This is a genomic window from Arthrobacter sp. Y3221157 (assembly GCF_059089865.1).
This window is the reverse complement of sequence record NZ_JBNHFD010000007.1, coordinates 1-56,709: the sequence shown is the minus strand read 5'-3', so window position 1 is coordinate 56,709 and position 56,709 is coordinate 1. Positions and strand designations below refer to the sequence as shown.

At 63.5% G+C, this 56,709-nt stretch carries 47 protein-coding genes and 6 pseudogenes (1 of these 53 only partly in view); 25 read left to right on the top strand and 28 right to left on the bottom strand.

Going from position 1 to position 56,709, the window contains the following annotated elements:
- From AC5RTT_RS04035 to AC5RTT_RS04000, 8 genes are all read left to right on the top strand, one after another.
- On the top strand, nucleotides 1-940 hold the 3' portion of the coding sequence (locus AC5RTT_RS04035; protein WP_494144100.1) for a flavin monoamine oxidase family protein. The gene continues 374 nt to the left of window position 1, outside the view; 940 of the gene's 1,314 nt are visible here — the last part of the coding sequence; its start codon lies beyond the left edge, outside the window; its stop codon occupies nucleotides 938-940.
- A 26-nt stretch (nucleotides 941-966) separates the two neighbouring features.
- Nucleotides 967-1,431 carry a (2Fe-2S)-binding protein gene (locus tag AC5RTT_RS04030; RefSeq protein WP_494144099.1) on the top strand — a complete coding sequence of 155 codons (465 nt, stop codon included), beginning with the start codon at nucleotides 967-969 and terminating at the stop codon, nucleotides 1,429-1,431.
- On the top strand, nucleotides 1,428-4,811 hold the full coding sequence (locus AC5RTT_RS04025; RefSeq protein ID WP_494144098.1) for a molybdopterin cofactor-binding domain-containing protein: 3,384 nt from the start codon (nucleotides 1,428-1,430) through the stop codon (nucleotides 4,809-4,811). Before AC5RTT_RS04030 ends, AC5RTT_RS04025 begins: the two co-directional genes overlap by 4 nt.
- A 32-nt stretch (nucleotides 4,812-4,843) precedes the next feature.
- The gene (locus tag AC5RTT_RS04020) at nucleotides 4,844-6,391 is read left to right on the top strand and encodes an amidohydrolase family protein (protein ID WP_494144097.1); all 1,548 of its coding nucleotides are present in this window, start codon (nucleotides 4,844-4,846) and stop codon (nucleotides 6,389-6,391) included.
- A complete protein-coding gene (locus tag AC5RTT_RS04015; protein ID WP_494144096.1) occupies nucleotides 6,388-7,527 on the top strand; it encodes an amidase family protein in 1,140 nt (379 codons plus the stop codon). Before AC5RTT_RS04020 ends, AC5RTT_RS04015 begins: the two co-directional genes overlap by 4 nt.
- Before the next feature lie 109 nt (nucleotides 7,528-7,636).
- Nucleotides 7,637-9,064, top strand: a complete 1,428-nt coding sequence (locus tag AC5RTT_RS04010) for an aldehyde dehydrogenase family protein (protein WP_494144095.1) — start codon at nucleotides 7,637-7,639, stop codon at nucleotides 9,062-9,064.
- 261 nt (nucleotides 9,065-9,325) lie between these two features.
- Nucleotides 9,326-9,697, top strand: coding sequence for a hypothetical protein (locus AC5RTT_RS04005; RefSeq protein ID WP_494144094.1), 372 nt, complete (start codon nucleotides 9,326-9,328; stop codon nucleotides 9,695-9,697).
- Nucleotides 9,690-10,832 carry an XdhC family protein gene (locus AC5RTT_RS04000; RefSeq protein ID WP_494144093.1) on the top strand — a complete coding sequence of 381 codons (1,143 nt, stop codon included), beginning with the start codon at nucleotides 9,690-9,692 and terminating at the stop codon, nucleotides 10,830-10,832. Before AC5RTT_RS04005 ends, AC5RTT_RS04000 begins: the two co-directional genes overlap by 8 nt.
- A 281-nt stretch (nucleotides 10,833-11,113) precedes the next feature.
- On the opposite strand, the gene nboR is transcribed toward AC5RTT_RS04000, so the two are convergent.
- The 3 genes and pseudogenes from nboR to AC5RTT_RS03985 all read right to left on the bottom strand — a co-directional run.
- Entirely contained in the window at nucleotides 11,114-11,770 is a 657-nt protein-coding gene (gene nboR, locus AC5RTT_RS03995; RefSeq protein ID WP_494144092.1) for a nicotine blue oxidoreductase, read from the bottom strand.
- Nucleotides 11,771-12,498: 728 nt separating this feature from the next.
- A complete protein-coding gene (locus tag AC5RTT_RS03990; RefSeq protein WP_494144125.1) occupies nucleotides 12,499-13,203 on the bottom strand; it encodes a hypothetical protein in 705 nt (234 codons plus the stop codon).
- Between the two features lie 27 nt (nucleotides 13,204-13,230).
- Nucleotides 13,231-13,893 (bottom strand): annotated as a pseudogene (locus AC5RTT_RS03985) (carboxylesterase family protein); the annotation flags it as partial.
- Nucleotides 13,894-14,617: 724 nt separating this feature from the next.
- Between AC5RTT_RS03985 and AC5RTT_RS03980 the strand changes: the two are divergent.
- Entirely contained in the window at nucleotides 14,618-14,920 is a 303-nt protein-coding gene (locus AC5RTT_RS03980) for a DUF4193 domain-containing protein (RefSeq protein WP_494144091.1), read from the top strand.
- Nucleotides 14,921-15,118: 198 nt separating this feature from the next.
- Here AC5RTT_RS03980 and AC5RTT_RS03975 read toward each other — a convergent pair whose 3' ends face one another.
- Complete coding sequence (locus tag AC5RTT_RS03975; RefSeq protein ID WP_494144090.1) at nucleotides 15,119-16,153, bottom strand: DUF4192 domain-containing protein; 1,035 nt, start codon at nucleotides 16,151-16,153, stop codon at nucleotides 15,119-15,121.
- Nucleotides 16,154-17,050: 897 nt separating this feature from the next.
- Here AC5RTT_RS03975 and AC5RTT_RS03970 point away from each other — a divergent pair.
- A pseudogene (locus tag AC5RTT_RS03970) lies at nucleotides 17,051-17,323 on the top strand (PDDEXK nuclease domain-containing protein); the annotation flags it as partial.
- Between the two features lie 62 nt (nucleotides 17,324-17,385).
- Here AC5RTT_RS03970 and AC5RTT_RS03965 read toward each other — a convergent pair.
- Nucleotides 17,386-17,982 carry a DUF416 family protein gene (locus AC5RTT_RS03965; RefSeq protein WP_494144089.1) on the bottom strand — a complete coding sequence of 199 codons (597 nt, stop codon included), beginning with the start codon at nucleotides 17,980-17,982 and terminating at the stop codon, nucleotides 17,386-17,388.
- A 194-nt stretch (nucleotides 17,983-18,176) separates the two neighbouring features.
- Between AC5RTT_RS03965 and AC5RTT_RS03960 the strand changes: the two genes are divergently transcribed.
- The 4 genes from AC5RTT_RS03960 (at nucleotide 18,177) to AC5RTT_RS03945 (ending at nucleotide 21,812) form a co-directional block, all read left to right on the top strand.
- Nucleotides 18,177-18,467: a hypothetical protein gene (locus AC5RTT_RS03960; RefSeq protein ID WP_494144088.1), complete on the top strand. Its 291-nt coding sequence runs from the start codon at nucleotides 18,177-18,179 to the stop codon at nucleotides 18,465-18,467.
- Nucleotides 18,468-18,471: 4 nt separating this feature from the next.
- Nucleotides 18,472-18,597, top strand: a complete 126-nt coding sequence (locus AC5RTT_RS03955; protein WP_494144087.1) for a hypothetical protein — start codon at nucleotides 18,472-18,474, stop codon at nucleotides 18,595-18,597.
- A 709-nt stretch (nucleotides 18,598-19,306) separates the two neighbouring features.
- Nucleotides 19,307-20,476: a hypothetical protein gene (locus tag AC5RTT_RS03950; protein WP_494144086.1), complete on the top strand. Its 1,170-nt coding sequence runs from the start codon at nucleotides 19,307-19,309 to the stop codon at nucleotides 20,474-20,476.
- Nucleotides 20,477-20,834: 358 nt separating this feature from the next.
- Nucleotides 20,835-21,812, top strand: a complete 978-nt coding sequence (locus AC5RTT_RS03945) for an FHA domain-containing protein (RefSeq protein WP_494144085.1) — start codon at nucleotides 20,835-20,837, stop codon at nucleotides 21,810-21,812.
- 242 nt (nucleotides 21,813-22,054) lie between these two features.
- On the opposite strand, the gene AC5RTT_RS03940 is transcribed toward AC5RTT_RS03945, so the two are convergent.
- Entirely contained in the window at nucleotides 22,055-22,894 is an 840-nt protein-coding gene (locus AC5RTT_RS03940) for a universal stress protein (RefSeq protein ID WP_494144084.1), read from the bottom strand.
- 194 nt (nucleotides 22,895-23,088) lie between these two features.
- Between AC5RTT_RS03940 and AC5RTT_RS03935 the strand changes: the two genes are divergently transcribed.
- From AC5RTT_RS03935 to AC5RTT_RS03925, 3 genes are all read left to right on the top strand, one after another.
- Nucleotides 23,089-23,859: an SDR family NAD(P)-dependent oxidoreductase gene (locus AC5RTT_RS03935; RefSeq protein WP_494144083.1), complete on the top strand. Its 771-nt coding sequence runs from the start codon at nucleotides 23,089-23,091 to the stop codon at nucleotides 23,857-23,859.
- Nucleotides 23,859-25,343 (top strand): DUF5129 domain-containing protein, encoded by a 1,485-nt coding sequence (locus tag AC5RTT_RS03930; RefSeq protein ID WP_494144082.1) that lies wholly within the window; start codon nucleotides 23,859-23,861, stop codon nucleotides 25,341-25,343. The genes AC5RTT_RS03935 and AC5RTT_RS03930 overlap by 1 nt, the downstream gene beginning before the upstream one ends.
- Before the next feature lie 101 nt (nucleotides 25,344-25,444).
- Entirely contained in the window at nucleotides 25,445-26,131 is a 687-nt protein-coding gene (locus AC5RTT_RS03925) for a hypothetical protein (RefSeq protein ID WP_494144081.1), read from the top strand.
- A gap of 23 nt (nucleotides 26,132-26,154) precedes the next feature.
- On the opposite strand, the gene AC5RTT_RS03920 is transcribed toward AC5RTT_RS03925, so the two are convergent.
- Genes AC5RTT_RS03920 through AC5RTT_RS03905 form a run of 4 tightly spaced genes read right to left on the bottom strand, consistent with a single transcriptional unit; the run spans nucleotide 26,155 to nucleotide 29,736 of the window.
- Nucleotides 26,155-27,321 (bottom strand): ABC transporter permease, encoded by a 1,167-nt coding sequence (locus tag AC5RTT_RS03920; protein WP_494144080.1) that lies wholly within the window; start codon nucleotides 27,319-27,321, stop codon nucleotides 26,155-26,157.
- Nucleotides 27,318-28,490 (bottom strand): ABC transporter permease, encoded by a 1,173-nt coding sequence (locus AC5RTT_RS03915; protein ID WP_494144079.1) that lies wholly within the window; start codon nucleotides 28,488-28,490, stop codon nucleotides 27,318-27,320. The genes AC5RTT_RS03920 and AC5RTT_RS03915 overlap by 4 nt, the downstream gene beginning before the upstream one ends.
- A gap of 1 nt (nucleotide 28,491) precedes the next feature.
- Nucleotides 28,492-29,454, bottom strand: coding sequence for an ABC transporter ATP-binding protein (locus AC5RTT_RS03910; protein ID WP_494144078.1), 963 nt, complete (start codon nucleotides 29,452-29,454; stop codon nucleotides 28,492-28,494).
- Between the two features lie 15 nt (nucleotides 29,455-29,469).
- Nucleotides 29,470-29,736, bottom strand: coding sequence for a YegP family protein (locus tag AC5RTT_RS03905; protein ID WP_494144077.1), 267 nt, complete (start codon nucleotides 29,734-29,736; stop codon nucleotides 29,470-29,472).
- 383 nt (nucleotides 29,737-30,119) lie between these two features.
- On the opposite strand from AC5RTT_RS03905, the gene AC5RTT_RS03900 reads away from it, so the two are divergent.
- On the top strand, nucleotides 30,120-31,025 hold the full coding sequence (locus tag AC5RTT_RS03900; protein ID WP_494144076.1) for a hypothetical protein: 906 nt from the start codon (nucleotides 30,120-30,122) through the stop codon (nucleotides 31,023-31,025).
- Here AC5RTT_RS03900 and AC5RTT_RS03895 read toward each other — a convergent pair.
- On the bottom strand, nucleotides 30,910-31,605 hold the full coding sequence (locus AC5RTT_RS03895) for a DUF4386 family protein (protein WP_494144075.1): 696 nt from the start codon (nucleotides 31,603-31,605) through the stop codon (nucleotides 30,910-30,912). The genes AC5RTT_RS03900 and AC5RTT_RS03895 overlap by 116 nt on opposite strands.
- Before the next feature lie 578 nt (nucleotides 31,606-32,183).
- On the opposite strand from AC5RTT_RS03895, the gene AC5RTT_RS03890 reads away from it, so the two are divergent.
- The gene (locus tag AC5RTT_RS03890) at nucleotides 32,184-32,453 is read left to right on the top strand and encodes a hypothetical protein (RefSeq protein ID WP_494144074.1); all 270 of its coding nucleotides are present in this window, start codon (nucleotides 32,184-32,186) and stop codon (nucleotides 32,451-32,453) included.
- A 131-nt stretch (nucleotides 32,454-32,584) separates the two neighbouring features.
- Here the strand turns inward: AC5RTT_RS03890 and AC5RTT_RS03885 are convergent, their stop codons facing one another.
- From AC5RTT_RS03885 to AC5RTT_RS03845, 9 genes and pseudogenes are all read right to left on the bottom strand, one after another.
- Nucleotides 32,585-33,553 (bottom strand): polymer-forming cytoskeletal protein, encoded by a 969-nt coding sequence (locus AC5RTT_RS03885; RefSeq protein WP_494144073.1) that lies wholly within the window; start codon nucleotides 33,551-33,553, stop codon nucleotides 32,585-32,587.
- The gene (locus AC5RTT_RS03880; protein WP_494144072.1) at nucleotides 33,550-34,878 is read right to left on the bottom strand and encodes a hypothetical protein; all 1,329 of its coding nucleotides are present in this window, start codon (nucleotides 34,876-34,878) and stop codon (nucleotides 33,550-33,552) included. The genes AC5RTT_RS03885 and AC5RTT_RS03880 overlap by 4 nt, the downstream gene beginning before the upstream one ends.
- A gap of 100 nt (nucleotides 34,879-34,978) precedes the next feature.
- Nucleotides 34,979-35,450 (bottom strand): annotated as a pseudogene (locus AC5RTT_RS03875) (pyridoxamine 5'-phosphate oxidase family protein).
- A 147-nt stretch (nucleotides 35,451-35,597) separates the two neighbouring features.
- On the bottom strand, nucleotides 35,598-37,007 hold the full coding sequence (locus AC5RTT_RS03870; RefSeq protein ID WP_494144071.1) for an MBL fold metallo-hydrolase: 1,410 nt from the start codon (nucleotides 37,005-37,007) through the stop codon (nucleotides 35,598-35,600).
- Between the two features lie 120 nt (nucleotides 37,008-37,127).
- A pseudogene (locus AC5RTT_RS03865) lies at nucleotides 37,128-37,354 on the bottom strand (thioredoxin family protein); the annotation flags it as partial.
- A gap of 32 nt (nucleotides 37,355-37,386) precedes the next feature.
- A complete protein-coding gene (locus AC5RTT_RS03860; RefSeq protein WP_494144070.1) occupies nucleotides 37,387-37,683 on the bottom strand; it encodes a rhodanese-like domain-containing protein in 297 nt (98 codons plus the stop codon).
- A 32-nt stretch (nucleotides 37,684-37,715) separates the two neighbouring features.
- A pseudogene (locus AC5RTT_RS03855) lies at nucleotides 37,716-38,058 on the bottom strand (rhodanese-like domain-containing protein).
- Between the two features lie 28 nt (nucleotides 38,059-38,086).
- Entirely contained in the window at nucleotides 38,087-38,986 is a 900-nt protein-coding gene (locus AC5RTT_RS03850; RefSeq protein ID WP_494144069.1) for a sulfite exporter TauE/SafE family protein, read from the bottom strand.
- On the bottom strand, nucleotides 38,983-39,618 hold the full coding sequence (locus AC5RTT_RS03845) for a rhodanese-like domain-containing protein (RefSeq protein ID WP_494144068.1): 636 nt from the start codon (nucleotides 39,616-39,618) through the stop codon (nucleotides 38,983-38,985). Before AC5RTT_RS03845 ends, AC5RTT_RS03850 begins: the two co-directional genes overlap by 4 nt.
- Nucleotides 39,619-39,743: 125 nt before the next feature.
- On the opposite strand from AC5RTT_RS03845, the gene AC5RTT_RS03840 reads away from it, so the two are divergent.
- Nucleotides 39,744-40,001 (top strand): metal-sensitive transcriptional regulator, encoded by a 258-nt coding sequence (locus tag AC5RTT_RS03840; RefSeq protein ID WP_144662938.1) that lies wholly within the window; start codon nucleotides 39,744-39,746, stop codon nucleotides 39,999-40,001.
- Between the two features lie 39 nt (nucleotides 40,002-40,040).
- On the opposite strand, the gene AC5RTT_RS03835 is transcribed toward AC5RTT_RS03840, so the two are convergent.
- Nucleotides 40,041-40,511 (bottom strand): GyrI-like domain-containing protein, encoded by a 471-nt coding sequence (locus AC5RTT_RS03835; protein WP_494144067.1) that lies wholly within the window; start codon nucleotides 40,509-40,511, stop codon nucleotides 40,041-40,043.
- A gap of 148 nt (nucleotides 40,512-40,659) precedes the next feature.
- Between AC5RTT_RS03835 and AC5RTT_RS03830 the strand changes: the two genes are divergently transcribed.
- Nucleotides 40,660-41,433 carry a glycosyltransferase family 2 protein gene (locus tag AC5RTT_RS03830; RefSeq protein ID WP_494144066.1) on the top strand — a complete coding sequence of 258 codons (774 nt, stop codon included), beginning with the start codon at nucleotides 40,660-40,662 and terminating at the stop codon, nucleotides 41,431-41,433.
- An 18-nt stretch (nucleotides 41,434-41,451) separates the two neighbouring features.
- Here AC5RTT_RS03830 and AC5RTT_RS03825 read toward each other — a convergent pair whose 3' ends face one another.
- The 3 genes from AC5RTT_RS03825 to AC5RTT_RS03815 form a co-directional block, all read right to left on the bottom strand.
- Nucleotides 41,452-42,228, bottom strand: a complete 777-nt coding sequence (locus AC5RTT_RS03825) for an alpha/beta fold hydrolase (protein WP_494144065.1) — start codon at nucleotides 42,226-42,228, stop codon at nucleotides 41,452-41,454.
- A 136-nt stretch (nucleotides 42,229-42,364) separates the two neighbouring features.
- Nucleotides 42,365-43,519 carry an alpha/beta hydrolase gene (locus AC5RTT_RS03820; protein ID WP_494144064.1) on the bottom strand — a complete coding sequence of 385 codons (1,155 nt, stop codon included), beginning with the start codon at nucleotides 43,517-43,519 and terminating at the stop codon, nucleotides 42,365-42,367.
- A gap of 35 nt (nucleotides 43,520-43,554) precedes the next feature.
- A complete protein-coding gene (locus tag AC5RTT_RS03815; RefSeq protein WP_494144063.1) occupies nucleotides 43,555-44,541 on the bottom strand; it encodes a polysaccharide deacetylase family protein in 987 nt (328 codons plus the stop codon).
- A gap of 603 nt (nucleotides 44,542-45,144) precedes the next feature.
- Here AC5RTT_RS03815 and AC5RTT_RS03810 point away from each other — a divergent pair.
- From AC5RTT_RS03810 to AC5RTT_RS03795, 4 genes are all read left to right on the top strand, one after another.
- Nucleotides 45,145-48,300 carry an HAD-IA family hydrolase gene (locus AC5RTT_RS03810; protein WP_494144062.1) on the top strand — a complete coding sequence of 1,052 codons (3,156 nt, stop codon included), beginning with the start codon at nucleotides 45,145-45,147 and terminating at the stop codon, nucleotides 48,298-48,300.
- 250 nt (nucleotides 48,301-48,550) lie between these two features.
- On the top strand, nucleotides 48,551-50,953 hold the full coding sequence (gene ppsA, locus AC5RTT_RS03805; protein ID WP_494144061.1) for a phosphoenolpyruvate synthase: 2,403 nt from the start codon (nucleotides 48,551-48,553) through the stop codon (nucleotides 50,951-50,953).
- Nucleotides 50,950-51,975 (top strand): ATP-dependent 6-phosphofructokinase, encoded by a 1,026-nt coding sequence (locus AC5RTT_RS03800; protein ID WP_494144060.1) that lies wholly within the window; start codon nucleotides 50,950-50,952, stop codon nucleotides 51,973-51,975. Before ppsA ends, AC5RTT_RS03800 begins: the two co-directional genes overlap by 4 nt.
- A gap of 219 nt (nucleotides 51,976-52,194) precedes the next feature.
- Nucleotides 52,195-52,659: a pyridoxamine 5'-phosphate oxidase family protein gene (locus AC5RTT_RS03795; RefSeq protein WP_494144059.1), complete on the top strand. Its 465-nt coding sequence runs from the start codon at nucleotides 52,195-52,197 to the stop codon at nucleotides 52,657-52,659.
- Between the two features lie 4 nt (nucleotides 52,660-52,663).
- Here the strand turns inward: AC5RTT_RS03795 and AC5RTT_RS03790 are convergent, their stop codons facing one another.
- The 4 genes and pseudogenes from AC5RTT_RS03790 to AC5RTT_RS03775 all read right to left on the bottom strand — a co-directional run.
- Complete coding sequence (locus tag AC5RTT_RS03790) at nucleotides 52,664-55,120, bottom strand: HAD-IC family P-type ATPase (RefSeq protein WP_494144058.1); 2,457 nt, start codon at nucleotides 55,118-55,120, stop codon at nucleotides 52,664-52,666.
- A gap of 9 nt (nucleotides 55,121-55,129) precedes the next feature.
- On the bottom strand, nucleotides 55,130-55,663 hold the full coding sequence (locus AC5RTT_RS03785; RefSeq protein WP_494144057.1) for a flavodoxin family protein: 534 nt from the start codon (nucleotides 55,661-55,663) through the stop codon (nucleotides 55,130-55,132).
- A complete protein-coding gene (locus tag AC5RTT_RS03780; protein ID WP_494144056.1) occupies nucleotides 55,660-56,121 on the bottom strand; it encodes a flavodoxin family protein in 462 nt (153 codons plus the stop codon). The genes AC5RTT_RS03785 and AC5RTT_RS03780 overlap by 4 nt, the downstream gene beginning before the upstream one ends.
- Nucleotides 56,118-56,612: pseudogene (locus AC5RTT_RS03775) on the bottom strand (zinc-binding dehydrogenase); the annotation flags it as partial. The pseudogene AC5RTT_RS03775 and the gene AC5RTT_RS03780, both read right to left, overlap by 4 nt.
- Nucleotides 56,613-56,709: the final 97 nt, after the last annotated feature.

Genomic DNA, 56,709 nt, shown 5'->3' with positions numbered 1-56,709 from the left:
TGTGGTGCCAAACGTGCCGCACGACCAGCAGCCAATCCGCGATCTTGATGTGTCATTCGGTGAGTTCGTCGACCGGATGCAGCCCCCGCCGGTGACACGCGATCTTCTCCTAACTTGGGCATCGCTTTACACCGGCACGGAGGCCGACGCCACATCGGTTCTATGGCACCTGCACAGCATTGCCATGCATGGACACAACCCGGTGGCGCTCGCTCCGGCCAGCAAAATTGCTTCCGGGACGCAGAGCCTCGTAACTGCAATCATCGAGGACGGTGATGCCGAGATTCGGCTGTCCACGCCGGTGAGCAGGATCGCCCAGGACGCGCACAGCGTCACGGTGACGACCAAAAGCGGTGTCGAGTTCACCGCCAGCCGCGCGGTGATCGCGTTGCCGGTCAACGTCTTGGCCGACATCGATTTCATACCCCGACTCAACGAAGGCAAACGCGCGATAGCTGCGGAGCGCCACTCCGGTCAGTGCATAAAGGTCTACGCACTCGTCGAGAACCTGCCGAAACCGGTCATGGCCGCAGGCTGGGGCGTAGGAAACATGACCTGGTTTTCGACAGATCAGCTCCTCCCCGAGGGCAATCTGCTCCTCGGCTTTGGCTACCCACGTCCCGGCTTCCGTCCGACCGAAATCGCCGATGTACAAGCAGCGCTAGACGTCTACGTCAAGGGTGCCCGGGTCGTGGCTGTTGACAGCCACGACTGGGCCGGGGACCCCTATGCCCAGGGCACGTGGATGACGCCGCGCCCTGGCCAGCTCACCCGACTCATGTCTTCGCTGTCCGCTTCCGAAGGACGCCTCCACTTCGCTGGCGCCGACATCGCAACGGGGTGGTTCACGGCTATGGAGGGTGCGCTAGAGACAGGACGGCAAGCGGCTTATGAGTTACACGCTCGCCTTCGTTCCGAGAACGTGAGCGTGCCGAAGTGAACCACGACAACGAAGGGAACCCATTGATGTCCGATTTGACCGTCGACGGTACGAGCATCCGCGTAGACGTCCCAGGGGCCACAGTCCTCGAAGTACTCCGCGCGAACGGCTTCACGGGACCGAAACGGGCCTGCGGGCGGGGGGAATGCGGTGCGTGCACCGTGCTCGTCGGTGATCGACCCGTCATGGCATGCGTCCTGCTCTCCCAGCTGGTGAACGAACCCGTGACAACGGTGGCCGGGCTGGGAGATGAGGGCAAGGACCTGCGGGAAGCATTCGCTGACCATGCAGCGTTCCAATGCGGGTTCTGCACCCCCGGGCAGATCATGCGAGCAACGGCGTTGCTGCGCGACAAGGGCTGCAGTAGCCGGAGCGAGGTCACCCAGGCCATGGCAGGGAACGTGTGCCGCTGCACTGGCTACGTGCAGATCGTCGATGCCGTATGCGCGGTGGCCGCAGTGCGCCACGGGCAGGGTGAGGAGACCAAATGACAGTCGTGGGAAGATCCGTCAGACCGCTTGACTGGGAAGCCAAGACTTCGGGCACCGCACAATACGTGGCCGACGTGCAGCCCGAGGGCATGCTCGTCGCACGAGTCCTGCGGTCCCCTTTTCCGCACGCCAGGATTCGACGCCTCGACGTGCGGGCTGCCGAGCGGGTCCCAGGCGTACGTGCGGTAATCACGGCGGCCGACTTCCCCGAAGGCATGCTCTACAAGCACATGGGGGAGCCAATGTCGGACCGGCCACCGCTCGCGGTGGACCGGGTCCTATACGTCGGCCAGGAGGTCGCCGCGGTTGCTGCTGACACAGCCGAAGCGGCGGAGGAGGCCCTGCGCCGGATTGTGGTTCGATACCGGCGGCTGCCCGGGGTTCTGACCGTGTCCAAGGCGTTGGGGCGCACGGCGCGCAAACTCCACGAGCGGACCAGCGCAACCAACGTGTCGGTTGAATCCGCCGGCACGTTTGGCGACCTGCAGTCAGCACTGGCTAACAGTGCCACCTCCGTTGCCGGCACCTACCGCTATCCACGCATTTCTCATGCACCCATGGAGCCGAACTCGACGCTCGCGTGGTGGCATGACGAGCGGCTGGAGCTCTGGACGTCGTCCCAAGCCCCCTACTGGATCCAGCACGAGGTGGCACGGGTTTGCGGCCTCGAGCCGGAGCAAGTGGTCTGCAGGGATGTGGCAATCGGCGGCAGCTTTGGCTCGAAGTCGAAGGTATCGGAGCACGAGGCACTGGCCGCAATGTTGTCGATCAAGGCCGGCAGCCCCGTCCAGCTCTTGTACAGCCGCACAGAGGAGTTCGCCAACACCAAACCGCGGCACGAGTTCACGACTACGGTTCGTGCGCACGCCGATAAGGACGGGCGGATGTGCCTCTTCGATGCTGACATTGACGTCGATAATGGCGCCTATAATCACTACGGTGCTGGTGTGATGGCCGCGGGCATCAAGCACTTCGGTCTGATGTACCGTCCCGACGCGGCACGGTGGCGGGCGAGACTGGTTGACACGAACCTCACTCCGGGCGGCCAGTTCCGTGGCTTCGGACAAACGCAGACCACCCTTGCCCTTGAGTGTGCAGTCGACGAACTCGCAGAGCGGTGCGGTGCCGACCCGCTCGACTTTCGGATTGCCAACGCCAGCACCGCAGACAGCGAGACGCTCTCCGGCGCAAAGGTGGGTTCCAACCGCCTCGTCGACTGCCTGCAGACGGTTCGCGAGCTCATTGGCTGGGACGAGAAGAAGGTCGCTCGTTCTCCCTGGCGCGGCGTCGGTGTTGCTGCCGGTGTTCATTCGAGCGGCGCGTACGCTTTCCCCGGCAGCAACGTGAGCGCCGCCGGGCTCGAAGTGACCAGCACCGGGGAGGTGATCGTCCGATTCGGTGGCGCAGACGCCGGGACCGGGCAGCGAACCATCCTCGGCCAGATCGCAGCTGAGGTGCTGGGGCTGGACGTCGAAGCGGTACGGGTCATCATGAGCGATCGTGACGAGACGCCTCCGGACATGGGCGCTTGGGGGTCACGAGGCACTCACATGGGTGGGCAGGCGACGCGAAACGCTGCCGAGGCCCTCGCAGCTCGTCTTCGGGAGCTGGGGGCAGAGAAATTGGGGACGTCCGACGTTCGCCTGCGAGCGGGACGAGTGGAGTCCTCTGACGATGCGGTCGACATCGGTGACCTGGTAAGCCTGGCCCCTGAGGCGGTCGACGGTAGCCTTCGAATTGACCTCGACTATGTCGAGGAACGTATGCAGCCCTCTTTCACCGGGCTCGCCCGTCCGAACGTCTCTGCCTCCTACGCCTTCGCCGCGCACGCGGTCGAGGTGGAGGTTGACCCGGATACCGGGGTTCTCACCGTCCTCGACTATGTCGCGGCACACGACATTGGCCGTGCCATCCACCCCGCTCTGGCTAAGGGACAGATCATCGGGGGGGTGGTCCAAGGTCTCGGCCCGGTCCTGGGTGAACGCATCATCCACGAAGGAGGCCGCGTCGTGAACCCCTCCTATGTTCACTATCCGCTGCCGCGGTCAACGACAGTGCCCTCGATCCGCGCCGAACTGGTGGAAGGTCCCGAACCGGCAGGTCCGTTCGACGCCAAGAGCGTCAGCGAGATCGCCATCCTTCCGCCGGCACCAGCGCTGCTCAATGCCGTCTACGACGCGACAGGCATTAGGTTCCGGAGTCTGCCGCTCACCCCGGATGTCATTCTCTCTGCGTTACGGCAGCGCGATGGCAAGAGCCGTCGCCGGTACCACCTTCTCCGGCGCCCGTCGCGGTGGCAGATTGAACTGTTCCGGCGGCTCTACCCCATAGGGCTTCATGTGCTGCTTGATCGGGTTGGCACTCGCTTCGCACGCAAGGCGAGGCCACAACCCATCCAGTCGGTCCTCACCCCGAGCGATGTGGCTGACGCGCTGGAGGCTCTCGAATCCAAGGACGCCACCATCATCGGTGGCGCCACGGATGTGCTGGTACAACGCGATCAAGGGCTGACCTATCCAGCGACCCTGGTCGCGACGTCCAGGATCCCGACCCTGCGCGTGATCGACCAAGGTGATAGTCACGTTCGTATAGGTTCGGCCATCACCCTCGAGGAGCTTGCCGACTGGTCCCGGGCACGCCTCCCCGTGGTCGCCCAGGTTATCGACAGCATCGCATCGGCGCAGATCCGCTCCGTAGCAACCGTCGCAGGCAACCTCGCGCAGGAGAAGCGTTGCTGGTTCTTCCGCACCGGCTTTGACTGCTACAAGCGCGGGGGCACGACTTGCCCCTGCTACGCGGTCGAGGGCGATCACAGCATGTATCACGCCGCGATTGGCGGCCATCGGTGCCAAGCGGTCACGCCGTCAGACCTGGCGACCGTCTTCGCCGCTTTGGACGCTCGCATCGTCATTAACGGCCCGTATGGGCTGCGTACCGTGCCGATCTCGGATCTGTACAGTGGTCCTGGAGAGCTCTCACTGAAGGCTTCTGAGCTCATTGAGGCTGTGGAAATACCGCTTCGGGCCCTCGGCCGCGCCACTGCCTTCGCTAAAATCCAGCAGTACGAAGGTGACTTCGCTGTGGTATCTCTCGCGGTATCAGTTGAGATCGATGACGACGGCAGGTGGCACGACCCGCGGATGGTGTTCGGTGCACTCGCGGCCAAGCCTTGGGCCCCGACCAAAACGCTCCGCGCAATCGCAGGTACGCATCCAACACACACCGAACTTCTCGCGCTGCTCGAGAGTGAGTTCGAGTGGACTGCACATCCATTGCCTCACAACGAATGGAAGCTTGACGCCGCGCTTGGGCTTGTCGGAAAGGTCCTCGACCAACTGGAACGACAAGCAGCCACAATCGATGACGCCGCTCAGGGGTGAGGCGCGTTTCGGGCGCGACCGACTCTGCGCCGATGGCTCACCTCGATGTCAACGCGGAACAATCCGATATGAATGGGAACGGCATGCTTTCAACAACTGAAACCGGGACCGCGAGTCCCTCATCCAACCCGGACGCACGATCAACTGATTTTGCCCGTGCCCAGCGTTTCCGAGAAGGTCCGGTGCAGTACGACTTGGTGGTCAGCGGGGGCACGGTGGTGACCATGGACGCGGCGGGCACCGTGATCTCCGATGGTTTTGTCGGTGTGCGAGACGGCGTCATCGTCGACGTCCTGACAAGATCGGAAGCTCCCGAATTCAACGCGGGCACGTTCATCGACGCTAATGGGCAGGTGGTCACCCCTGGCCTCATCGACGCGCACAACCATCCCGCTCACTTCCTCTCTAAAGGGTTGGCGGACGACCTTGAGCTGAGCCGCCGCTCGTTCGAACGGATCTGGCCCTTCGAGTTAGGACTAACCGATGAGGAGGCTCAGCTCAGCGCCACTGGGACGTTCGTTGAAATGATCAGCACCGGCACTACATGTTTCGCCGACCCCGGAAGCTACTACCCGGATGCGACTGCCCGTGCTGCCCTTGCCGTAGGTATTCGTGGCGTCGTCGCGCGAGAGGTCTGCGACGTGGCTCCACCTGGGGCGCCTCCCCAGATTGTCGAGGATCTCAAGGCGGGAATGGCTGATGCCGATCGCGTTGTTCGTGATTGGAACGGCGCCGGGGGAGGCCGCCTACGTGCCATGTACTCGTTGGTTCGGCCTTCGACTGTGAGCGACGACCTCTGCCAAATGGTCCGGGATGCGTCCCAACGGACCGGTGTACCCATCCACGGGCATCTCCTGACGGGAAACCGGCCGAGTGCCGAGACACGACTGGTGACTGGGGCGGACGGGTCTCTAGCCCGGTATCAGCGCCTCGGTGTGCTGGAATGTCCACTCCTGCTCGTGCACCTCGGGCCGCTGGACGAATGGGAGCGAACGGCCCTGTTGGAGAACTCGGTCGCCGCTGTCCACTGTCCGTCGGCCAGCATGCTCGGAGGGTTCGGAGCCATCGCACACGGCAACTTCCCGGAACTCGTGGCAGAGGGCGTCGTCGTCGGGCTCGGATCCGATGCCGGGGCAATCAGTCGATTCCTGGATATGGTTCGGATAGCATACTTGGCGGCCTGCGGTCACAAGGATGCTCGTCGGGACCCTGAAATCATGGGGGCCCAGCAGGCCTTCCGCATGGCGACCATCGACGGTGCCCGTGCGTTGCGTTGGCAGGATGCCATCGGTTCCATCGAGCCCGGCAAACTCGCCGACTTGGTTGTCTTCGAGACGAGCGGTCCCGAGTGGCAGCCGAACCCGCTCTCTCGGCCGATTGAGAACTTGGTGTACTCGGCAAGTGGACGCTCGGCAAGAGATGTGATCATCGACGGCGCTGTGGTCATGCGCGACCGTCGCATCGACGGGGTGGACCTCGAGTCCCTCTACGCCAAGGCGAGCCGGGCTGCGACCGCCATCCAGCGCCGTCTGAACATTGACCACCATGCCCCTGGCCCGCGACGGCATGGTGTGACGTGACCTCATCGGCGACTTGGATCACCCGTATAGATCAACCAAGTGACGGGTGGAGGCTTGCCGTCAAAGACGCAATAGACGTGGCAGGTTCCGTCACGACGCTCGGCTCGAAGAGTGTCGCCCGCCGCCGACCGAAGGCGTCGCAAGACGCGGCATGTGTCGCCGCGCTGCGAGCAGCAGGTGGCCGCGTGGTGGGGAAGACGAATCTGAGTCCTTTCTGCTTCGGCACGACCGGCATTAATGTCGACTTCGGAACCCCGACGAATCCACGCTGGCCCGCTCTCCTCCCAGGAGGGTCGTCGAGTGGCTCCGCTGCTGCTGTGGCCTCATTTGAAGCCGACCTCGGGCTCGGGACTGACACGACGGGTTCCGTCCGGATCCCCGCGGCATGCTGTGGCGTGGTCGGTATAAAGCTGACGAACGGGGGGAGCGATGATGAAGGAGTCTGGACTCTGAGTGCAGGTTTGGACTCCATCGGGCTTCTTTCCAGGAACGTGAGCGACGCCTTAACTGGACTCGACGCCTTGGGGTTATCCGTCGACGGCAGGGCTGCGCGGCGGATTGGACGAGTACTGGTACCGGGTGTCGATCCTGCGATCGAGCGTGTGGTCGATCTGGCGTTCGCAGCTGCGGGCATGGTCCCGGATCGAGTGCGCGGGCTTGACTGGACAACCGCCGCTCGGGCGGCCGAGTGCATCGTCATCACGGACGCCCAAACATCTATTGGCGCACTGTTCGAGGGCGAGGGCATCGAGTGCTCAATCGAGGCACGGACACGACTTGAGCAAGCCGCGCGCATCGAACCCGGACGCATGAACTGGGCCCTTGAGTTCCAGAAGCGCTGGAGCCAGGAAGTGCGCCAGGCCCTTGAAGAGTTCGATGTCGTCGCCACGCCAACGCTGCCAACATTCCCCCCGGCTCGAGGAGGGCCCCTTCGATCGCTCAATCTTATGACTGCTCCGGTCAACCTGGCCGGCCTGCCAGCCATTGCACTGCCGTTGGGGGGTCAGTCGGCCCCCGTTAGCCTGCAACTCGTGGGTCGGGAGCACGCAGAAGGTGAGCTTATTGCAACAGCCGCTCTCTTCCAAGAGTTCCTTACCCAGCCAGCTAAACACCCGGAGTTGATCGGCCGTGCGTAACGGAGTCCCGCAGTTGATAAGTCTCCGACGACATGCACGGTGCCTGGCTGAATCCAAACAACCGCCATCCTCTAGCCACAAACGAAGCCTGCACAAGGAGAAACCGGAAATGATAAACGCACAGAAGTTTTATATCGATGGGAAGTGGGTCGATCCCATCTCGTCTGCAACCCTCGATGTCGTCAACCCCGCAACCGAGGAGGTCATCGACACGGTCGCGCTCGGCAACGACGCGGACGTCGAAGGCGCAGTGCTCGCCGCCCGCCAGGCGTTCGACGGCTTCGCCGCCACCACCCGTGACGAAAGGGTCATGCTGATCGAGCGGATCATCGAGGTATACCAGACGCGCATCGGCGACCTGGCCGACATGATCAGCGCGGAGATGGGTGCCCCGGTCGCCTTGGCGAACGGTCTGCAGGCCCCGCTCGGCATTGCTCACTTCTCGACCGCCATCGAGACGCTCAAGAACTTCGGGTTCGAGGAGACGGTCGGAACGACGACCGTGGTGTATGAGCCTGTCGGCGTGTGCGCCTTCATCACGCCGTGGAACTGGCCTATTAACCAGATCGTCGCCAAGGTCGCCCCGGCACTGGCAGCGGGGTGCACGATGGTGCTGAAGCCGTCGGAGATCGCACCGTTGAACGCCATTATGCTCGCCGAGATCCTCGACGAGGCAGGGATCCCTGCTGGTGTCTTTAACCTGGTCAACGGAGACGGGCCCATTGTCGGTACTGCGCTCTCGTCTCATCCAGAAGTCGACATGGTTTCGATCACCGGATCGACCCGTGCCGGCATCGAGGTTGCCAAGAACGCGGCTCCGACGGTCAAGCGTGTCGCACAGGAACTCGGAGGCAAGTCCGCCAATATCATCCTGGACGACGACGCGTTCGCCGAAGCCGTGGCGCGGGACATCGCGCGCGTGGTGGTGAACTCGGGTCAGTCGTGCAACGCAGGATCGCGAATCCTGGTCCCCGCGGGCAGGATGGAAGAGGCAGCCAAGATTGCCCACAAGACCGCGACGCAACTTGTCGTCGGCTCACCCAGCGACCCCGAAACGCAGGTGGGGCCGGTGGTTTCCGGAGCTCAATTCGCTAAGATCCAGAGTCTGATCCAGACTGCGATTGACGAGGGCGCGAGGGTGGTTGCCGGAGGACCCGGACGCCCGGACGGCGTCGATGTCGGCTACTTCGTCAAGCCGACGGTGTTCGCCGACGTCCACAACAACATGACGATTGCCCGTGAGGAAATCTTCGGTCCGGTCATGACGCTGATTGGCTACGAGGACGAGGAAGACGCGGTCCGCATCGCGAACGACACAAACTACGGGCTATCCGGGTACGTCTCGTCGGCCGATCCCGACCGAGCGCGTCGCGTCGCTCGTCGGCTGCGGACTGGAATGGTCCACGTTAACGGCGCTCCGGTGAGCGTCGACGCGCCGTTCGGCGGCTACAAGCAGTCCGGCAACGGACGTGAATTCGGCAAGTTCGGCTTGGAGGAGTTTCTTGAGGCGAAGGCGATCTTCGGGGATAATGCCTGACCGGTGTCGCGGTGACGAGGAAGGACGGACCATTGCCACGCGCGTGTGTCGTCGCCCTTCATACAGAGGCTGTCGAGTCCCGCTCCGATTGTCAGCTTTGCTGCGGCCGCGCCCGAGAGCATCACTATCGGTTTCACCGCCTCCGATTACTCAGACGTTCGTGACCCTCCGGCCGCTGCGAGGATACGACGCAGCTCCCGCCACCCGCTGGCGCCGCGCCGACGATGAGGCGGCCCGAACCTTCTGCACCGGGGGTGCCGAATGGGCCAGCCCGCGCAGGTCGTCCACCTCCGCCCGTCCCGCAACCTGCGCCCGCGCCGCGACGAGCTGCCTGTCCATGCCGGGGGCTCCATGAGCGGCGATGCCGGTTGGCTCCTTCGTCTCGCGCACAGGCTCACCCAGGCCGCGCCCCAGACGATCGAGACCTGGGACACCGCACCACTTACCGAGCAGGTTCAGCACCTGCACGGCGCCGCGTATCGAGTGGTGTGGGGCGGCCCGCGCCGGGGCAAGGTCCGAGGCGAGCCCGTCTCGCAGGGCGTGCTGGCTGTCTTGGCAGACGGGGACGATTGCGTCACGGGAGACTCGCCTGCAGCGTACGCCGAGGTTGTAAAGGTGGTGGCACATGCGTGAGGTCCTCCCCGAACTGCTCGCCTGGTGGAAGCAGGGCGAGACGATCGGCGTCGGTACGGTCGTCGCGACCTTCCGGTCCGCGCCCCGACCGCCCGGCGCCTCAATGCTGGTCGGGCCGGACGGCTCCGCGGTCGGGTCGGTCTCCGGGGGCTGCGTAGAGGGTGCCGTGTACGATCTTGCCCAAGCGGTCGTCGAGTCCCGCGAGCCGGTCCTGGAGCGGTACGGCGTCTCCGACGATGATGCGTTCTCGGTCGGGCTCACCTGCGGCGGGACCCTCGACGTATACGTCGAACCGGTCTCCCGCGAGACCTTCCCTGAGCTCGGCGAGGTCGCCGCCGACCTCGACGAGGGAAGGCCGGTCGCCATCGCGACCGTCATCGACCACCCCGACCCGGCGTGCATCGGGCGGCGCCTCGTCGTCCACCCGGAGTCCGACAGCGGCTCGATCGGGTGGTCCAAGGCCGACGACGCGGTCCGCGAAGACGCGCTCGGCTTGCTGGCACACGGCACCAGCGGCGTGCTTACCTATGGCCCCGACGGCGGGCGACGCGGCGAGGGGATGCGCGTCTTCGTCTGCGCGTTCGCGCCGAAGCCACGGCTCCTCGTCTTTGGCGCCATCGACTTCGCTGCCGCGGTCGCCCGGGTCGGGGCGTTCCTCGGGTACCACGTCACCGTGTGTGACGCTCGACCCGTCTTCACGACGACCAGCCGGTTCCCCGAAGCCGACGAGGTCGTCGTCGACTGGCCGCACCGCTACCTCACCGCCGAGCAGAAGGCTGGCCGGATGGACGGGCGGACAGTCGTCATCGTGCTCACTCACGACCCGAAGTTCGACGTGCCCCTGCTCGAGGTCGCGCTCCGTCTCCCCGAGGTCGCCTACGTCGGTGCGATGGGCTCACGGCGCACGCACGAGGACCGCACCGAGCGGCTCCGGAATGCCGGGCTCACCGACGACGAACTGGCTGGCCTGCGGAGCCCGATCGGCCTCGATCTCGGTGCTCGTACACCAGAGGAAACCGCGCTGTCCATCGCGGCCGAATTCGTGGCCGACCGCTGGGGCGGCACAGGTGAGCGCCTGACCGAGACCGCAGGGCGGATCCATCGCGGCCTCGGAGGAGATGAGCGTCAAAAGTAGTTGGGAGCGGGACCCTAACGAGACGCACGCTGCAATCGCTGACATTGAGCGCCGTTCAAAGCCAGCATGGGCGGTCTTTGTCTCCGCCAGAAGGGGACTGACGGACCGTGATGTTGAAACGGAGAACGCGCTAACGGGGCGCGGAAAACGCTGCCCTGAAAACCGGAGTTTCGTATGTGGCCGGTGATCGGTGGACACCCGTGTCTGAACGGCCGCAATCGTCGCGCCGCACATCCATTCCCTTGACGAACGGTGTGCCTGCGCGGATGAGGGATTCCGCCCTAGTCGAGAAGCCGCAACTGGTCCGGGGTGTCTATGTCCTCACCAGTGGACTGGTCGCTGCAGTCCACTTCGTCCACCAGGTCCGGGTGGGCCTGCAGGAATCCGCGGGCACCGGCATCGCCACTCACCGTCACGCTCACCGATTCGCGAAGGGAAGCGTCGATGAGCAAGGGATGTCCGCGGTGCAGCCCCAACTTCTGCCTGCCCGCCCGCCTGGTATCGGTGGTTCCCGGACGGCGGTAAGCGGCGGCGGTGATCCGGCCAGGCCGGTGGGAGGCTAGCAGGCGTCCCACTGTTGTAAGGGTGAGCCCCGGCTGGTCCACGAGCGCGATCAGCAGATGGTCGGCCGGGTCCGCCGCCTTCTCACCAGACAGGAACGAACTGCCCATCCCCGTATACCAGTCGGGGTTGATGATGACCCGGTAACGGTTCAGGTCGGTGATGGCCGCCACGCTGGGAGCCCCGGCACCGAGAACCACCACTACCTCCCGGCAACCGCCACCGAGCAGGTTAGCTGCAACGACTTCAACCAATGGCCGGCCGCGGTACGGCAGCAATGCTTTAGGGCCCATGCCGAGGCGTCTGCCGGCCCCGGCTGCCAAGACGACACCTGTGGCTCTGCGGCCAATTGTGCCCTCCGCGCCAACATCCTCCATAGCTGCACCCTAACAAAAACACTCGTGGCAGCCCCCGCGCCAGACACGTGAGCCAGCTCGTCATTGGGCCATGCCCGATCTCGAGACCGACATCCGCGAGCCGTCCGTCACCGTCGCTCGCTGATATGCGCCTAGGTAGTGAGAAACAAAGCTTCCCGTCGAAACGGCACGAGATGAACACGTGTTTGGTTCACGGAGGAATTTGCTTTTTGGTGACATGGGGGAGTGGTCAACGAGTCATTCTCCACCTGTAGACGCGACTGAGTACATGAGGCCTGATTAGCCTCCTTTGACTTCTTCAGGACCGCGCGCGGCTGCCAAATCGTGAACTTCCGGCAGGTACTTCTCCTGTTCTTCGATCTTGCGGCGGTAGACGTCATGGGCAACTTGTTTCGCAATCCCAGCACGTCGCCATCTGGGACCACGCGGGCCGGGGTCAGGTGGATTTGAGAATCAGCGCCTGGCGGTGAGCAGCTCGACGGCATTCGCGTTCGGCTGCGTCAGCATTGATTCTGAAGACACCCGGCCGCGCCGCTTGCGATCTCATCGACTTACCCCTCGGCCTAATGCAACCACCGGATAATCGACCAATCCTCCACCGGGATCACTCACCGAATGTTTGGAACGGGCGGCTCAGTCTTCAACCGTCCGTCCTAATGGCGCACTTTTAAATCGGCACAGAACAGCGTCTTGACTCGGGAGGCTGTGATAATTTCTCACCTCCCGGCCTATCCCTTTTGCTCGCCGCCTTGGACGAAGCCGATTAGCTGATGAATCAGCTCTTCTGATGTTTCCTTGAAGGTTTGGTCATCCACCCCGTTTAGCATTGGTGCATCGCTCCAGGCATGACGGTTGCCGAATTGGAAAGGAAGGTCGTAACAATGACCAGCGAGCACACGGGGCTGAGGACTCCTTGACGAGAAAATATGCAACTCAGTTGAAATACCAGCAGAGGCGTACGCGGCTCTGAGTTCTTCGGAAAGACGCTGAAACTGGGACCACGAGGACAGGGCAACGAGTCGTTGATAAGGGGACAGTTCGCCCGAAGGGCACTCTGGAATGTTCACCGGGTGCAAGCGACCGGGTGGGGGCAAGTCTGCCGGGTCCCAGGTTGCTAGCAGCTCATCAACTTGTTCGGGAGTTGCCTTCGACTCCCTGGGAGAGTTGAAGAAAAACATCGCTGATTCTTCTGCCGTATAGCGGAACAGGACGGCCTCAGCATGGCATGCTGACGCTGACCAAAGAGGATTCAGAAGCTTGCGGGGAATGCCCGGAGACATGGAGGGCAAATAGCCCGAACCCACATATCCGAGACCTTGATTAGAACTCGGGGGCCAAGTTGGGGTACCGGCAACTGCTTTGGCGCCGGCTCGGAGAAGCTCGCCGGTCGGGACCATAGCTGGGTCGCGCCCGTTCAGGGCGCCAATAACCATGCTGTACACCTGACGCTGCCGACTTGGACTCCAGAGTGCGCGCTTGGACATGCTTAAATGAGCCGCACGTCTCAGTAGCCCCTGGCTCTCGGGCAGAACAGTCAGCAGGTGACCGTACCAAGCCCCAGCGGATTGGCCAACAACTGTGACTTGATCTGGGTCTCCGCCGAGGCCGGCAATGTGCTCGTTCACCCACCGCAAGGCACAAAGGAGATCCGCAAGGGGAAGGTGCGTACCCTCGTCGGCAGCTTGAACGAGGTGCCCCAGGGGTCCAAGCCGGTAGTTCACCGTCACCACGATCACGCCTTCGCTAGCCAGCCGTGCACCGTCGTACCATTCCTGCGCCCCACCGCCTGTGGTCCAAGCCCCACCATGTATGAAGAACAGCACCGGCAGTTTATCCGCGTTCTGCGGAGTCCACACGTTAAGGAAAAATGCGCCGTCGGACTGAGGGTTCTCTTTCCTACCGCGACCCATGGCAGCCGACAGCCTGCTGGGCAACTGTGGAAAGATGGGAACCCCTGCGAGGCTATCAACATCTATTTGGTCGTGGACCGAGTGGGGCAGGCCGAAGCGCGTTCCACCCTCTGTTTCGGCGTATCGGATGCCCCGAAAGGCAACTACGCCTCCATTCGCCGATCCACGTAAGACGTTCGCCGCAGCCTTAGTTCTCACGCTTATAACCGCCATCGATTGTCCTTTACCCAACGACTGATCGCTCTTTTCAATCCCTACGCCACTTCGACTAATTTGTGAGATCCGAGCGCAGTGTTGCGTCGTGCCATCACATAGATGTGTCAGGTTTGTCGTCAGCTGCACTTGCTGCCATTCCTTTGGAAGCGTCGCGACGTCAAGACCAGCCCAGTTGCTCCGAGCCCATCGTCTACTGGCCTTGTTACGGCCGTCAATAGTATGCAATAAGAAGTTAGAATGTCCGGCAATTTGAAATGCGGCGCATGTAAGAGGTCAGTGCCGGGATGAATATGTCGGGGGAGTCTGGTCGGGGCCGCGAATCGTGAGAGTCCGTGGCGGTAGCGCATCCGCCGGAAGCGCCCGGTATCCCCAGGTTGACGGGTCACAGCAAAATGCAGGTTTATCACGCGAACCGTCCCCGATTCAGCGCACACAAAGCTTTACCTGCGCATGTTTTTCAGGCCGAAACTGCCGCCGCAGCCAGCGCACCGCCGGATCGGCAGCAGTGGGGGCGGCAAGAGATTGGCCAAAGGCTGGACTGCGGAGGACGGCCACAAGCCGGTCAACCGCTATTTTACCGGCCTCGCCATTGCTCAGCGCAGCGTAGTAGACGCCTCCATGTCGCCGGCATGCGTTCTGAGGAACAACCGCGCACCCGCGTACGTTACCGTCTCGTCCGAAAGGACCATCAGACAAGACGATAAAAGGAAGAAGCACCTCAGTGGCAGCCGACTATGACGAAGTCCGTTCCGACGTCAAGGAATCCCAGGAGCGTTCCCTGGAGGATTTGCAGTCTGCGAACGCCCCGGATGCCCGCAGCGTCGTCACCGAGCTGGACGAGGCCGACGTGCTCGATGAGGGACTGACACCAGGCGGTGAAATCATCTCCGACGAGCTCATCGTGCAGGTAATTCCCCAGGCAGACGACGAGTTCACCTGCGATTCCTGTTTCCTCGTCCGGCACCGGTCGCAGGTAGCGCGGGAAAGCAACGGCCATTCATACTGCATCGAGTGCGAGGGCTAAGGCAGCTCACCAGCCTTAGTCCTGCAAACACGCACTTTTAGAGCCCTCTTTTCACTCCTTCTGAGTCTAGCTTGACATAACGTCGGCTGTCGGTTGGTTCCAATTATTTTGGCGGAGGAGGGGTCAAAAAGCGGGTTCGCTGCGGATCCGTGCGCGTGGCGTTGGCACGCTTGACCTGCTGGCATTGACAGTAGTGCTTTACCGCAGGTCGAAGGGCAGTGTTCGGTAGGCGGTGTCTTTGTTCATGTTCCAGCCGGCGACAATGCCTGAGCCGATCATTTGGTCGCTGAGGCGGGCGAGGCGGTAGACGGGGTCGTTGTCGAGGGCGAGTTGGAGGAATTGGTGGGCTTTGCTGCCTTTGCCTTCCCACCAGTTGATGTAGCCGATTGCAGTGAGGACCGGTGCTGCATGTTCTGCACTGGTACGGGTGTAGGCATGAAGGAGCAGCTGCTGGGCCCATTCGATGCGTGACCACTTCGGGGCCTGGTCCGTTTGGGCAAACAAGATCTGCTGCATCGGCTCGTCCACTCCCGGGATGTCCGCGATGAGCCGGTCCCGGATCGCCGGGAACTGAAGATTCGCGACCAGGGCGTGGCAATCATCGTCGCTGGGAAAAGCCGTGGACGCGAGCATGTCACCCCAAAGCTTCCTGCCTTGCTGGAGCGCGGTGCCGGCTGGTTGGGCGGCGATGGCTTCCATATGGTGTTCGACGGCGGCCGCTTTCGCTTCTTCATGACCGGCGGTGGGGAGGGTGACGCGGTCGGTGGATTCTATATAGCTGCCGCGGTAGATGAATTCGGCGTTGATCGCGCTGGTCTGGGTGGAGCTGACGGGCAGGGCGAGACTGGTGCCGGGTTCGCCGTCGTAGGGGGAGAAAGTTTGGTCGCCGACGAAGAGCCCGTCCCGGATGGTGATGCCCTGTTCAGCCAGGACCCCGGTGAGAGCGGCGATGGTGCCAGCGTGGGGTCTGGCTTGTCCCTCCGGGGCTGTTTCGCTGGTGTAGACGGCGAAGAGGATTGATGTGGCGGTGGTGTCGCTGGTGAGGTAGTGGGCGACGGTGCGCGCGTAGGGGAGTTCCTGGCCTGGTTGGCGGGGGAGATCGATGCGCAGGGTCGCACCGATGCTGTTCTCGTTCAAGGTGATGCAGACCAGGCTTTCCTGGGGCCAGAAGCCCAGGGTGTGGCCGATGAAGCTGAGGACATCTGATGGTGTTGTGATCGTGAGCTTTTCCATGATCCCTGGTTTCCTTCACCCATTGTGTTTGCTGTGTTTCTGCGGTTGTTGGTTGTGTGTGTCGTTCTGGTAGGGGACCACCCGCTGGGTTCAGGGGCCGGAGTGCAACTTGGGGGACCGGCGCCGGGGCGAAAACTTCATCCGCAGGCAATGGTCCACCTGACTGATGAAGAAGTTTTCGGTTCCGGGGTCGGCGCGGTAGCGCCCTGGTTGCGCGGAGGACCCGCCCAGCGATCATGGGGCATATCAGAACGACTAGCAGTCACTAGCTTTTGCTTATTCATCGACGTACTGAGATCAGGCAGCATGACTTCTATGGAGAATGAGAGCGGTCTTGATGCTGGTGGCGGCTGTACCACCAACTGCAAGCCGAGGTCCTGGCTGCACGGTGAAACGCGGGCATGTCCACCTTTCAGGCCAAGCCCTGCCGAAATTTGTGCCCGTTATACGCAACTTTGGCGGCCATGATGGAACAAGACGAGAAGAAGTCAGCTTCCGCGGCATGAAGACGATTCGGATCCGCATTGGAGTGTCCCACCACGGGTGTTCCAGTTCTAAGGTTCTGGAACATCCCAGGTTCGCAACGTGGTCTCCCTCTTGCGGCATCGAACAGGCCGGCCGTGTCGCTGTTCCTAACCAAGGTGGTGCAGGGCGATGGGGGTGCGCCGGGGCATCAAAGGCCACTTTTCCTCTAATTGAGATAGTCGCAGGTGAGACATGTTGCTGAGGCGGCTCATCGTTCTCTGGAACCGCTGGGTGTGATTTTCAGCGATGAATGGCGGCCTTCTTTGCTGTATGTCAGCGGCCATTAGGAATTGCCCAAAGGCGCACAGATGCCTGCCCGCTGCTGGCCACGTCGACTGCACGCCGGCGATCGACCTGCTGCCCACGCCAGGTTCGGAGCTGGCACAACAGGCAGCGAAGACCCATACAACTTCGAATTTCTCCGCCTGTCCGGTGAAGTCGGCGAACGGGATCTGGAGCAACGGCTGACCGATCGAATCGTGGAGACCCTGCGCGAACTCGGCCCCGCCTTCTCCTTCGTCGGCCGGCAGGTGCATCTGAAGGTCGGTGGAGACGACTTCTACATCGACCTGCTTCTTCCACATCGAACAGCTGCGCTACGTATTCGAACTCAAGACCGGCCGGTTCCAACCCGAGTACGCCGGTTATGCGCAGCTGGACGTTGTGCGTTGTAGGCGTGATCTGTCCGGTCTCAACATGGTTGTCAGTCAGCTGCATATTAGCTCCTCAACCCAATCACTACCCTCCGCTTCGGCCCTCTGGCGCACATCGAACCACGGTGTCGCTTTCTCGATAGCCTCGAGGTCCCGTTGGATGGCGGAAATGGCTGACTGCACGACTGGAGATTCCAAGGACGCCTTATTCTCCTCCTCGGTAACGAAACTGACGCCGGGGTTTGCCTGAAAGTAAGCGAGATCTGCCGCATCAAAGAGCTGCCGAGCTGCCCAGACAGCCTCCTGAGGGTCGTCGGTGAGCCAGGCGCGAAGCGCATAGGCAGCAGCGGCGGCCGCGTTGCCGGCGTAGGCCCTACCGGCGGTCCACCCCTCGTCGTCCTCATCCGGAACCATCGACTCGGCATCAGCCTCCAAGCGGCTCGCCTCGACGTCGCTGCCGGAGGCGGCTGCCCAGGCCGCCAAGACGATGACGGCCAGCCGCTGCTGGAGTGACGAGTCGCCCACTTGCCGCGCGTACCGGTCATACAAAGGCATCAAACGCTGGGCACACGCGGCCGCGAAAGCTGTCTTTGCCGAGCGGTCAAGTGGCTCGAGCCGCAGCTTCAGCGACTTTTCATCGTATTTGAGCATGTCTGGTCCCCTGAGCACGATCGTTTACCGGTGGTCGAAGCTTATGGGCCTGGCTTGAAGAGGGCTAGAGGTGTGACGCCCATGTGCAGGATCGGTGGTTCCCTGGCGGTGGCTCCGGTGGTGACGCTTTGCATAACGTTCCAGCCTTTGAAGAGTGACGCATAAGCGCCACCACTCAAGGCCGGAGGGATGCAATGGAGGACCGGACTGTCACCGTCGCCGATCTCGTGGGGGCGATCATCGGTGAGATGGAGCGACGTAACTACAAGCCGTCTGTCATCACGCAGTACCGCATCGTGTGGGACAAGTTGTGCAGGCACTCAGGCGCGATGCCGGTAGATGCTTTCAGCGTCGAGCACGGCATGGAGTTCCCTGGCACGCAGGAGTTCGATTCGGTCAGCAACAGCGCGAAAGTTGGACTGGTTGACAGTGAAGGATGTGCTCCACATTCGCTCGCACCCGCTGAGCGAGGCGACCTCGTATAGGTGTATGAAGGCGATCTACCTGCTCAGCGACTACAAACGCACTGGTGTCCTGACGCTGCGCCGGCCACGGCGTGAGTTTGTCTTCACCTTCTCCCTTGCCCCAAAATCAAGCAGCCGCTCTTACCACTGAGCTACGCCCCCATGATTGTGGAGGCGAGGGGAATCGAACCCCTGACGCGTTACGCAGTGGGCAGTCCGGTCATGAGCCGGCGGGGAGCTTTCTTCCCTTGCCCTAAATCAAGCGGACGCTCTTCCACCTGAGCTACAGAGCCATGGAGTGGCTCCGGAGGGTTTCGAACGCTCGACCTTCCGGTTAGTGAGCAATCCGGTCACGAACCGGGGGGACAACTTCTCCCTTGTCCTAAATCAAGCAGCCGCTCTTACCACTGAGCTACGCCCCATGATTGTGGAGGCGAGGGAAATCGAACCCCTGACGCGCTACGCAGTGGGCAGTCCGGTCATGAGTCGGCGGGGAGCCTTCTTCCCTTGCCCTAAATCAAGCGGACGCTCTCCCACCTGAGCTACAGAGCCATGAAGTGGCTCCGCAGGGTTTCGAACGCTCGACCTTCCGGTTAGTGAGCAATCCGGTCACGAACCGGGGGGACAACTTCTCCCTTGCTCTAATACCACTATCTCACCATCTTGTCAATAGAAGGCCAATGTTTTCCAGAATATTTTTCGCCCGCGGGGAATTGGCAATAACGACCATTTCTGGTTGTGCACAGGGATGGCTAATTCGCATTCCTGGAATAGCGAATCGGAAGCGTTGACCAATGCTCTTACTCCCGCAGATAGTTGGGCATGGCTGAGATGACGATGCAGGTCGGGGGAGCACCCCGGTGAAGGTGACTCCGGACGAGGTGCAGATTTACGTTGAGGGGATTTTGCGTGACTTGCGGGAGATGAGCGTGCTTCGCGCACTTTTCGAGTCGTCCCTTTCCAGCGCGGACGCCGTTGCGCTGCTTGAACGGGTCTGGGGCACACTGGATGTTCCCACCGGGCCACTGATCGGTGTTGGAGGGGTTGCTGCCACACCACAAGGACCTGTCATCACGGTCCATGGACTCAAGGACCCCCAACAGGCGAGGAGTCTAATCCTTGCCCTGGCGGACAGGGTTGCAAACGAAGGAGTGGGCGGTGTCCTGCGGGCCATTCCAACATTCGCGAACCCTGTCGACAACCCGGACGCGGCGCTCTTCGGAGTCGTGGCCGGCGTCTGCCTAAAAGGCCACTACGATCCACAGCGCCCTACGTATTGGATACAGGCACCGGGATCCCTGGAAGGTGTCATGGACGTAGCGCTTGAGTGGTGCCAAATCCCCGGAGGAAAAAACTATGCCTGTGCTGCCTGGTCGAACATCGAGTGCACCACGGAACAGCGCCGTGCACTTGTCAGGACCAGCCTGGGCTGGGACTCGATCACCACCCTGGTTTCCGCTCGAAGTTCTGATGAGATCCGGATTGTTGAATTCGGCTATGAGGGAACCGTGTATTTCGGGCGGCTGGATCCTGACGACAGCTGGGAACCCGCTGTGGTCGACCTGACACGTGTTCTCGAATCGGTGGCAGACAATGTCCAGTACGGTGTGATCCGGAGGGCGCGTCTTGGACAAGGCCTCTGGGATGAATTCCTTGCCCAGCGCTGGCCCTCCAGCTCCCCACGACTTGGAGGAGTTCCCAGACTCGGCCGCACCGTCGTCCATCACACTCTCCCTGACGCCCATGGCGTCCAACTCCTCGGCCCGGACCACAAACTGCCATCCCCACTGCCGGAACACTGGAGCATCACCCCAGCCGGCCGTGATTCACGGCTACTCACCCATTTGGACCCCGCAGCCTGGTTCAACGGCTCGGTGGCAGCCTGGTACGGGGGCCTAGCACCCGACCCCCTGACTCTTCAACAGGCCCGCGCGGACCTGGCACCTTTCCTACTAACAGACGAACGCGCGCAGGAGGCACACAAAGAGAGGTTCTCCCTCGCCCTCCCGCCGCAGATCCGGCTGCCCTAACGGGGGTACAACACCAAGTCAGGTACAAAGGACTGTCAAAAACGACCGTTTGCTGGCACCCAGGAACAATTTCAGTTCACTCTCAGCCGTGGATGCTAGGCGTGGTGCAACTTACCTGGACGGCCTAGTCCTGTTCTTCGTGGGCGCTTGTGCCGGTGTTGCGGCGGGGAAGGCTTCGATGGTCGGCGAACTCATCGTCCGCCATAGCTCCGGGCCCCGAGCTCAACTGGGTAATGCGTAAGGCAAGGCCGACGGGCAGCTTGTCTGGTTCTGACACATATCTGTCACCCGTAGGTGCGGTGGTCCGTTTACTTGCGCAGGATCAGGGCAGGGAAAACCCGGACGGTAAGGGAGCGTTATGGATAGCCTGCTTGCGGGGCTCGGTATTTGGGCCTCGATCATCCTGATCGGCATCGTCTCGTCGATGATCATCCTGCACCGACTGGTGTACCGCGACTATCGGCTCCCCGGCCCTTTCTCCATCATCATTGGTTTTTTCAGCCGGGGCCGCTTCGGCCCTGCAAGCAACGTGGACACCATCCTTCGTGCCTTGCGTCGAGGCTTGTACGGAGGCTATATCACTGGAACTGATGGGCGTCGCCGGTCCGTTTCCATTCTGACAATCCGGCTCAGCCCGGAAGACATAGAAGAGCTCTCGAGGAGGGGAATCGTAGACCTCCGCGAGCAACTTGAGCACAGCTATCAGCGCATCGTCCAGCAGGAAGGGTGGGAAGCTATCGGGCCCCTGCTCTTCATCTCGATCGTTAGGGATGATTTCCTCAGGCCCAATTTCCCTCAGGTCGACGTCGGCCAAACAGGTGTGAGCCTCCAGCCGGCCTGGTTCAGCGAACCACGCCCCACGGCTGACCTGAGCCAAACCATGGAGTATTCATCCCAAAGCCCGGCGGCACTGGCAGACACCACCACGGCGAGCCACACCGACCTTTCCCTCACTGCCACCAGCCACTACCGCAAAGAAAATTATGGTCCTCACGTCATGCTTCCTTCCCACGACCCGGAAGATGGTGTGGATGATTGGGAAAAGGTGGGCTGCCTGACCGCCGATGGACATCCTGTGGTGTACCTCTTCGCGGTCGGCACGTCCATCGGCCGGGCCAAGGAAAACGATCTGGTGATCGACGACAAGACGGTCTCAAGAAATCACGCCCGCATTGAAATCCACGACGGTGAAATGATCCTCATCCCCGCCGCCGGGCGTTTCTGCTGGATCAACCGAATTCTCATCAAGGGACAGACCATCATTAACCGAGGTGACACACTCCAGTTCGCCGAACACCCCCAGGAATTCATCGTCGAAGGACTACCCGATAGATAATCGATCTTCTTCGCCGCCTGCGGCACGTATGATCTGGCTAACACTCACACTTTGGGGATTACAGGATGAATATCGTCGTCACTTACAAGGACCGGCTCATCACCGGCAATGGCTTAGTCCAACCCGGCGGCACCCTTCGAATCGGCTCCACGCTCAGCTGGGAATCAGACGTCCCGCGGCTGAACGTGGCCGGCCGGCCGCACGTCCTCTCACGCAGGGCGGTTGAGTTATACAACACCGGGTCAGCACTGCAACTCAGTGTCCACCAGGAACTGAGCACAGCGAAGGTCACCGTGAGCCGGGTCGATGGCGCCGAAGGAGGTCTCATTATCGGTGACACGGTCACTTTCAGTCCGCCCATCAACCTCACGGTTTCCATCGACTTCCTTGCTCAGGACCCTGCCGTCAACGTGGACACCGGGAGCAAGGGTGCGGGCGCGGTCTACGACGGATGTGATGACTTCTTCAGCGTCTCCCTCGATGGTCACAGCATGGTTCGGGTCCATTGGCAAGTAGCCGGCACGCGGGTGGCGGACGTGGACGATGGTGAGGCCAGCCTGGGATGCGGCAGCCACCGCACAGGCATCTTCGAATGCCACGGGCGAACCTGATCCATCGACGGCGGCGACGACCGGACCGGCGGGGTGGAGATCGGACCTGATGACAGCAACGGGGCAATCGGCGGTGGCTGCCAGCTCCAGGCTGACGGATCCTACAAGCAGTCCCAGGAAACCGCCTAATCCGCGGCTCCCCACAACCAGCATCTGCTCAGCGGCAGATACCCGGGCGAGATGGGATGCGGGCAATCCGTGAAACAGGGTGCCTTCAATGTCCAGCTCAGGCCCAGCCGACCTGGCGTGGTTGACTCCCTCTTCAAGGATTGCTTCGGCGTACCGTTCCAGCCCGCTGTCAGCAACACCAGGAACCGGGCCCAGATTGCTGGTCAGCAACGGCCAGATGGAACAGTGCGCCACACGTAGGGGAGAGCCGCGCAGGCGCGCATGGAGCGCTGCCCACCGAACGGCCGCCCCGGCTTCCTCCGAACCGTCGTAGCCTGCGACGATGAATCCCGATTCCCGCATGGCTCCTTCACCCCTGATCCAATCCACCACCGATCCGGGGGACCTTCGGCCCTGTTTCGGCTTGTTCCGGGACCCCATCCTGAGTGCATGGGGGTCCTTCCATATTCAGGCATTCACGCGGTCCCCGCGCATCCAAGCAGAGCACCGGGTGGCGGCGGGACACAATAACCATTCTTACGAACGAGGAGCTTCCTATGGCCATCTGGCAGGAAATCACCACCCCCGGCCGGTTCGAGGGCCAGACCGTCATCGTTACAGGAGCTGCTTCCGGCATAGGCCTTGCCACCGCTTTGCGGGTTGCCCGCGAGGGTGGACGGGTCATTGCCAGTGACCTCAGCGAGGAGGGCTTGGACAAGCTGGTGGCCGAGCACGGCGAGCTCGGCTTCATGCCGGTTTCAGGTGACATCAGTCAGGAGGACACGGTGCAACGGGTGGTGGCTGCCGCGGGCGGGCAGATTGACGCCCTGGCGAATGTGGCAGGCATCATGGACAGTTTCCAGCCCGTGCATGAGCTCGATGACGCCACATGGGAGCGCGTCCTGGATGTCAACCTCACGTCGATGATGCGTCTTATGAGGGCGGTGGTGCCTACTATGCTGGCCTCGGGATACGGCTCCATCGTTAACGTTTCTTCGGAGGCGGGTCTCCGGGGATCGGCGGCAGGTGCCGCTTACACCACCTCGAAGCACGCTGTCATCGGCCTGACCCGCAGTTCAGCCGTTATGTACGGGAGGCGCGGCATCCGTGTCAATGCGGTGGCTCCCGGCGGCACCAGAACGAACATCCATGCCGAATTCAAGTCCCAGCTTGCAGCTGAGGTGCTCGGACCCTTCATGCAGGTTAACGTGCCCCCCATCGCTGAAGCCGGTGAACTGGCCGCCGCAATCACCTTCTTGCTGAGCCGGGACGGCTCGAACATCAACGGCGTGGTGCTTGCATCCGATAACGGGTGGAACGCCATTTGATGCAGCAGCCACAGGAGACAGGAAAAGTCAGCACAGTGCGCAGGATCATCAGTTCGCTGCTGGCCCTGACTGTGTTGCTGCTCGGTGGCGCAGCCACCGCCATTGCAGTTCCGCCTGTGTCCATCGAGATCCAGGACACCGCAGGGGTATTGGACCAAAACACTGTGGTGCCGGCGATTGAGGACATTGAGTTCTACGAGCCCACCCGGGTTGTGGTGTATACCTACAACGGCAGGACGGGGGACAACCTCAATGAAGAGGTCCTGAAGTTCGCCAGGACCGAGCACCCGGAGTGGATCAGCACGGACGGGCAGAAGTGGGCGGACGGGCTGTTCATCTTCGCCCTTGATCCGGTGGGACGCCATGTAGGCACCTATATGGGCGAAGACCGCAAAGTGTCCCTCGAGCAGCGGAACGACATCCAGGATGCAGCAAAGGAACTCCTGCGGGATGCGCAGTGGACGGAGGGAACCATCGCCGGGGTTAGGCGTGCTGCCGAACTGATCAACCAGCCCTGGTACCGCTCTGTCGCCTTTTTGGTCTCCGCTTGGGTAACAGCGGGAACAGCAGCCCTGGGTGCGGGAGCCTGGATTATTGTGCGGGCTGTCACCAGGTCCGCCAGCCGGAAAGAGATGGAACGCGGGGACCAGAGCTACGCAAACGTCAGCATGGACCTCGAGGTGACAGAGCTGAACGCCGGCACTATTCCCGAATCATCAAGATATGGAAGCCACGTGCTCGAGAAGCACCGCACTTTCCTGAACCGCTATAGAGCAGCCAGCGAGCTCTCAAACAAGGTGCATGCGCTCTCCGGACGCTCGCTGGGCGCCCGCAGGAATCTCAAGCTCACGCGCGAGTATGCTGACGCAGCCTCCGAACTTGACGCACTGGACGACGTCATCGCGGATACGAATGCTTTCTTGAACCGCGCAAGCACGTGGCCTACCGCGTGGGACCGGCAGCTGGCACCCTTCCGCAGCGACTTGGCCGGATTGGAACAGCTCCTCTCCAAGCGCCATGGCCAGGGGGAGTCTGCAACCGCGGCGTCATTGCGGTCCTTCCGGGACCAGAGCCTTCGGGAGATTGAGCGCTGGACGGCGGAGCTGGCCGAGGGCCGGATTACTCCGGAGAAGGCGCTGGACCGCCTTTACGACGCCCGGTCCCGCCTCGCAGTGCTGCTGGAGAACCATGCTGAAACGGTCATTGAGGGTTACGCGAAGAATGATCGCGAAGCGGAGCTGATGCGCAAGGAGATGGAGGCTGCCCAGGATGGCCTCAACCACAAGGGCCGCCGTACTTACGAGCCAAGCATTCTGGGCACCGTCTACCCGTCCTATAACTTCTTCTCGGTCGCAACCTTCAATTCCGGGCTCAACACGGGGGTCAGCAGTGTCAGCTCGGCCCGGGGCGGGGGTGGCAGCACCACCGGCTACGGAAGCAGCGGCGGCAGCTTTTCCGGTTCGGGCAGTTCATCCAGTTTCTAGGGCAGGTGAACGCGGGGCTTTGTGCCCTACGTCCGGTTCCGGCGGGACATTAGCCTGAGATATGCAGAGTGGCGGGGGCGCCGGCCGAACATCGGGAGGCAATGGTGAAATCGACAACAATAAGCGTCATCGCCGGCATCGTCCTGATGACGGTCGGTGTGCTGTTGCTTCTGGACCGGCTCGGCGTTTTCGAGAGCGCCGCGTACGTGCCGTCGCTGATCTTCGGTGCAGTGGGGGTTGTTTTCCTGTCGCTCTTTGTGCGCCGCCGGGAGAACTGGTGGGCGGCAATCCCCGCCTCGGTGTTCCTGGGCCTGGCCGCAGTTGCCGCCGCCGCCCAGTTCACGGACGGCCGAGCGGCCGGAGCCTTCCTCTTCCTGTTCATGGCAGCCGGGTTCGCCGCAGTTTCCCTCCGTGAACGGACGAACTGGTGGGCCCTGATTCCGTCCGGGGTTATGTTGACGCTGGCAGTCATCGTAATCCTTCCGCAGGAGTTGCAGGGAACGCCCGTTGCCGCCGTCCTGTTCCTGGGCCTGGCCGCCACCTTTGTGTTGCTGTCCGTGGTCCCGGTCCGGGGTTCCGATGGCACAGGCAGAATGAAGTGGCCCCTCGTTCCTGCTGCCGTTCTCGGGGTACTGGGAGTGAGCTTCGCTCTTCAGTCCGCGGTGCTGCTTATCGCCGAGGACTTTGCCGTCCTGACGGTGGTGATCCTGGCTGGCATCGGCCTTCTGGTCTACGGCTACCGGGCCCGCGCCAGCGACATCGGACAGGACAAAGTGCACAGACCGTAAAACCGGCTACATCCCGGTTCGCGTCACAACGCGCGGCTGAGGCTGCGCTGGAGCAGGAATGACCCGAGCGCCAACAGGGCAAGTGCCATGGCGGCGAGGACGCCCAGCTGCGGAAGGATTCCGGCCAGTGTGCCGTCGTGCCGCTGGATGTCCGCGAAGGCGTCGTACGCCCAGCGGTGCGGAGTCAAACGGGACACCGCCTGGAGCGTGTCTGAGAAGAACTCCGGTGGCACCATGGATCCGCCCAGGCCAGCCAGCACCAGGCCCAGCCCCACCCCCACACCCGACGCAGCGCCGTCGTTGTCCATTACTGCACCGATCACCATCGCTGCCGCGGCTGAGACTGCGCAGAAGAGCACCAGGACCAGCCCGGCCAGCAGGGGATCTCCCCAGTCCACCCCGAACAGCAAGGCGGTTCCGATCATGATGTAACCGCCTTGGACGGCGGCGATACCGAACCGTCCCAACGCCTGCCCGGCCAGCGCCTGCCAGCTTGATACGGGGGCAGCCATGACGCGCGCGATGACGCCGAGCCGGCGGGCCTTGATCAGGGTGGCTGCACCCGTGAGGGAACTCAGGAAGACGAACAGCAGGAGCTGCTGTGCGGCACCAAGGTCGAACCGGCCCAGTCCCTGGAATGCCTGCGTGACATCGTTGGTGTCCACCAGCTCCACGCGGGGCCGTTGCACTGCCTTCCCCGCCTGCTCCAGCGCTGCCGCCGCTTCCGGGGCGCCCACACCGGCGGATTCAAGAAGGGACTGTTGCCGCCGCTCGGTGCTGACCACCTGGATGGAGGCGCGCACCTGCTGAAGCACGGCCTGGGCGGCTGACTGCGAAGCTGTCACCACTTCAAGCTCGGCTGGCTGGCCGCCGGCGAATGCCGTGGCGTCGTCGTCGTTAATGAAGATCCCGACGTCGGTCCTGCCCCTGCTCAACTGGTCACGCACTGCGCCCGCTCCGGCGGTGGACAGCTGGACGCCGTCCTCTTCCAGCTGGTCTGCGAGGGCCTTCTCGAGTTCCGTGCCCGCGCCGCCGGAGAGGGCCACGCGTGCCTGGCCGGAGTTCGCACCGAACTGGGAGCCAAGCAGCAGGATCAGGAGGAGGGGGAAAATAAAGACGAAGAAGATGTTGGACCTGTCCCGGAGGAAGCGGCGTACTTCCACCCCGGCGATTCCGATGATGCTTCTCATGCCCGGGCACCCCTGTCCGGAACCAGGCGCGATGCCAGTGTTGCAACCGCTGCGAATCCCAGCATGATGGCGAGGGGGATTGCGACGTCGGTCAACCCGCCGCCGCCCGCCGTAATGCCCAGGCCCCGGATGAAGGCGGCAATCGGGTTTAGATCCATCAGGGTGGCGAGGAACCCCGAGGCTTCGATGGGGAAGAACGCGCCGCCGGCAATGCCCAGCACCATGCCCAGGATGGACTGGGCGATGTTCGCCTGTTCCGCGCTGTGGACCAGGCGGGCGACGATGAACGTCAGGCTCGTAGCCGCCGCGGCTACGGCCAGGACCAGGAGTGCGACGACCGCGGGGGAACCAAAGGAGACGCCAAACAGCAGGCTGCCGGCTGTCAGCAGGATTGTCGTGGCCACCACACCGAGGATGAATCCAACAAGGGCCTTGGCCGTGATGATGGTCCCGGGGGCCACTGGTGTTGACTGCAGCCTGGACAGCGTGCCCTCCTCCCGTTCAGCCAGCAGCCCCAGGACGCCGAAGCCGACGGTGAAGAGCAGGAAGAGCCCGGTCTGGCCGGCCACGAGGGTTCCCTTGAGCGAGAGCTGTTCCGCGGAGGCCTGGCCTTCGGTCAGTGTCAGGGCGGGACTGCCGGCTGCGGCCTGCTGGGCAAGTACCCCCAGGACCTCGTGGGGGAGCCCGGCAATCTCCCCTGCCCCTGCCGTAACGGTCCCCGCCACGAACTGCTCCAGGAGCCCGTCGACGACGGAAATCAGGACGTTTGTTTCAACGCCTGCAGAATCCCCTTCAACGACCTGGACGGAAACGGCACGTCCGGACATGACGGCCGCCGTGAATTCCGCCGGCAGGATGATGCCCAGATCCGCTCCGGTGTCCTTGGTCTCCCGGCCGACGTCGGCTGCAGGCACCTTTCGCACCGCCACATCCATGATGTTCAGTGAATCCACAGCATCCACCAGCGCGGTACCAAGCCGCCCGCTGTCTTCCGAACTTGCGACGACGATGGCGGGCTTCAGCTCGACGCTCCCGGTGTCGAAGCTGCCGAAGGAAAGGTTCAGGACTCCCATGAGTGCCAGCGGGACAACGAGGGAAAAGATCAACACACTCTTGTCCCGGATCCGCTGCCTGAGGTCGTTGCCGATCATCGTCCAGAGCCCGCGCATGTCAGTCCCTCAGGGCTTTGCCGGTCAGGTGCAGGAAGACCGATTCCAGATCGGGCCGGACAATCTCTACGGAGGTCAGTGTCATCCCCGTTCTGCCCGCTTCGGCCACGATCGGGGCCAGCAGGCCAGGGCCGTTGTGTACCGTCAGCGTCAAACCCGACCCGCCGCCGTCGACGTGCTGCACCCCTGGCAGCTGCCGCAGCGCGGCGGCAGCGGCACTGGTGTTTCCGCTGCCGCGCAGGTCGATGCGGTCCACCCCGCCGGTCAGCTCAACCAGCTGGTTCCTGGTTCCCTCCGCCTGAATCCGGCCCTCGTCAATGATGGCGATCCGGTCGCACAGCCGCTCGGCTTCTTCCATGTAGTGCGTGGTGTAAAGCACCGCCATTCCTTCCGTGGCGAGTCCTTCCACCGATTCCAGGATGGAGTTCCGGGACTGCGGGTCCACACCCACCGTCGGTTCATCCAGGATCAGCAGGGTTGGCCGGTGCAACAGTCCGATGCCGATGTTGAGCCGGCGTTTCATTCCCCCCGAAAACTTCTTGGTCTGCTCCCTGGCCCGGTCGGCAAGACCAATAAGGTCCAGGACCTCGGCGGTCCGCTTCTTCAGGTCCTGGCCGCTGAGGCCTTGGAGCCGGCCAAAGAACAGGAGGTTTTCCTTCGCTGACAGGTCCGGGTAAATGGCAAGTTCCTGCGGTACCAGCCCGATATGCCGTTTGACCCGGGTGCTCGCTGGAGTCATGGCCGAGCCAACCAGCTCGATGGATCCCATGTCCGCCGGGATCAGCCCCGCGACCATGGAGATGATGGTGGTTTTGCCCGCCCCGTTGGGACCCAGGAGCCCGTACGTTTCACCCGCTTCAATGCGGAACGACACGCCGTCGACGACGGTGTGCTCACCATAGCGCTTGACCAGGCCTGTGACGCCCAGAACCTGCGCCTTCTGGGTCTGAACATCTGCCGTCACGGCGCAGCGGCTCCGCTAGGCGGTACCAAGGGAACCAGCCATGTCGAAAAGGAGCGGCCGGATCTGGTAAGCGCGCCGGGACTCCCGGGCCCGGCCGGCAGCAGGTGCGATGTCGCTGATCAGACCCGTCCCGGCGCATTCGCGGACATCCTTGATGGCGGCAGCCGCCTGGTGTTTGTCCGGGTACTGCCCGGACTCCGCCAGCACTCTGCCGTCCGGCATCACCAGCCGGAACCTGATCCGCGAATCCTCATCGACAAACAGTTCGAACGATCCCGCCATATGTTCTGGTCTCCTTCAAGCGTCCTGCGCCCAGTCGAGCAGCGCGTGGTCCCACCAGTTCCCGGTGCAGCCTCGACTCAACATCTTCCTGGCTCCATCTACCCTCCCAGAGGGCGCAGCCAGTCATTAGGGGCCAAAGTCCCGTAATGGCTACTCGTTCGGATAATGCGGGCGGCGGCGTTAATCCGGGCAGTTGGAGGACCCGGTTCCGGCGGTGCCCAATACCCTGGGCAGATGAGCGAGCGAAGAAGTACCTGCATGTGAGGCATAAGGAGGGCCTGAGCCGGAGTGAGCGGGCGGCGGACGTTCCAGGGATTTCAGAGCCGTTGGGCTCTACCCGGTGCTGGTGCCCTTGTCTATCCTCGGTGCTGGAGGTGCTATCAATGAATGACACTGTCGGGTTGGATGCAAAGACCGCCCGAGGACGGCAGCACGCGATGAGACAGGCGCTGGCGCTGGTTCTGGTTACCTTGGGATTGGGCATGGCTTCTGCGTCGCTCGTTGGGCCGCTGGGGTTCGGATTCATGCAGTACCGCACCTCGGATACGACGGTCAACCAACTGGTGGGCAGTGACGCCGCGGCGCTCTTTGTCGTTTTCCCGGCCACGATCCTGGCCGCTGTGCTGGTGTTTCGCGGTCACAGCGCGGGGCCGCTTCTCGGCAGCGGCATTGGTGTCTACGCCATCTACACCTACGCTCAGGTGGTCATCGGGCAGGAGTATCTTCGGCTTCCGGGAAATGTGGAATATTGGTTTCCGCTGCTGCTGTCCGTTTTCATTCTTGCCGAGGCAGCCGTTGTTCTGTCGTTCCGTGCAGTGCCCAGGGAGCTTCCTTCTCCTTCCGGCGCAGTCCGAAAGACAGCCGGCGTTTCGCTGCTGGTGGTGGCGGTGTTCCTGGTGCTGGGACAGCATTTGCGGCCGCTTCTCACGGCATGGTCCAACCCTGCGGCACTGACCGAGTATTCCTCCAGCCCGACTCCCTTTTGGATGGTGAAGCTGATGGACCTCGGAATCATTGTGCCGGCGGCCATAGCATCAGGTGCCGGCCTGCTCCTGGGTGCGAAGTGGGCCCTGAAGATTATGTATCCGCTGCTGACCGGCTACGCGTTTCTGGCGGCATCGGTGGCGTCCATGGCCGTCGTCATGTACGTCAAGGCAGACCCTGATGCGTCGCTTACGCTGATGGCTGCGTTCCTGGCCTTCGCCCTCCTGTTTGTTGGGCTTGCCCTGATGATTTACCGCCCGTTCTTTCCGGGGACAGCCGGATCAAGGCAATACCGACGGCAATAAACCAGACCCAGAGCAGGATGCCGTAGCCCCAATAAAACTCCGGGACTGCATGGCGGAGGATTTCGCTTGCCACGCCCAGGGCCCCTGTTGCCACCCCCAGCCAGGCAATCCACCGGGGGAAGAGGGCCTTGGACCCCTTACTCATCGCAATAGCCATCAGCAGAATTCCGAACGCAGAAAGGGTTCCTACAATTGCGGGAGTGTTGTTTTCGGCGATCATTGCCTCTGCGGCCGTGGCATATGTTCTGCGTCCCTCTTCAGTTCCCGCCACCATGTAGCGGTCACTAAGGTAGACAAGGTTTAGTGATCCGCGGCTGCTGACGGGGACAGCCAGGATAAGCGCCCACGGCAGGGCACCAAAGATGAGGGCAATCAACGTGAGGCTTCGCTGTGTGGGGGCCAGTGCGACAAAGAGGGCGGCAAAGACAAGCACCGGAAGGATGTTGGGCAGGATCCACAGGATCTGCTCAGCAATGTAGTTCACCTTGTTGGCGGCAATAAATTCAAGGGTTTCCGCCCCTCCATGCACTGGTGGAGGCGCCAGGAAGTCAAGTATCAGGGCGCTGATCAGCAGGAGCACGAAGAGGACTGACGCAAACCCCGCCCATCGGAAAAGCGGCTTCCACTGATGAAGGCCGGCCACAGAGTTTGGTGGGTGCGGCGCGAATGACTCAACTTCAGGCATAGCTGAACTGTCCTGCATCCCGGGCTGGGCCGGTAGTGTCGTTGGACCCCGTTTTCGGGCCGCACAGCGAAACCCTGAAGAAGTGATGACCTAAGTCTCTAGTGGGGCCTGTCGTCCGTTCTTAGAGTGGTTTGCATGGAAGAAACACTGCAAATTGAGCTGGAGGATGCTGCGTCCAGCTCCTGGTGGGCCCGCATCCTCCACACACTCGGCTCCCAATACGGGCGGACGCAGTTAAGGTTTGTTGGGAAGATGGATGGCGATCAATGCCTCTATGCCAGCGACACTTTTCCCGGCCCACCCCTGGGCGCTACCCCTCCCGAAGAGCAATGGGCCCCGGGGATGGAGGCAAGCCTCACCGAGCTTCGCCAGCGAATAGCCCGGGACGGGTGGTCGGAGACCAGCCGTGGCCGGAGGCCCTGGGAGCTAACCTTCACCCGCCGCGCCGGCGCTCAAGCTGAGGCAGTCTGACCATGGAAAACGGTACGAAAGCACAGGCCTTGGTCGTCTATGAGTCGATCTACGGCAATACGCATGAGGCAGCGAATGCTGTCGCGGAGGGACCGTGGCTGCGGGAGTGGTTGGCCTCGCTCGATCCCCGCACCACATGGGCCGCTTCTTTCGATACCCGGTATGACGCCCCCGAACTCCTTACAGGGCACGCATCCAAGGGAATCATGCGGAAACTCGAACAAAAGGGTCTGCGCAGGCTTACCGAGCCGGAGAGCTTTCTCGACCGGTGAGAACCATCTAGTTCCCGGAGAGCTGGAACGGGCCCGTGTATGGGGTCGTGCCCTGGCGCAAAAACTGCAGCGTGCCGCCCCCGGCGCGGCGCGCCCATCCTCCCGCAACTAGGCGGCCTTTGGCCACAAGCTCACAACACGACGGCCGGGTCATCGACAGCGTCGTCGGGCCGGGTGTAGCGGCGCAGGCCGAAGCCGGTCAGGACCACCGCTCCCGCGGCTACGACGCCCGTGACCGCCGCTGCAAGGACGCCAGCCAGCGGCACCAGCCCCAGGAGTTGGAGGGCTGCAACGAGCAGGCCGGTCCCTAGTGCCGCCGCCCGTGCGTCGGTGACTTCCCTGCCGGCGGGCCGCAACAGGCGTTTGCCTATTCCAAGGCCGAGGCCGATTCCGCCGTAGATGAGGGTCACCCCGGAAAGGATAAGTACGACGCCGGCGAGCGGGATCAGGAAAAGGGTGAAGGCCATTGCCACCACCAGGGGCAGGACGGTGATGAGCACCAGGGTGCCGAGTGCGCCGCTGACCAGCGGGAAGCCGGCGGCGGCGGCGGTGACGCGACGGACCGGGCGGGGGAACAGACGGGTGAGAGCCCAGGCGAGCACCGCCGCAGCCAGGGCGGACGCCACGGTCCATACGGCACGCTCGGCGTTTGAGACTGGCGGGGACGCCCTGCCGAGCACGTCCGCAGGTGTCCCTCCCTCCACGAACTTCCCCTCCACCACCGCTTCCGGGGCCCGGACCAGGTCCCCGCCTGAGTCATCCAAGTCGCCGCTGATAACAGCGGTGTCCGCGAGGGTCACTGTGCCGCCGAGGATGAGCACGTCACCCGTGACCCGTCCCTCCAGGCGGCTCTCACCTGCCAGGACGGTGATGGATCCGCGATGCTCGGCGCCGGGCCCAAGCGTCATGGACCCACCGACCACCACCGTGTCCCCGATTAGTGACTCGTTCCCGGCGATCACATGGCTGCCCTGGGTGATCAGAGTGAACGAGTACCTGCCGGACTGGTCCTGAACGCTGCATCCGGAGATCAGGCCCGCCATTCCCAGGGCCAGCAGAAGCCACACCAGTGACCACACGGCTGCGCACGTGATCCTCATGGGTGCTCCTCCCGCGGCGCCTGCCGGTCGCGGGAGGGGAGGACCAGCAGGCACAGGACCACGCACAACAGGACGATGCTGATCGCGGACACCACCCGAAGGTGCTCGGCGAACGGCATGGCGTCTGAGCGCCAGGCCAGCGACAGGGACGTGCTGAGGAAAGTCGCCAGCCAACCGGAGACACCCACGCCCAGTGCAGTGTTGCGCGCGATGGTTTCCGGGGTGGAGAAGTCAGCCCAGAGCGCGAAGTTCACCACCGTGTAGATACTCACCGCCACCGCATAGAGCAGGGGCATCCCCAGGGTGGCGGGCAATTCCGGGGTGGTCAGCGAATGCAGGACGTAGCTGGTCTGGGCCAGGGCGAACAGCCCGAAAATCCAGCCCAGCAGCGCGCGCAGCCCCAGGGCAGGGTAGAGGATCCCAGCGGCCACGGCCGCGAGCACGTGGGTGAGGCCGATGGCCCACAGCGTGCCCGGATGGGCGGAGTGCCAGGCAGAACCGATGTATACCGGGGTGTCGATAATGCGCAGGAACCCGAGACTGTCCACGAAGTACACGCCGAACATCAGCACCAGCGCCAGAGTGAAGCCGCGGCCGGGCCATCCCATGGAACCGGTGCGGACCCGCGTGAACCGTCCGGCCCCATACCGGGGGAAGCGATGCTGCCGGCCCAGCTCCGCGGTCACCGGCAACGGGGCCAAGGCCAGCACTGCCAGGCCCGCAGCGCCCGGTACCATCAGCCACAGGAGCTGGGCGGAGAACTGCTCGATTCGCCAGTCCGAGGAGAACACTGCCGCGGGCAGGAACGCCGCAGAGGTTACAACGGCGGCCACGGCGCCCCGGTGCCGGACCGGCACAAGATCGCAGCTGAGTCCAAACATGGACGGCACCCCGCACCCCAGGACCACGGAGGCTGCCACCACCCACCCCGTGAGCGCGGCTTCGTCTCGGATGCCGGGCGCCAGGGCGGTAAGCACGGTCTGCAGTATCACGACGGCGGACAGCAGCCGCAGCTTGAACATAAACATCGAGCTCCACCGGCGGAGGTGCATCACCATGCCCGTGCCCAGTGCCACCACCAGCGTCAGCCCTGCCAGCAGGCCCATCAAGCGGGCCACCCGGTCCCCGGGGAGCCCGACAACGCGGATGCCGAGGTCGGTCAGCCCCAGCTGGACGAAGGTCAGGTTATAGAAGTAGCCTGCGGAAGCTGCGCCCATGAACAGGAGCATGCCAAAGCGGGCGGTCCACGTCCGGCGCTGCTGAGCTCCTACAGGGCGGCGCGGGTGGGATGTCTGCAGTACCCCCACCTCCGCCCGCTCAGTCACGGCACCACCAGGTCCCGCGGTATATGCCACGGGCCGTTCTCGAGCCTTCAAAAAGCGGGCAACAGTCCGTGCTTCGCCGCCCCCACCGGAACAGCAGGTGCTATTCGAGACCAGCCCGGGTGGCCTCGTTCAAGGGGGTCTGCCAGGGACCAGCGGCCGACAGGGTGAACCTGCGGCCGGTCACCGACTGCGGAACGATCCGGATGAGGTGGTCCTGGCCAACACCCTGCCAGGGAAACAGTCCCCGGCGGGTCTCGTTCAGGGAGGACCCCGTAGCATCAGCCTGAACCGCTCTGCCCTTGACCACAACGCTCCAGGCCAAGCCGAATTCGGCGCTCACACTGTCCGCTTCCAAGGCCACCATCGAGTTGGCTTCAAGGGCCTGCAGTTTTGTTCCGTTGCCGGTACGGAAAACGAGTTCCTGGCCGTCAAAGCTTAAACCCCACCGGGAAAACATCAGGCTGGCCGTCGACCACGACGCCAAGGCGTCCCACACTCGTATGGCTCAGTAATTTCCAGCACTCATCAGACTCGAGGATTTCTGCTTCTGGCACGATCTTCTTGTCGGTCATGCCCAGATCCTATGGTGCTCAGTGGTTACCCAAAAGGGCCCAAAGACCTTCGATCGGTTGGTGAAACCTGGGGAGCGCAGCTTTGGCGGCGGCCACGTGTTCCGTACCGCCGCCAAGGCTTTCATCCAGGGCTGGTGCTGTTTGTTGTTAGTTCCTGGACACGGCTTCACGTGCCTTCCGCCATGCGGTCCAGGCGGCGTAGCTGCCGTCGAGTTCGACGACGTCGTACCCGGCCCGGCGCAGGGCGCTGGCCGCGACGGAGTTCCGGACGCCGGACTGGCAGTAGGTGACGATGGTGCCGTTGGCGGGAAGCTCGTCGAGGTGCCACATGAGGCGGCCGCCGCTGAGCTGGTGGGAGCCGGGGATGTGGCCGGCGGTGTGCTCGGTCTTGTTGCGGACGTCCAGGACCATGGCGGTGTCGAGGCTGTCGAGGTCCTCGGGCTGGATCAGCTTCGGGGTGGTGGTGGGGAGCCCGTCGATGCTGGTGACGTAGCCTGCGACGTTGTCGATGCCGACGCGTACCAGGTGGTCCCACATGTCCTGCGCGGCGTCCTGGTCAGGGGCCAGGAGCACCAGGGGGTTCTTGTCCGTTTCAGGGTTCACTACCCAGGCGCCGTAGCTGGCTACTGACTTCCCGGCCGGCACGTTCAGGGAGCGGGCTACCGTGCCTTCATGGACTTCGCTGTTGGGGCGGGTGTCGATGAAGGTCAGGGTGTCCGCGGCCAGGCCTGCAGCAACGATGCCGGTGGCCAGCTCGGGCAGCGGGGTGCGCTCGCCCATGACGGCGGGTCCTTCGCGGTTTTCGCGCTTCATCCGGCCGAAGTAGGCGTGGGCGTCGGGCTGTCCCTCGAGGAGTTCGTCGATGAAGCCTTGCTCGTCATTGGCGGCGAGGTAGGGACCCCACCAGGCGTACAGCCGCTCATAGCCAACCGTGGAGGAGGGGATTGCGCCCAGGGCTTTGCCGCAGGCGCTGCCGGCGCCGTGGGCGGGGTGGACCTGGACGTAGTCCGGCAGGGTGAGGAACTTGTCCCGCAGGCTGGCGAAGAGCTGCTTGGCGCCTTCGAATCGGGTGTCGATGCCGCCGGCTGCCTCGTCCAGCAGGTCCGGCCGGCCCAGGTCGCCGGAGAAGACGAAGTCGCCCGAGAGCAGGTAGCCGGGCTGGTCAGTGAAGGCGCCGTCGGTGACCAGGAAGGACAGGTGCTCCGGGGTGTGGCCCGGGGTGTGCACGGCCTGGATGCTGATGTTGCCGATGGTGATCTTGTCGCCGTCGTAGAGGCGTTCGCCGTCGAATTCGTACTGCCAGTCCGGTCCGCCTTCGCCGGAAACGTAGATCTTCGCGCCGGTGGCGGCGGCCAGTTCACGGGTGCCGGAAAGGTAGTCGGCGTGGATGTGGGTCTCGGTGACGGCCCCGATCTTCATGCCGTTCTTCTCCGCGAGATCCTGGTAGACCGCGATGTCGCGGCGGCCGTCGACAACAACGGCGGTGCCGTTGGCCTGGCAGCCGATCAGGTAGCTGGCCTGGGCGAGGTCTTCATCGTAAATGCGCTCGATAAGCATCTGGTGCTCTCCTTCGGTAAGTGGTGGAGGGTATTTTTGTCGTTCGCTCCAATTCCAACGCCGATACCCCTAGGGGTATTCCGCACCGCTGGATGTCCCATTTTCTTTTTGCTATGGGTGTTAGGGCTGTTGCTCTGCAGCGTGGGCGCGGAGCTTGTCCATGTCCAGGTTCTTCAGGGCCTGGTGACCTCTTCGAGTCCGGTGGCATTAAAGGCTCCGGGCTGGGAGAGGACCAGCGTCTTGTCCTTGAAGGCCATGAGTGTGGGGATGGAGGTGATGTCTGCTGCTGCGGCGAGGCCTTGTTCTGCTTCGGTGTCGACCTTGGTGAAGGTGATGTCCGGGTGCTGTCTTGGACGGGTGGTGGCGGGGCAACAGGGGTTCAGGTGGTGGGGAGGCCGGCGCGGGTCCAGGCGATCATGCCGCCGGCCATGGTGTCCGCCGAATAGCCCGCGCCGTTGAGGGCGTCAGCCACGGCGGCACTACGGTTGCCGCTGCGGCAGACAGCAATGACGGGCACTGCAGGATCGAGTTCTGACAGGCGTGCCTGCAGCTGGCTCATGGGGATGTGCAGGGCACCGGGGATCATGCCTTCGGCGACCTCGAAGTCCTCGCGGACGTCGAGGATGCGGGCGGTGGAGCGCCGCTGCTCGGCTTCTGTGATGGTGATTTCTGCCATGGGATTCTCCTTCGAAACAGTGTGGTGTGTTGTTAGCGGACGGGTTCGCCGGCCTGGCGCCAGGCGCCCATGCCGCCGCGCAGGGAATAGGCCTCGTAACCCTGGGAGGCGAGGAGCCGGGCCGCCGAGGCGGAGCGGACCCCGGACTGGCACATCGCGATCACCGGGCGGTTCTTGTTGATTCCGGCGGTGCGGGTCTGCAGCCGGTCCAGCGGGACGTGCTTTTGCCTGCGGGGCCCGCCCGGAGCGCCACTCCTGGGCGGAGCGGACGTCGATCAGCGAGGCGCCTGAGGACAGGAGCTCCTTTGCCTCCTCGACTGAGACTGTTTTATATGGCTTGCTGAACGCTTTTTTCAGGGAGCTGATGAGGCCCATGATGTTCTCCTTGATGGCGTGTTGCGGGTCAGGCGGGTGAGGGTACGTTGCTGCGGCGGCCGCTGCGGTTGCGCAGGGGGCAGGAACTGATGAAGAACCAGCAGATTCCGGCGGTGGCTGCGGTGAGGGCTGCGACTCCGGCGGCGATGAACCATCGCTGGTCGGCTGGGGCCTGTTGGATGAGGACGAAGGTTCCCATGGCCAGGACGAACCAGCCGAAGGCTTTGCGCAGTGCGGCTTCCGGGATGCGCCCTGCCAGCTTTGAACCGGCAAGGGTTCCCGCGATGGCCGCGGCTGTCACGCCGAGGGTGAGGCCCCAGTCCAGCTGGACTGTGGTGAGGTATCCGGCGAGCCCGGCGAAGGACTTCATCGCAATGACCACCAGCGAGGTGCCCACGGCGACGGACATCGGCAGGCCGCCCAGCAGTGCCAGGGCAGGTACTACGAGGAATCCGCCGCCGGCGCCCACCAGGCCGGTGATGAGCCCGACGACTGCGCCGTCCAGCAGGACCCTGCCAAGGGGCAGCTCGTGCTTGACGGGTGCGGCGCCGTCGTCATTCTTTTTCTTCCGTCCGCGGAGCATGGCCACGGAGGTGGCCACCATCATGACGGCGAAAGCGGTGAGCAGGATCTGGCCGGGAATGTGTCCGCCCAGGAGGCCGCCGACGAACGCGCCGGCCATCCCGGCCGCGCCGAAGATCAGGCCGGTCCGCCACATCACCCTGCCGCCGCGGGCGTGGCTGAGCACGCTCACCGCGGAGGTGACGCCGACGACGAAGAGGGAGGCTGCGATGGCTTCCTTGGCCTCGAACCCGGCGACGTAGACCAGGATCGGGACGGTCAGGATCGATCCGCCGCCGCCCAGGACGCCGAGCGAGAGCCCGATGACCACCGACAGGGCAAGGACCATGATCAGGGTGGCGGTCATGAGGCGTCGGCCTCCTCCCGGGCGTCAGCGGCGGGGGCGTCAGTGACAGGGAGTGTCAGGATGGCGCTTTCGCGCGTGGGTTCCTTGGCGGCCTTGTTCCAGGGCATGGCCGAGATGGCCCGGCCCATGGCGCAGGTGTTGGTGGCCGCAGAGAACGTCAGGCCGGTGCCGACGGCACCGGCGAGCATGCGGATCTTCGGGGAGACGAACTTTCCGCCGGCCAGGCCCAGGACCACCAGGGACCCTGCGGCGAGGCGGACCTGGCGCTCAAGGTCCCAGCGGTCCTTGCCCTTTACGACGTTGCCACCCGCGGCGGCGAAGCCGGGTGTCCCGCCGGTCAGGACGTAGGCGGAGTCGATCCCCGACTTGGCAAGGCGCTGGCGGGCCTGCTCCGCGCGGGCTCCGGACTGGCAAACCAGGACCACGCAGCTGCCCAGGCGGGCGGCGAGTTCATCGGTGTGCTCGGACAGCAGCGGCAGCGGCACGTTGTAGGAGCCGCGGATGTGCATGGACTCGAACTCCGCAGCGGAGCGCACGTCGATCACCACGAGGTCCTGGTGCTGGTCAATCCAGGTGCTCAGGGTCTCGGGAGCAAGGGCGGTAACAGCGGGTGCCCTGAAAGGGGAAGTCATTGCTGGCCTCTCAATAGGTCGTCAGGTGGATACCCCACCGAGTATCGCAGATACCCCTAGGGGTAGTCAAAACACCCGGAGGGGTATATTGTTGAGGTAGAAAACCGCGACCCTTTGGAGATCCAATGCAACTTGATTCGACCGAACTGACCCCCGTGGTCAACCGCCTCAAGCGGGCCCAGGGACAGCTGGCAGCTGTGACCCGGATGCTGGAGGAGGGGAAGGACTGCAAGGACATCGTCACGCAGCTGGCTGCCGTGTCGAAGGCCTTGGACCGGGCTGGCTTCGCCATTATCGCCAGCGGCCTTGAGCAATGCATCGTCCGCGAAGACACCACCATGGACAAGAAAGAGCTGGAAAAGCTCTTCCTCTCCCTCGCCTGACAGGGATGAAAAGTCAGGTCTATGCCGCAGTGAACTGAGTCACTCGACGGGCCAGACAACCCTTGTTTGCCATTTTGCGGGGTCGGGTTCCGTTTCCGGATCACTCAGGTAGAACTCCCACATCGTGTCCGCAGGGGTGAGGCCTTCGGTTGCCATTTGCTGCTGAATTGCTTTGTAGGTCTCCTGGAGGGTGTCGTAAGGCCCGGTGTGGATAGCTTCGAGGGCATCGGTTTCGGGCAAAGTGCCAGTCACTACTCCTTCCGACTCCGTGAAGTTGCCGCTGACAGGGAATCCAGCTTCCACGTCAACAGTGTCGGTTGGCGTTCCCCGGTAGCGTGCGAAAGGAGGTCCTGAGGGGCTGGCGCCCTGCATGAGGGCTGCAGCCATGACTGTCCCGAAGGCGCGGCCGAAGAAATCCGTCAGTGAATCCATGCGGACCCGTTCGCGGACGACGGCGACGGGCTGCTGGGTGAGATGGACTTTCCTGGGGTGCTGGGCAGTATCGTTCATGGCACAAGCGTGCGCCCGCGGTGCCAGGTGTCACAGGGCCTTAGGACTCTAAACCGGCCATGCTGCCCGTGCTCCGGAACCTGGGAGCGCTGGCTAGGGGGAGCGCCTTCGTACGCCGCCCGGTCATGCATGCAGGTAGGCTCTCGCTATGGATGGTGTCCCCTCGGTCTCGGTTGTTATCCCGACCCGCAATGACGGACGTCAACTGCGGACCTGCCTGGCCTTGCTGGCCCGCCAAAGCAGGCCGGCCGACGAGATCATTGTTGTCGACAACGCAAGCAGCGATGACACTGCCGCCATCTGCGCAGCGGCCCGCGTGAGGCACATACTGGTAGACCTGCCAGGCATTTCCGCGACGGCCGCTGCGGGTTTTGATGCCGCCGCGGGCGGGATCATCGCCAGGCTGGATACCGACTCAAGGCCCCCGCAGGATTGGCTCGAACACGTGGTGCGTATCCTCGCGACGTCGGGCCCGTTCACTGCCGTCACGGGACCCGGTGACTTTTACGGCGGCAACCCCCTGGTTCGCTGGGCCGGGCGGTATCTGTTCCTGGCTGGCTATTTCACAGTAGTTGGCTTCCTGTTGGGCCATCCTCCCGTCTACGGATCCAACTTTGCCCTGACCAGGGAGGTCTGGGCGCGTATCCGGACGGCAGTGGTGCGGGACAATGCCGATGTCCACGATGACTTCGATATCTCCTACCGGCTGCGACCACACATGACAGTCATCTATGACCCCACCTTGAAAGTGGGGGTCTCTGCACGCCCGTTCGCCAGCTGGTCCTCGTTTCGGCGCCGCATTGCAATGTCGCTGGTCACGTTCCGGGTTGAATTCGGATATGAAACGCCCTTGCGCCGCCGATTGGACCGCTTCCGGTGGCGGCAGGGCGGGCGGGACGGAGGTGCGCAGGGTGACAAGTAGTACCGCACGCCTCCTGCCTCAAACCGGCCGATCGGCCTTGGCGTAGATTGCCAGAAGGTCCCGGCTGAACTCATACGGCGACGTCTCGCAAGGGCTATGGCCACCCCTGTACACGCCGATCCGGGCCCGTATTGCCTGGGCAAACAGCCTGTGCAGCCGGAGTGGCCACAAATCGTGCTCGCCTACGGCAACGAACTTCGGGATGGGCGCTTCTGCCAGCGCTTGCCGAAGATCCGGAGCGTTTTGCATAAGCGTGTAAATGTCCCGTATGGAAGAGCGGCGGGTAAAGCGGAACCGGTAGTTGACGAATCGCTGCCTCCCGGGCGGTACGTGCACGAAGTTGCCGCGGATGGCCCAGATCACCAGGGCACCGCCGATCCAGCCGTTGGCCCAGCCGCTGAACCGGCCTATCCGGCTCACGCCCCTGAAACTACGGCCGGGCTCGGGCGGACAACTCATGAGGGTGAGGGTTCTGAACAGCTCCGGATGCTCCGTATATGCGAGCTGGACCACAATAGCCGCGAAGGAGTATCCCACCACATGGGCCGGTGCGTCGGCTTCCCTCAGGGCAGCAAGGAAGTCATCGACGAACAGTTGGTAGTCATAATGCTGTCTTGGCGGTACCAGGTTTTCCGGCCCGGCGGCCGCCGACTGATACTGGCCGGCCAGGTCATAGCTCAGCACAAAGTACCCGGCGTCAGCGAGGACTGGCATCATGAGCGAGAAGTCCTCCTTGGAACCCGTGGCTCCGGGCACGAGGACAACCCAGGGCTGGTTCGGGTCACCCAGGGTCACTGCTGCAAGGTTCCCGCTGGGAGCTTTGATGGTGCGCCGCGCTGAGCCCAAAGGCGGTACCGACCAATCGACGTCCAATTAGCCGGAGTCCAACAAGGCGGCCGCGTCCACGCGTGCGGAGCCGAACTCCTCGGGGTCAACCCCGGATAGTTCCTGATCCTGCCCGGCCATGATCCAAAGATAGTCCCGACGGGGGTGCTTGGTTAGGGGCATGGGACACGGGGAAGGTGTTCGTAGGGAACTCCGCAACCCTCCGAACAAAGGCGCGCAGCCGCCGGTAGACTTCCTGGGATTCCGGGTAGCGGTAATCCTGTTGCCACGTATGTTCAGTGTTTGCGTTCGCCCACGGGTAGATCAGTGTCTCAACCGATACATCGTGATTTCGGAGCCGCTCAATGAAGTTCACATTGGCTCTGTAGAAGAAGTCCCGCTCGGAAGTGGTGACAAAGACCGGCGGGTGCCGGCTGTCCAGCCACTCAATGGGGGAGACGAAACCGGTGGCGGCTTTCAGGCGCTCGGCCGCCTCACGGGCTTGACGCAACCTTAGGCCGCGGCGCCTTGGCAGGCCCTCCGATGGCAGCAGCATGCGGACAAAGTTCAGGCTGAGGACAAAGCCGCTCTCGAAAAAGACGGAGAAATCGACCGCGCTGCAGTGTTGGACCAGCCCTTTCAGGTGCCCCGCGGGAATGCCGGGTTGCAGGGAGTAATGCGCGGCCAGTTCGGGCCGCAGGCTGAGCGCAGTGAGCAAAGCCGCGATGTGGCCGCCGGCCGAGTCTCCGCCAAGGACCAGGCGCTGGGGATCCCCGCCGTACGCGCTGATGTTGGCGTCCACCCATGCCAGCGCAGCATTTGCGTCCTCAAGCACATGACCCATATGGAAGCGGGGCGCCCGCCGATAGTTGACGTTCACCACCGCCATGCCGCCCAGGACCTGGTTTGCACAATATTTCGTCACGGCGGCCTTGTCACCGGACGTCCACCCTCCGCCGTGGAAGTAGACGTAGACGGGAAGCAATTCTCCAGCCTCAGCAGCGCCTTGATGGTCTGCAGGTGTGGTGGCCAGGGGGGTTAACACATCGAGGCGGTGGGCGGCCAGGCCATCGCCGCCGTAGTCCAGGTCGTGGGTGTATGCCACTTCAGTGAGCGGGTCCGTGTTGAATCTTGCACGCTCGCGGGAGCCCACCGCCAGCATCAGGAACCGCCAGGTCCACACAGGCACACGGCGCAACACGCCCCGGGCATTGCGAGCCAAGGAAAAGGTACTGCCGGAACCGGCGGCCACCGCGGTCATCCTTCAATTCTAGGGGCTGGCAGCTGGCGGGTTTTCTAGCCGCCCAGCATCACGTCGAGGGTGACGAAACGGTAGCCGGCGGCACTGATCCGATCGATGACGACGGGCAGTGCGTCGGCGTCGAGGGTGCTGCCGTCGTCGGGATTGGAGCCGATGTGCATGAGGACGATTTCACCGGGCTGGAGGCTGGCAAGAACCCGGTCGATCACGGTTTGCGGGCTGATGCCGGCGCTGGTTCCCTTCCAGCCCAGGGTGTCCACTGTCCAGCGGACCGCCACATAGCCCAGGTTGTTCACGGCCGCGATGGTCCTTGCATTCCGTTCGCCGAAGGGGAAGCGGAAGAAGGGGCGCGGATCCGCGCCGGCTGCCAGGATCACCTGCTCTGCCCCCAGGACCTGTTGGACGGTCAACTGGTCAGAGAGGCCGGTGAACCCGGGGTGCGTCATGGAGTGGTTGGCCACGCGGTGTCCGCCGGCAACAATCTGGCCAACCGCTCCCGGGTTCGTTTCAGCCCAGTTGCCGGTAAGGAAAAAGGTGCCCTGCACGCCCTTGGCGGCAAGTGCTGCCAGGATTTTGGGCAATCCGGCGGCATTGGCCCCGGCGTCGAACGTCAAGGCGACCACATTCCCGGCGCCGGGAAGGACGGTGAGATCCTGGCCGCGAAGTGAAGCCGGGAAAGCATCAGCGGGAGGCGGCGCTGCCGTGTCTGGCGGTTCCGGGGGAGGGACAGGCGGCAGCGTGACGGGCGGCTCGACCGGAGTCTGTCCCGCTTCCGGCGTCTCTGTCCCTGCCGGAGGCGGCGACGGTGGTTGTGAAGGCGCAGTAGGCGCCGTAGGAGACGGCGTCGGAGCGGGGGAGCTCGTGGCCGGGTCCGTGGAGGTCTGCGCAGGGGCCGACGACGGCGGGCTGCCGGGTTGGGACATCATCACCACGGCGAGCGCAATGACGAGAGCCAGCAAGCCAAGCGCCGCCACCACGGCGACCACGCGCCGTCGTCCGCTTCCAAGGGTCGGTTGTGACATGGCCTTCAGCTCCTTATCCCCTAACCATGCTCCCGGCCACGGTTCCTGGACCAGAGCCGAAAGTCACCCAATCCGGGCGAACTCCGCATGGCCGGGACCTAAGCCTCTGGCGCTGCAGAGAAGGGCGGGCAACAGTGATTCCAGGCCGTGTGGATCGTTGCCCGGCCGCAATGGGAGGACTCGAAATGATGTTTTGGAACGGCAACATGGGTGGTTGGGGCTCCGTGCTCATGGTCATAAGTTTTGTCTTGTTCTGGGGTGCTGTTATCGCGGCCATTGTCCTGTTGGCCCGGGCGCTCGGACCGGCCAACAGGGGGACCAGTCCCGGCTCGAACGCTGGCTATGCGGAGGATCTGCTGGCCCAAAGGTTTGCACGCGGAGAAATAGACGAATCCGAATACACCGCCAGGCTTGATGTCCTTCGACGTGGTCCCCGCAGATGAGGCCTGGCTGCTCCACTTCACAACGGGTGGCAGCCGAAACCGCCGGAGCGGATAGCCACCGGCAGCCGCCGAGCCTTATAGGTAGCCGTGCCATGCAACTCCGCCTTGGGCCCCGCACGTTGTTCCTTCCTGTTGGCTTGCCGGCCGGCGGCGACCCGCCATGACCGCGTCACCTACTGCTTCTGCAGCGCTGTCACCTTTTGACGCCGTGATCTTTGACTTGGACGGCGTGGTGACGGACACGGCCTCGGTGCATGAAGCTGCCTGGAAGCAACTTTTCGACGACGTACTGGCAGATCCACGGCTTCCTGCTGAAGCAAGGCGGGACCCGTTCACTAAGGACGATTACCTGGCCTACGTGGACGGCAAGCCCCGGGAAGACGGCGTGACAACCTTCCTCGCGGCCCGCGGCATCACCCTGCCCGAAGGCAACCGCGCAGACAGCGCCGGCACGTGGTCGGTACATGGCCTGGCCAAACTCAAGGACCAGCTGTTCAAGGCGCGGCTGGCACGCGATGGCGTCAGGACCTTTCCGGGAACGGTCGCACTGATCGACAGGCTGCGCTCGGCACACATTCCCTTGGCCGTGGCAACCTCGAGCCGCAATGCTTCCGCTGTCATCGCCGCGGCAGGCCTCTCTGGTTCATTCGACCTTGTGATGAACGGAGTCATGGCAGGCGAACTTGGGCTCCCGGGAAAACCCGACCCTGCAGTCCTCCTCGAGATCGTGCACCGGCTGGGCGTGGCACCTGCCCGGGCAGTAGTCATTGAAGACGCCACAGCCGGTGTGGAGGCAGCACGCCGCGGCGGTTTCGGCCTGGTTGTCGGTATAGACAGGGTGGGCCGGAGAACCGAACTGGAGGAGGCAGGCGCCGATGTTGTGCTGACTGACGTTGGCCAGCTGGACCTGGGCCGTGTCCTGACCGACCCATGGCGTCTGATCTATGAAGGCTACGACCCCGCCCACGAAGGTCACCGGGAGGCGCTGACCACGCTGGGGAACGGGTACCTGGCAGTCCGCGGTGCTGCACCCGAGAGCAGCAGGAGCGACGTCCACTACCCCGGCACGTACCTAGCGGGCGTGTACAACCGGCTGGTGAGCAATGTCCAGGGCCAGGATGTGGAAGACGAGCACATGGTTAACGCGCCCAACTGCCTGGTGCTGGACATCCGCCTTGACGGAACCGACTGGTGTTCCCGGGGCGGCCTGAAGATTATCCGGGAACGGCGGGTGCTCGACATGCGCCGGGCCATCCTGGAACGGGAAGCAGTCCTGGAAGCCCCCGACGGTCGACGGCTGGTACTGGGCCAGCGGAAGTTCGTGTCGATGGCCCAACCGCACCTCATGGCGCTCCATACTTCCCTCACGGCTGTGGGCTGGAGCGGTTCAGCGGTGATCCGCAGCGGAGTGGACACGGGCGTGACCAATGAGAACCTGCCGGAAGACGCGCTCCTGAACCACCACCATCTTGTCCCGCTCGCAGTGTCGGACCCGGCCGGGCCGGTCACGATAGTGGAAGTCGAAACGAGCCAAAGCCACATCCGGATCGCGGCAGCATTGAGAACCGATGTCTCCGGGCAGGCCGCCGATGGCGGGCCGGGCGAGGAGGAGGGAGTCCACTACCGGTCTTGGGAACTTCAGCTGACGGACGCCGTGCCGGTAGGTATCACCAGGATTGCGGCGATGGCCACCTCCCGTGACCGGGCAGTTTCCTCCCCCGCACTTGCCGCCGGAAACCTCCTCCGGGCAGCACCAAGCTTTGAGCACTTGCTGTCCCGGCACGGGGACACCTGGGAAAGGCTGCTTGGCCTGTTCGCCATCAGTCTCGACGGCAGTCCGCAGGTGCAGCTGATCCTGAACCTGCACGTCTTCCACCTGCTTCAGACGCTCACCCCCAACACTGCTGAGCTGGACGCCGGGGTGCCTGCACGCGGGCTGCACGGCGAGGGCTACCGGGGCCATATCTTTTGGGATGAGCTCTTCGTCCTGCCCCTCCTTACTACCAGGATGCCCTCGGTAGCGCGCTCCCTGATCAACTACCGGTGGCGCAGGCTTCCCGCTGCCCGGGAAGCGGCCGCGGCAGCAGGACTGAACGGAGCGCTTTTCCCCTGGCAGAGCGGAAGCGACGGGAGGGAGGAGACCCCGCGCTGGCTCTACAACCGCCGCTCGGGCCGGTGGGTGCCGGATTACTCCCACCTTCAACGCCACGCGGGCCTCGCTGTCGCTTTTAACGCCTGGCAGTACTACCTGGCTACCCAGGACAGGGAATGGCTCCTTCGGCATGGGGCCGAGCTGATCGTTGAGGTGGCACGCCTCGTGGCCTCCATGGCAGACCACGACCCGGACACGGACCGGTTCCACCTCCGGGGCATCATGGGCCCGGACGAGTATCACACCGGCTACCCGCTCAGCCCGGAACCGGGGCTCAACGATAACGCGTACACAAATGTCATGGCTGCCTGGGTCTGCGCCCAGGCCTGCGGGATCATGGCACTGCTCCACGGACACGACCTTGAGGACCTCAACCGGCGACTGAAGGTGGACGGAACGGAAATCGACGGTTGGCGGCACGTCAGCACACGGATGTTCGTGCCGTTCCACGACGGCATCATCAGCCAGTTCGCGGGTTATGAGGAACTGCGGGAACTGGACTGGGAGCGCTACCGGAACGCCTACACCAACATCGAACGCCTTGACCTGATCCTCGAGGCCGAGGGAGACAGCACTAACGGTTACCGGCTGGCCAAACAAGCTGACGTGCTCATGCTGCTCTACGTCCTGGGGGAAAAGGAACTGACGCTCTTTCTGGCCGGCCTGGGCTATGAAGTGTCCACCGCGCAACTCGAAAAGACCGTCGACTACTATCTGGCACGCACGGCGCACGGCTCCACCCTCAGCCGGGTGGCGCATGCGTCAGTGCTGGCGGCAAGGGACCCGGACCGGGCCTGGAGCACCTTCCGTGAAGCTCTCAGCGCGGACCTCGACGACACCCAGGGAGGCACAACCCGCACCGGGATCCACCTTGGGGCGATGGCTGGAAGCATCGACGTTGTGCAGCGGAGCTTCGCCGGGCTCCGCATCACCGCTGATGCGCTCCTCTTCGCACCGAGGATGCCCAAAGGCATACGGGCAGTGTCTTTCCAGGTCCTCTACCGCGACCACCTGCTCGCCATCAACCTGGAGCACGGAAAATTGACGGTCGCAGCCGCTCCGGGTGACGCGCCCGCAATTCTGCTCCAGGTCGGCTCTGAACGGGTCCTCCTGTGCGCGGGCGACACACAGGAGTTTCCGCTCGCTGCCGTGGAGCATCAGTAACGCAGCAGGGACGCGCTTCTCCTGGCCGCGGGTAACCGGGTTCCGGCCGACGTGACCCTGGTGACGGTTTCCGCCTGCACCGTGCCACAGTGCCGCCGTGGAAGCAGGGCTTGTTGACCGACAGTGCGGCTGCTCTGGGCTGTCGTGGCCGAACGCCGGAATGGAAGGACAAGTGGCTAGCCGCCCGCCCAGGCATGTGCAGGGACTAAAGCCCCTTCTGTCCCGACCCTTCAACGGAGAGGATCGAGCCATGACTGCAAGGACAACAATGACCGGCGTTAACGTGCTGCTGCTGGAAGACGTGGGGATGGACGACGTACCCGCTGTGGGCGGTAAGAACGCGTCCCTCGGTGAGCTGATCCGGTCCTTGGCCGCTTCCGGCGTCCGGGTGCCGGAGGGTTTTGCCACCACCGCCGCCGCATACCGGGCATTCATCGCTGCCAACGGCCTGGAACCGGGGATTCGTTCCGCCATTGGCGGGTATCGCGCGGGCAGCGCCAGCCTGCGGGAAGCCGGCGAGGCTATCCGCGAACTTATCCTTGCAGGCCAGTTTCCGCCGGACATCGCAAACGGAATCAGGGAACACTACAGGGCCCTGTCCACGAGGACGGGACAGGAGCGGGTGTCAGTTGCCGTGCGCAGCAGTGCCACGGCTGAAGACCTGCCGGATGCGAGCTTTGCCGGCCAGCAGGAAACGTTCCTCAACGTCACTGGTGAACGTGAGCTGATGGAGGCCTGCAGGCGCTGCTACGCATCCCTGTTCACTGACCGGGCCATCAGCTACCGCGAACTCAAGGGCTTTGACCATCTGGACGTCGCCCTGTCCGTCGGCATCCAAAGGATGGTGCGTTCAGACCTTGGAGCGTCCGGGGTGATGTTCTCCATCGATACGGAGTCCGGGTTCCCGCGCAGTGTCCTGATCAGTGCTGCGTGGGGGTTGGGTGAAACGGTGGTCCAAGGCACCATCAACCCGGACAAGTACCAGGTGTTCAAGCCGTTGTTGGCCGTTCCGCACCTGGTGCCCATCATTGAAAAGACCCTCGGCGCCAAAGAACGGAAGATGGTGTACAGCCACGGCGGGCATGCGCGTACGCGGACCGTTGAAACCACGGACGAGGAGCGGCGTTCCTTCGTGCTTGACGATTCGGAGGTAGTGACGCTGGCCCGCTGGGCTGTTGCGGTGGAGGAGCACTACGGCCGGCCGATGGACATGGAGTGGGCAAAAGACGGATCCAGCGGGGAGCTTTTTATGGTCCAGGCCCGGCCGGAGACCGTCCAGGCCCGGCGCAGCGGGTCCGTTTTCACCGTCTACCACCTCCGGCAGCAGGGCAGGCTTCTGGCCTCCGGTGCAGCCATCGGTGAATCGATCGCCCGGGGCACCGCCTGCGTGGTCAGGGACGCCAAAGACATCGAAGACTTCCGTGACGGCGCAATCCTCGTCACCAGGATGACCGATCCGGACTGGGTACCCATCATGCAGCGCGCCGCGGGCATCATCACGGACCATGGCGGTCCCACCAGCCATGCCGCCATCGTCAGCAGGGAACTCGGCGTGCCCGCTGTGGTGGGCACCGGCAACGGCACCTCCGTCATGCACGACGGAGCGCCCGTCACGCTGTCCTGCGCCGGAGGCGAGAAGGGGGAGGTCTATGAGGGAATGCTTGCCTTTGACGTCGAAGAGGTGGACCTCGGGGCCCTGCCTGCAACCCGCACCGCCGTGATGGTCAACATCGCCAGCCCCGCGGCAGCCTTCCGGTGGTGGCGCCTGCCTGCTTCGGGAGTGGGGCTTGCCAGGATGGAGTTCATAATCAGCAACCTGATCCGGATCCATCCGATGGCGCTGGTCCATCCCGAACGGGTGACTAATTCGGCCGAGGCTGCCCGTATCCGGCAGCTCACCTCTGGTTACCCGGACCTGCAGGAGTACTTCGTTGACGTCCTGGCTACCGGCATCGCCAAGATCGCGGCCCCCTACCACCCGAACCCCGTGATCGTCAGGCTCAGCGATTTCAAGAGCAATGAGTACGCGCACCTGATAGGGGGCGGGTCCTTCGAAGCCGCCGAGGAAAATCCCATGCTGGGTTTCCGCGGAGCGTCGCGCTACTACAATGATCGTTACCGGGAAGGATTCGCTCTTGAGTGCAAGGCGTTAAAGCGCGTGCGGGAGCGGATCGGCTTCGCGAATGTCATCGTGATGGTTCCGTTCTGCCGTACTCCGGGAGAAGCGGACCTCGTGATCCAGGTAATGGCTGAGAACGGACTGGTCCGCGGTGCAGAGGGACTGCAGCTGTACATGATGTGCGAGATTCCCTCGAACGTCATCCTCGCCACCGAGTTCGCCCGGCGCTTCGATGGATTTTCCATCGGTTCCAATGACCTGACCCAGCTGGTCCTGGGTGTTGACCGCGACTCCGAACAGCTGGCCGGGCTTTTTGACGAACGGGACGAGGCCGTCACCACGATGATTGCGCAGGTCATCGCCAGGGCACACGCGGCCGGCATCAAGATCGGCATCTGCGGCCAGGGCCCGAGCAACCATCCCGATTTCGCCGAATTCCTGGTGAAGCAGGGCATCGATTCCATATCTCTGAACCCGGACACCTACGTCAGGACTGTTCCGGTCATCGCAGCCGCCGAAAATTCCCCCCGATGACCACGCTGGGCATCCTGACCAGCGGCGGGGACTGCCCCGGGCTCAATGCCGTGATCCGTGCCGCCGTGCTGAGCGGAGTGATCTCCCATAGCTTCGACTTCGTGGGCTTCCGGGACGGCTGGCGCGGGGTATTGGACCGGGACGTGATTGCGCTGCCGCGCCATGCCGTGCGCGGGATCGCCAGGCTCGGCGGCACCATCCTGGGCACGTCCCGGACCAATCCGCTCAAGGACGGCGGTGTGGATGCCGTGCGCAGGAGCCTTCAGGTGCTGGGCGTCTACGGGATCATCGCTGTGGGAGGAGAAGGCACCCTTGCGGCGGCGCAGGAACTGTCGGGCCAGGGAATCAAAATTGCGGGGGTTCCGAAGACGATCGACAATGACCTTGACGCCACCGATTTCACGTTCGGTTTCGATACGGCAGTCCAGACGGCAACGGAAGCCATTGACAGGCTGCGCACCACCGGTGAGTCGCATCACCGCTGCATGATTGCCGAAGTCATGGGACGCAATGCCGGCTGGATCGCCCTGCATGCCGGGATGGCCTCCGGTGCGCACGCCATCCTTATTCCGGAGCAGAAGGTCTCCCTGCGGCAGGTTGCCGCGTGGGTGGCGTCCGCGAACAGCAGGGGCCGGGCGCCGCTGGTGGTCGTGGCGGAAGCCTTTGTTCCGGAGGGCCAGGAGGAGCCGTATTCGCCCAGGGGCCTGGACACGTTTGGCCGGCCGCGGCTGGGCGGAATCGGCATCCGCCTTGAGCAGGAACTGCAGGAGCTTACGGGAATTGAAACACGGGCCACCATCCTGGGCCATATCCAGCGCGGCGGTGCACCCACGGCCTTCGACAGGGTCCTGGCGACGCGGCTGGGTATGGCAGCCGTGGAGTCTGCTGCGAACGGCCGCTGGGGAACCATGGTCTCGTTGCGCGGCACCAGCATCATCAACATCGGCTTTGAGGCGGCGCTGGGCAGGCTTAAAACTGTGCCTGAGGACCGCTACAGGGAAGCAGCGGTCCTCTTTGGCTGATGCACCCGCCGCCGGCAGAACCGGCCAGGCTGTCAGCTCCGGCTGATTTCGATCTTTTTAGCGGGCGGTTGCTCGGCTGCTGTAGGCACGGGTGTCCGCACCTCAAGAAACCGGTCCGGCTGCCGCACCCGCTAATCGTCAGTCCAATCACCGCAGCGACCCAGAGGCTTTGGTCCCGGCGCCGCAGTAACCGCGCTTTCCGGGACTAGGATCAGGACCATGAGCAACTCCGCCCCGCCGCCGGCCACCGAAGTACTCGCACCGGAAGACTGCTGGAAGTATTTGCAGTCCTCCTACATCGGGGGGCTTGCCCTGATCAGCGGTGCCGCTCCCGAGATTTTTCCCGTGAACATCCTCACGATTGGCCGGAGTGTTGTCTTCCGCACGGCACCCGGAACGAAACTTCGGGCGCTGCTCACCGGCGCTCCGGTTGCCTTGGAGGCTGACGGGCTCAACGCCTACTCGACAGAAGTCTGGAGTGTTGTCCTTAAGGGAACGCCGGGGCCGTTCACCGGCAATGCGGCTGATCTCCAGGCGGGCCCGGACCACGAACCCTGGCAGGGCGGACTGAAAGAGCATCTGGTGCAGATCACGCCGCTGGATGTGTCAGGGCGGAGGTTCGCAGTCTCGCCACGCACGCGCTGGTGGCCGCCGTTGGACTTTTCAGCTGACTGGATGGACTAGCACGTCAGGTGCTGCCCCTGTCCCGCTGCGGGCGCTCGTCCCTACTGAACCTCCGGGCGTGCGCCCGGCCCAGGACCGCGATGCCAAGGACCGCGGCGGCGGCCGTGGCGAAGGATGCGGTTGCGAGCTCCGTCGGGGGCCACTCCAGCATAAAGAATTCGTGCAGGAGGGGGACCGTCATCAGCAGGACGACTCCTGCGCACATGGCCGCCACGACGGCCAGCCGGAGACGGGATAAGGGGCGGCTCACAGCGGCCAGCACGCCGAGGGCCACCAGCGTCAGTACGAGGACTGAGGCTGTACGGGTGGCGGCGGTACTGAAGCCACCCACGGCCAGGGCGTAGGCCTGAACGGCCAGGACCGCCGTCGCAATGACGATCCCGGAAGGCACCGCCATGGCGAGCGACCGCTTCAAGAAACCCTGCCTGTAGCGGCGGGGGTTGCTCATGAGGGCCAGGAAGAACGCCGGTATGCCTATGGTGAGACCGTCGGTCACGGACAGTTGCCGGGGCAGGAACGGAAAGCTCCACATCAGTGCCCCAAACGCCACCGACAGGACGGCAGCGTAGGTGGTCTTGCTGAGGAACAACACCGATACCCGCTCAATATTGGCAATGACCTGCCGGCCTTCGGCCAGGACGGCCGGCAGCCGGTCAAAGTGCCCGTCCAAGAGCACCAGGCGGGCTACGGCCTTGGTGGCAGGCGCGGCGGTGTCCATGGCGATGCCAATGTCCGCCTCCTTCAATGCCAAGGCGTCATTCACGCCGTCGCCCGTCATTGCAACGGTATGCCCCATGCGCTGCAGCGCCAGGACCATGTCCCGTTTCTGGTCAGGTGTCACTCGGCCGAAAACGGAAAAACTCTCCAGCGTCTTGTCCAGCAGAGGGGAAGCCGCGGGCAAAAGCCGCGCATCGTAGCCGGCGCCGACGTCGAGGCCCAGTTCCTGCGCCACGGCAGTCACCGTTCGGTGGTCGTCGCCGGAGAGAATCTTCACGGCGACTCCCTGCATACGGAAAAAGGCCAGGGTCTGCGCCGCGTCCGGGCGGACTTTTTCGCGGAAAGTGAGGAGGACGGCAGCCTTGAGCCCGTCCGGCAACTGCTGATCCTCCGGAGCGCTGTCCGGCAGGGGGTCCGGCGTGTAGGCCAAAAGCAGGGTGCGCCGGCCTTCCGACGCGAGGCGCCGGGCCTGAAGCAGCACGTTCGCACTTGTCTGACTGCCTCCGGCCAAGAGCATGTCCGGTGCCCCCAGCACCCAGGTCCCAGCGCAGGGGCCTGGCGCGGAAAAGCCGGCCGCGCTCCACTTCCTGACGGAGGAAAAAGGAACGACGGCGGCAGGAGACTGCGCGCCGTCGGTAGGGAAAGCAGCCGCGAGGCAGCGCGCGGTGGCGTTCGCATGGGGATCTGCCCCGAACCATCCCAGCGCTGTCCGCCAGCCCTGGGAAAGAGACCCGTCGACGGCGTGCACGGCGTCGAAGACCATCCGTCCGTCGGTCAGGGTGCCGGTCTTGTCAATGCACAGGACGTCCACGCGCGCCAGGCCTTCCACCGCAGCCAGCTCCTGGACGAGCACTTGCTGGCGTGCTAGCCGCACACCGCCCACAGCGAAGGCAACGCTGGTCATAAGCACGAGTCCCAAGGGAATCATTGCGATGGCCGCGCCCACTGCTCCCACTAGGGCTTCCAGCCACGCCCCGGTACGAATGGCGGCCTCCCAGCCGCCCTTGGCGTGCATCTGGCCGTTAACCACGATGGCAACAAGGGGCAGCAAAGCCCAACCGATCCACCGAAGGACCCGGGCAACTCCGTTCCGGATTTCTGAATGAACCAGGGAAAAGCGTTTGGCTTCTGCCGTGAGCCGGCTGGCGTAGGAGCCTGCACCCACGGCCGCCACCCGCGCCAGACCCTGGCCGGCCGTCACCGTCGAACCTGAGAGGATCGTCGCCCCAACGCCCTTGCTTACCGCGTCTGATTCTCCGGTAAGGAGCGACTCGTCCAGCTCAAGGCCGTTGCTTTCAAGGACTACCGCGTCCGCCCCAACCTGGTCACCTGGCTGCAGCACGGCGACCTCGTCCATGACCACGTCGGAAAGTTCAATCTCCTGTATCTGTCCGTCGCGCAGGACCCGGGCGCGCGGGGTGTCGAGGATCGCAAGCCGGTCAAGCAGCCGCTTCGCCCTGTACTCCTGGACCACCCCGATAATGGCGTTGCTGACAGCAGCGAAGCCGAAGAGTGCGTCCCGCCATTGGCCCAGGAGCAGCAGCAGGAGGAAACAACCGCCAACAATGCCGTTCAGCAATGTGAGGACATTAGCCCGGAGAATCTGCCACAGGCTCCTGCTGGTGGCATCAGGAACGCCGTTGGCCAGCCCTGCCAGCGTTCGTTCCCGTACTTCGGCTGCCGAGAGGCCCGTTCCTGCCCTCGCAGCAGAACCGGAAGGAACAGGAGCCCCGGCCGCACTCATGCCGTGCATTCAGGAATGCGAAGAGAGGGCTGAGCCCAGGGTTTTTCCCCACTCCCGGGCCCTGTCGAGCTCGCCCGGCAGTAGCTGGTTGGTGTCGTCGACGAGGAAGCTGGCCGGCTCAGCGATCACATCGAAGCCATGCTTCCGGAGCCGTTTGGCGATGCCTTTGGACGCGTGGCCGGTCAGTAATTCGTTGCCTTCAAGCCGGGTGTCGAAGGCTGCCGCCTTACCTTTGGTTCTGTCCAGGGAGGCAAACCAGGCGCGCAGGTTCGGCCCGTCGGCCGGGGAATCGGGCACCAGGCCCTTTTCCGGATGCTCAAGGGCGTCTTTGACAGCCAGTTCCCACATTGGCTTCCTGCTCATGCCATGGATGTGGGTGGGACCTCCCACCACCAGCAAGTCTGTTTCAGGTGGCTCCGTGGTGCCCGCGTCCGCAACTGACATCACCCGGGCTTCCGCGGCACTCCCCAGACCCTGAGCAATCGCTTCCGCTATGGCGTGGGTATTGCCATAGAGCGATTCGTAGACGATGGCGGCTTTCATGGTGTTGCCTTCCCTTCCAGGGTGGTTGCCAGTTTTTGTGCCCACGCCCCTGCTTTTTCCAGCTCCCCGCCGTGCAGCGGCCCTTCAGTGCCCCGAACATAGAACAGGGCCGGATCGGAGACAATGCTGGCACCGCCCGCTTTGAGCATTCTGGTCATCTTTTTTCCCGCGTCCCCGTGGATGAAGAACCGGACGCGGGTATCGAACGCTGCTGCGTTGATGCCCTTGAGCAGTCCCTCGCCGCCTAACTGCGCCAGCAGTCCGCTGATCCTGGCCGTGGGGTGCCACCCGTTGATGGGGGAGCCCACAACCAGGAGATCATCCGTGGCGAGGGTCCGCGGATCGAAATCCACCACGGGTACCGCCGCAGCTGAAAGGGGTGACAGGTTGCGGGCGATGGATTCTGCGACTGCTTTGGTGTTCCCATAGGCGGAGTCGTAAACAATGTGGGCTTTCATGCAGTGACCACCACCTTCAGCGCATTTGTTTCTGCGGCACGGGCGAACGTGTCGTACGCGTCCACGAACTCATCGAAGCGGAAGTGGTGCGTAGCGAACTTTTCCGCTGGCAGCTTCTTTTGGGCGACGAGTTTCAGCAGCATTGCAGTGGTATTGGCATTGACGAGTCCCATGCTGATGTTGATGTTCCGGATCCAGAGGTCCTCCAGGTGAAGTTCGACGGGTTTCCCGTGAACACCGACGTTTGCGACGTTCCCGCCCGGGCGGACGATCTCTGTGCACATGGTGAATGTGGCGGGGATACCGACTGCCTCGATGGCCACATCAACGCCGTGGCCGTCAGTGAGGGCCAGCAGTTGTTCCTTCCAATCGGCGTCACCGGACGCGACTACGTGCGTTGCGCCAAACACGCGCGACTTTTCAAGGCGGTTTGCGTCAAGATCGACGGCGATAATCGCCGCGGCTCCATAAAGTCCGGCCGTGGCGATGGCAGGGTGTTTCATAGAGTGTGTAAGGGTCCGGTCTCTAACTAGGGTTTGACCTGCGGTTTTACCCTTGAAAGGACGGGCCCTCTTGGCCGAAATCAGT

Coding starts and splice junctions, on each gene's coding strand:
- AC5RTT_RS03975 (WP_494144090.1), bottom strand. CDS start 16,153: ATGGAAAAGCTCACGATCACAACACCATCAGATGTCCTCAGCTTCATC.
- AC5RTT_RS03965 (WP_494144089.1), bottom strand. CDS start 17,982: ATGCTCAAATACGATGAAAAGTCGCTGAAGCTGCGGCTCGAGCCACTT.
- AC5RTT_RS03945 (WP_494144085.1), top strand. CDS start 20,835: ATGGATAGCCTGCTTGCGGGGCTCGGTATTTGGGCCTCGATCATCCTG.
- ppsA (WP_494144061.1), top strand. CDS start 48,551: ATGACTGCAAGGACAACAATGACCGGCGTTAACGTGCTGCTGCTGGAA.
- AC5RTT_RS04025 (WP_494144098.1), top strand. CDS start 1,428: ATGACAGTCGTGGGAAGATCCGTCAGACCGCTTGACTGGGAAGCCAAG.
- AC5RTT_RS03885 (WP_494144073.1), bottom strand. CDS start 33,553: ATGAGGATCACGTGCGCAGCCGTGTGGTCACTGGTGTGGCTTCTGCTG.
- AC5RTT_RS03920 (WP_494144080.1), bottom strand. CDS start 27,321: ATGAGAAGCATCATCGGAATCGCCGGGGTGGAAGTACGCCGCTTCCTC.
- AC5RTT_RS03840 (WP_144662938.1), top strand. CDS start 39,744: ATGCAACTTGATTCGACCGAACTGACCCCCGTGGTCAACCGCCTCAAG.
- AC5RTT_RS03785 (WP_494144057.1), bottom strand. CDS start 55,663: ATGAAAGCCGCCATCGTCTACGAATCGCTCTATGGCAATACCCACGCC.
- AC5RTT_RS03930 (WP_494144082.1), top strand. CDS start 23,859: ATGCAGCAGCCACAGGAGACAGGAAAAGTCAGCACAGTGCGCAGGATC.
- AC5RTT_RS03915 (WP_494144079.1), bottom strand. CDS start 28,490: ATGCGCGGGCTCTGGACGATGATCGGCAACGACCTCAGGCAGCGGATC.
- AC5RTT_RS03835 (WP_494144067.1), bottom strand. CDS start 40,511: ATGAACGATACTGCCCAGCACCCCAGGAAAGTCCATCTCACCCAGCAG.
- AC5RTT_RS03905 (WP_494144077.1), bottom strand. CDS start 29,736: ATGGCGGGATCGTTCGAACTGTTTGTCGATGAGGATTCGCGGATCAGG.
- AC5RTT_RS03845 (WP_494144068.1), bottom strand. CDS start 39,618: ATGACTTCCCCTTTCAGGGCACCCGCTGTTACCGCCCTTGCTCCCGAG.
- AC5RTT_RS03795 (WP_494144059.1), top strand. CDS start 52,195: ATGAGCAACTCCGCCCCGCCGCCGGCCACCGAAGTACTCGCACCGGAA.
- AC5RTT_RS04020 (WP_494144097.1), top strand. CDS start 4,844: ATGGCTCACCTCGATGTCAACGCGGAACAATCCGATATGAATGGGAAC.
- AC5RTT_RS03900 (WP_494144076.1), top strand. CDS start 30,120: ATGAATGACACTGTCGGGTTGGATGCAAAGACCGCCCGAGGACGGCAG.
- AC5RTT_RS03810 (WP_494144062.1), top strand. CDS start 45,145: ATGACCGCGTCACCTACTGCTTCTGCAGCGCTGTCACCTTTTGACGCC.
- AC5RTT_RS04030 (WP_494144099.1), top strand. CDS start 967: ATGTCCGATTTGACCGTCGACGGTACGAGCATCCGCGTAGACGTCCCA.
- AC5RTT_RS03800 (WP_494144060.1), top strand. CDS start 50,950: ATGACCACGCTGGGCATCCTGACCAGCGGCGGGGACTGCCCCGGGCTC.
- AC5RTT_RS03850 (WP_494144069.1), bottom strand. CDS start 38,986: ATGACCGCCACCCTGATCATGGTCCTTGCCCTGTCGGTGGTCATCGGG.
- AC5RTT_RS03890 (WP_494144074.1), top strand. CDS start 32,184: ATGGAAAACGGTACGAAAGCACAGGCCTTGGTCGTCTATGAGTCGATC.
- AC5RTT_RS04000 (WP_494144093.1), top strand. CDS start 9,690: ATGCGTGAGGTCCTCCCCGAACTGCTCGCCTGGTGGAAGCAGGGCGAG.
- AC5RTT_RS03960 (WP_494144088.1), top strand. CDS start 18,177: ATGGAGGACCGGACTGTCACCGTCGCCGATCTCGTGGGGGCGATCATC.
- AC5RTT_RS03990 (WP_494144125.1), bottom strand. CDS start 13,203: ATGGTTATTGGCGCCCTGAACGGGCGCGACCCAGCTATGGTCCCGACC.
- AC5RTT_RS03940 (WP_494144084.1), bottom strand. CDS start 22,894: ATGCGGGAATCGGGATTCATCGTCGCAGGCTACGACGGTTCGGAGGAA.
- AC5RTT_RS03935 (WP_494144083.1), top strand. CDS start 23,089: ATGGCCATCTGGCAGGAAATCACCACCCCCGGCCGGTTCGAGGGCCAG.
- AC5RTT_RS03780 (WP_494144056.1), bottom strand. CDS start 56,121: ATGAAAGCCCACATTGTTTACGACTCCGCCTATGGGAACACCAAAGCA.
- AC5RTT_RS04010 (WP_494144095.1), top strand. CDS start 7,637: ATGATAAACGCACAGAAGTTTTATATCGATGGGAAGTGGGTCGATCCC.
- AC5RTT_RS03820 (WP_494144064.1), bottom strand. CDS start 43,519: ATGACCGCGGTGGCCGCCGGTTCCGGCAGTACCTTTTCCTTGGCTCGC.
- AC5RTT_RS03860 (WP_494144070.1), bottom strand. CDS start 37,683: ATGGCAGAAATCACCATCACAGAAGCCGAGCAGCGGCGCTCCACCGCC.
- AC5RTT_RS03870 (WP_494144071.1), bottom strand. CDS start 37,007: ATGCTTATCGAGCGCATTTACGATGAAGACCTCGCCCAGGCCAGCTAC.
- AC5RTT_RS03830 (WP_494144066.1), top strand. CDS start 40,660: ATGGATGGTGTCCCCTCGGTCTCGGTTGTTATCCCGACCCGCAATGAC.
- nboR (WP_494144092.1), bottom strand. CDS start 11,770: ATGGAGGATGTTGGCGCGGAGGGCACAATTGGCCGCAGAGCCACAGGT.
- AC5RTT_RS03790 (WP_494144058.1), bottom strand. CDS start 55,120: ATGAGTGCGGCCGGGGCTCCTGTTCCTTCCGGTTCTGCTGCGAGGGCA.
- AC5RTT_RS03955 (WP_494144087.1), top strand. CDS start 18,472: ATGAAGGCGATCTACCTGCTCAGCGACTACAAACGCACTGGTGTCCTG.
- AC5RTT_RS03815 (WP_494144063.1), bottom strand. CDS start 44,541: ATGTCACAACCGACCCTTGGAAGCGGACGACGGCGCGTGGTCGCCGTG.
- AC5RTT_RS03925 (WP_494144081.1), top strand. CDS start 25,445: ATGGTGAAATCGACAACAATAAGCGTCATCGCCGGCATCGTCCTGATG.
- AC5RTT_RS04005 (WP_494144094.1), top strand. CDS start 9,326: ATGGGCCAGCCCGCGCAGGTCGTCCACCTCCGCCCGTCCCGCAACCTG.